This window comes from Methanoregula sp. (assembly GCF_052325125.1).
Lineage (GTDB): Archaea > Halobacteriota > Methanomicrobia > Methanomicrobiales > Methanospirillaceae > Methanoregula.
In genome coordinates this window covers 115,344-157,459 of sequence record NZ_JBKQWO010000052.1, presented here as the reverse complement: position 1 = coordinate 157,459, position 42,116 = coordinate 115,344, and the positions used below count along the sequence as shown (strand labels likewise).

The 42,116-nt window shown below is 54.3% G+C and carries 44 protein-coding genes and 2 pseudogenes (1 of these 46 only partly in view); 13 read left to right on the top strand and 33 right to left on the bottom strand.

What is annotated here, in order from left to right; all coding sequences use genetic code 11:
• Nucleotides 1–159: 159 nt before the first annotated feature.
• Together ACLQMU_RS12540 and ACLQMU_RS12535 are read left to right on the top strand one after the other, a co-directional pair.
• The gene (locus ACLQMU_RS12540; RefSeq protein WP_443673744.1) at nucleotides 160–1,248 is read left to right on the top strand and encodes a phosphodiester glycosidase family protein; all 1,089 of its coding nucleotides are present in this window, start codon (nucleotides 160–162) and stop codon (nucleotides 1,246–1,248) included.
• Entirely contained in the window at nucleotides 1,245–4,706 is a 3,462-nt protein-coding gene (locus ACLQMU_RS12535) for a GH32 C-terminal domain-containing protein (protein WP_443673743.1), read from the top strand. The genes ACLQMU_RS12540 and ACLQMU_RS12535 overlap by 4 nt, the downstream gene beginning before the upstream one ends.
• An 8-nt stretch (nucleotides 4,707–4,714) precedes the next feature.
• Here ACLQMU_RS12535 and ACLQMU_RS12530 read toward each other — a convergent pair whose 3' ends face one another.
• The 3 genes from ACLQMU_RS12530 to ACLQMU_RS12520 form a co-directional block, all read right to left on the bottom strand.
• Nucleotides 4,715–4,981, bottom strand: coding sequence for a hypothetical protein (locus ACLQMU_RS12530; RefSeq protein ID WP_443673742.1), 267 nt, complete (start codon nucleotides 4,979–4,981; stop codon nucleotides 4,715–4,717).
• Nucleotides 4,982–5,144: 163 nt separating this feature from the next.
• Nucleotides 5,145–5,657: a PIN domain-containing protein gene (locus ACLQMU_RS12525; protein WP_443673741.1), complete on the bottom strand. Its 513-nt coding sequence runs from the start codon at nucleotides 5,655–5,657 to the stop codon at nucleotides 5,145–5,147.
• On the bottom strand, nucleotides 5,654–5,944 hold the full coding sequence (locus tag ACLQMU_RS12520; RefSeq protein WP_443673740.1) for a hypothetical protein: 291 nt from the start codon (nucleotides 5,942–5,944) through the stop codon (nucleotides 5,654–5,656). Before ACLQMU_RS12520 ends, ACLQMU_RS12525 begins: the two co-directional genes overlap by 4 nt.
• Before the next feature lie 104 nt (nucleotides 5,945–6,048).
• On the opposite strand from ACLQMU_RS12520, the gene ACLQMU_RS12515 reads away from it, so the two are divergent.
• Nucleotides 6,049–8,133: a YgiQ family radical SAM protein gene (locus tag ACLQMU_RS12515; RefSeq protein ID WP_443673739.1), complete on the top strand. Its 2,085-nt coding sequence runs from the start codon at nucleotides 6,049–6,051 to the stop codon at nucleotides 8,131–8,133.
• A 72-nt stretch (nucleotides 8,134–8,205) separates the two neighbouring features.
• Here ACLQMU_RS12515 and ACLQMU_RS12510 read toward each other — a convergent pair whose 3' ends face one another.
• The 14 genes and pseudogenes from ACLQMU_RS12510 to ACLQMU_RS12445 form a co-directional block, all read right to left on the bottom strand.
• Nucleotides 8,206–9,825 (bottom strand): ATP-binding protein, encoded by a 1,620-nt coding sequence (locus ACLQMU_RS12510; protein WP_422148242.1) that lies wholly within the window; start codon nucleotides 9,823–9,825, stop codon nucleotides 8,206–8,208.
• A complete protein-coding gene (locus ACLQMU_RS12505) occupies nucleotides 9,806–10,834 on the bottom strand; it encodes a DNA double-strand break repair nuclease NurA (protein ID WP_422148238.1) in 1,029 nt (342 codons plus the stop codon). Before ACLQMU_RS12505 ends, ACLQMU_RS12510 begins: the two co-directional genes overlap by 20 nt.
• A complete protein-coding gene (locus tag ACLQMU_RS12500) occupies nucleotides 10,835–13,273 on the bottom strand; it encodes an AAA family ATPase (RefSeq protein WP_424040751.1) in 2,439 nt (812 codons plus the stop codon). It abuts the gene before it with no gap.
• Between the two features lie 313 nt (nucleotides 13,274–13,586).
• A complete protein-coding gene (locus ACLQMU_RS12495) occupies nucleotides 13,587–14,729 on the bottom strand; it encodes a metallophosphoesterase family protein (protein ID WP_424040752.1) in 1,143 nt (380 codons plus the stop codon).
• A gap of 217 nt (nucleotides 14,730–14,946) precedes the next feature.
• Nucleotides 14,947–15,177, bottom strand: a complete 231-nt coding sequence (locus ACLQMU_RS12490; protein WP_424040758.1) for a HEPN domain-containing protein — start codon at nucleotides 15,175–15,177, stop codon at nucleotides 14,947–14,949.
• Nucleotides 15,137–15,328, bottom strand: coding sequence for a HEPN domain-containing protein (locus ACLQMU_RS12485; RefSeq protein WP_424040753.1), 192 nt, complete (start codon nucleotides 15,326–15,328; stop codon nucleotides 15,137–15,139). The genes ACLQMU_RS12490 and ACLQMU_RS12485 overlap by 41 nt, the downstream gene beginning before the upstream one ends.
• Before the next feature lie 20 nt (nucleotides 15,329–15,348).
• Nucleotides 15,349–15,681: pseudogene (locus tag ACLQMU_RS12480) on the bottom strand (nucleotidyltransferase domain-containing protein); the annotation flags it as partial.
• A 767-nt stretch (nucleotides 15,682–16,448) separates the two neighbouring features.
• Entirely contained in the window at nucleotides 16,449–17,672 is a 1,224-nt protein-coding gene (locus ACLQMU_RS12475; RefSeq protein WP_424040755.1) for a DNA methyltransferase, read from the bottom strand.
• A gap of 16 nt (nucleotides 17,673–17,688) precedes the next feature.
• Nucleotides 17,689–18,954, bottom strand: coding sequence for an HD domain-containing protein (locus ACLQMU_RS12470; protein ID WP_424040760.1), 1,266 nt, complete (start codon nucleotides 18,952–18,954; stop codon nucleotides 17,689–17,691).
• Between the two features lie 79 nt (nucleotides 18,955–19,033).
• Nucleotides 19,034–20,227: a hypothetical protein gene (locus tag ACLQMU_RS12465; RefSeq protein WP_443673738.1), complete on the bottom strand. Its 1,194-nt coding sequence runs from the start codon at nucleotides 20,225–20,227 to the stop codon at nucleotides 19,034–19,036.
• Between the two features lie 41 nt (nucleotides 20,228–20,268).
• Nucleotides 20,269–20,790, bottom strand: a complete 522-nt coding sequence (locus tag ACLQMU_RS12460) for a hypothetical protein (protein WP_422149592.1) — start codon at nucleotides 20,788–20,790, stop codon at nucleotides 20,269–20,271.
• Between the two features lie 15 nt (nucleotides 20,791–20,805).
• A complete protein-coding gene (locus ACLQMU_RS12455; RefSeq protein ID WP_443673737.1) occupies nucleotides 20,806–21,519 on the bottom strand; it encodes a hypothetical protein in 714 nt (237 codons plus the stop codon).
• A gap of 803 nt (nucleotides 21,520–22,322) precedes the next feature.
• Complete coding sequence (locus tag ACLQMU_RS12450) at nucleotides 22,323–22,949, bottom strand: hypothetical protein (RefSeq protein WP_443673736.1); 627 nt, start codon at nucleotides 22,947–22,949, stop codon at nucleotides 22,323–22,325.
• A 626-nt stretch (nucleotides 22,950–23,575) separates the two neighbouring features.
• Nucleotides 23,576–24,802: a hypothetical protein gene (locus ACLQMU_RS12445; RefSeq protein ID WP_422149254.1), complete on the bottom strand. Its 1,227-nt coding sequence runs from the start codon at nucleotides 24,800–24,802 to the stop codon at nucleotides 23,576–23,578.
• 203 nt (nucleotides 24,803–25,005) lie between these two features.
• Here ACLQMU_RS12445 and ACLQMU_RS12440 point away from each other — a divergent pair, with 203 nt between their 5' ends.
• Together ACLQMU_RS12440 and ACLQMU_RS12435 are read left to right on the top strand one after the other, a co-directional pair.
• Nucleotides 25,006–25,251, top strand: coding sequence for a HEPN domain-containing protein (locus ACLQMU_RS12440; RefSeq protein WP_422149255.1), 246 nt, complete (start codon nucleotides 25,006–25,008; stop codon nucleotides 25,249–25,251).
• On the top strand, nucleotides 25,248–25,370 hold the full coding sequence (locus ACLQMU_RS12435; protein WP_422149256.1) for a hypothetical protein: 123 nt from the start codon (nucleotides 25,248–25,250) through the stop codon (nucleotides 25,368–25,370). Before ACLQMU_RS12440 ends, ACLQMU_RS12435 begins: the two co-directional genes overlap by 4 nt.
• Nucleotides 25,371–25,512: 142 nt before the next feature.
• Here the strand turns inward: ACLQMU_RS12435 and ACLQMU_RS12430 are convergent, their stop codons facing one another.
• The 4 genes from ACLQMU_RS12430 to ACLQMU_RS12415 all read right to left on the bottom strand — a co-directional run bounded on the left by ACLQMU_RS12430 (nucleotide 25,513) and on the right by ACLQMU_RS12415 (nucleotide 29,939).
• Nucleotides 25,513–26,646: a radical SAM/SPASM domain-containing protein gene (locus ACLQMU_RS12430; RefSeq protein ID WP_443673735.1), complete on the bottom strand. Its 1,134-nt coding sequence runs from the start codon at nucleotides 26,644–26,646 to the stop codon at nucleotides 25,513–25,515.
• A gap of 117 nt (nucleotides 26,647–26,763) precedes the next feature.
• On the bottom strand, nucleotides 26,764–26,952 hold the full coding sequence (locus ACLQMU_RS12425; protein ID WP_443673734.1) for a hypothetical protein: 189 nt from the start codon (nucleotides 26,950–26,952) through the stop codon (nucleotides 26,764–26,766).
• 187 nt (nucleotides 26,953–27,139) lie between these two features.
• A complete protein-coding gene (locus tag ACLQMU_RS12420) occupies nucleotides 27,140–28,573 on the bottom strand; it encodes a DUF1254 domain-containing protein (RefSeq protein WP_443673733.1) in 1,434 nt (477 codons plus the stop codon).
• 694 nt (nucleotides 28,574–29,267) lie between these two features.
• Nucleotides 29,268–29,939 (bottom strand): MBL fold metallo-hydrolase, encoded by a 672-nt coding sequence (locus tag ACLQMU_RS12415; protein WP_443673732.1) that lies wholly within the window; start codon nucleotides 29,937–29,939, stop codon nucleotides 29,268–29,270.
• 158 nt (nucleotides 29,940–30,097) lie between these two features.
• Between ACLQMU_RS12415 and ACLQMU_RS12410 the strand changes: the two genes are divergently transcribed.
• A complete protein-coding gene (locus ACLQMU_RS12410; protein WP_443673731.1) occupies nucleotides 30,098–30,655 on the top strand; it encodes a helix-turn-helix domain-containing protein in 558 nt (185 codons plus the stop codon).
• Nucleotides 30,656–31,099: 444 nt separating this feature from the next.
• Here the strand turns inward: ACLQMU_RS12410 and ACLQMU_RS12405 are convergent, their stop codons facing one another.
• From ACLQMU_RS12405 to ACLQMU_RS12390, 4 genes are all read right to left on the bottom strand, one after another.
• Nucleotides 31,100–31,534: a hypothetical protein gene (locus ACLQMU_RS12405; RefSeq protein ID WP_422149158.1), complete on the bottom strand. Its 435-nt coding sequence runs from the start codon at nucleotides 31,532–31,534 to the stop codon at nucleotides 31,100–31,102.
• Nucleotide 31,535: 1 nt separating this feature from the next.
• The gene (locus tag ACLQMU_RS12400; protein ID WP_443673730.1) at nucleotides 31,536–32,648 is read right to left on the bottom strand and encodes a hypothetical protein; all 1,113 of its coding nucleotides are present in this window, start codon (nucleotides 32,646–32,648) and stop codon (nucleotides 31,536–31,538) included.
• Between the two features lie 119 nt (nucleotides 32,649–32,767).
• Nucleotides 32,768–33,196 (bottom strand): EVE domain-containing protein, encoded by a 429-nt coding sequence (locus ACLQMU_RS12395; protein ID WP_422149160.1) that lies wholly within the window; start codon nucleotides 33,194–33,196, stop codon nucleotides 32,768–32,770.
• 89 nt (nucleotides 33,197–33,285) lie between these two features.
• A complete protein-coding gene (locus ACLQMU_RS12390) occupies nucleotides 33,286–33,639 on the bottom strand; it encodes a winged helix-turn-helix transcriptional regulator (RefSeq protein ID WP_424040596.1) in 354 nt (117 codons plus the stop codon).
• 147 nt (nucleotides 33,640–33,786) lie between these two features.
• Between ACLQMU_RS12390 and ACLQMU_RS12385 the strand changes: the two genes are divergently transcribed.
• From ACLQMU_RS12385 to ACLQMU_RS12370, 4 genes are all read left to right on the top strand, one after another.
• Nucleotides 33,787–34,422: a flavodoxin family protein gene (locus ACLQMU_RS12385; protein ID WP_424040584.1), complete on the top strand. Its 636-nt coding sequence runs from the start codon at nucleotides 33,787–33,789 to the stop codon at nucleotides 34,420–34,422.
• 203 nt (nucleotides 34,423–34,625) lie between these two features.
• Nucleotides 34,626–35,183, top strand: coding sequence for a flavodoxin (locus ACLQMU_RS12380; RefSeq protein ID WP_422149163.1), 558 nt, complete (start codon nucleotides 34,626–34,628; stop codon nucleotides 35,181–35,183).
• Nucleotides 35,184–35,244: 61 nt separating this feature from the next.
• Nucleotides 35,245–36,444, top strand: a complete 1,200-nt coding sequence (locus tag ACLQMU_RS12375; protein ID WP_422149164.1) for an aldo/keto reductase — start codon at nucleotides 35,245–35,247, stop codon at nucleotides 36,442–36,444.
• A gap of 46 nt (nucleotides 36,445–36,490) precedes the next feature.
• Nucleotides 36,491–36,766, top strand: coding sequence for a hypothetical protein (locus ACLQMU_RS12370; RefSeq protein ID WP_422149165.1), 276 nt, complete (start codon nucleotides 36,491–36,493; stop codon nucleotides 36,764–36,766).
• Between the two features lie 353 nt (nucleotides 36,767–37,119).
• On the opposite strand, the gene ACLQMU_RS12365 is transcribed toward ACLQMU_RS12370, so the two are convergent.
• Entirely contained in the window at nucleotides 37,120–37,362 is a 243-nt protein-coding gene (locus tag ACLQMU_RS12365; protein ID WP_422149166.1) for a DUF2769 domain-containing protein, read from the bottom strand.
• Nucleotides 37,363–37,556: 194 nt separating this feature from the next.
• Nucleotides 37,557–37,805 (bottom strand): DUF2769 domain-containing protein, encoded by a 249-nt coding sequence (locus ACLQMU_RS12360; RefSeq protein ID WP_422149167.1) that lies wholly within the window; start codon nucleotides 37,803–37,805, stop codon nucleotides 37,557–37,559.
• A gap of 56 nt (nucleotides 37,806–37,861) precedes the next feature.
• Between ACLQMU_RS12360 and ACLQMU_RS12355 the strand changes: the two genes are divergently transcribed.
• Nucleotides 37,862–38,263 carry a hypothetical protein gene (locus ACLQMU_RS12355; RefSeq protein ID WP_424040587.1) on the top strand — a complete coding sequence of 134 codons (402 nt, stop codon included), beginning with the start codon at nucleotides 37,862–37,864 and terminating at the stop codon, nucleotides 38,261–38,263.
• 112 nt (nucleotides 38,264–38,375) lie between these two features.
• Here the strand turns inward: ACLQMU_RS12355 and ACLQMU_RS12350 are convergent, their stop codons facing one another.
• The 4 genes from ACLQMU_RS12350 to ACLQMU_RS12335 all read right to left on the bottom strand — a co-directional run bounded on the left by ACLQMU_RS12350 (nucleotide 38,376) and on the right by ACLQMU_RS12335 (nucleotide 40,717).
• Complete coding sequence (locus tag ACLQMU_RS12350) at nucleotides 38,376–38,936, bottom strand: type 1 glutamine amidotransferase (protein ID WP_422149169.1); 561 nt, start codon at nucleotides 38,934–38,936, stop codon at nucleotides 38,376–38,378.
• Nucleotides 38,933–39,613 (bottom strand): diphthine--ammonia ligase, encoded by a 681-nt coding sequence (locus ACLQMU_RS12345; protein WP_422149170.1) that lies wholly within the window; start codon nucleotides 39,611–39,613, stop codon nucleotides 38,933–38,935. The genes ACLQMU_RS12350 and ACLQMU_RS12345 overlap by 4 nt, the downstream gene beginning before the upstream one ends.
• A 201-nt stretch (nucleotides 39,614–39,814) precedes the next feature.
• Nucleotides 39,815–40,450 (bottom strand): class I SAM-dependent methyltransferase, encoded by a 636-nt coding sequence (locus ACLQMU_RS12340; protein ID WP_424040590.1) that lies wholly within the window; start codon nucleotides 40,448–40,450, stop codon nucleotides 39,815–39,817.
• Between the two features lie 75 nt (nucleotides 40,451–40,525).
• Nucleotides 40,526–40,717 (bottom strand): hypothetical protein, encoded by a 192-nt coding sequence (locus tag ACLQMU_RS12335; RefSeq protein ID WP_422149172.1) that lies wholly within the window; start codon nucleotides 40,715–40,717, stop codon nucleotides 40,526–40,528.
• 118 nt (nucleotides 40,718–40,835) lie between these two features.
• Between ACLQMU_RS12335 and ACLQMU_RS12330 the strand changes: the two are divergent.
• Nucleotides 40,836–41,192, top strand: a pseudogene (locus ACLQMU_RS12330) (alpha/beta fold hydrolase); the annotation flags it as partial.
• On the opposite strand, the gene ACLQMU_RS12325 reads toward ACLQMU_RS12330, so the two are convergent.
• Nucleotides 41,171–41,311 carry a hypothetical protein gene (locus ACLQMU_RS12325; RefSeq protein WP_422149176.1) on the bottom strand — a complete coding sequence of 47 codons (141 nt, stop codon included), beginning with the start codon at nucleotides 41,309–41,311 and terminating at the stop codon, nucleotides 41,171–41,173. The pseudogene ACLQMU_RS12330 and the gene ACLQMU_RS12325 overlap by 22 nt on opposite strands.
• Nucleotides 41,312–41,341: 30 nt before the next feature.
• On the opposite strand from ACLQMU_RS12325, the gene ACLQMU_RS12320 reads away from it, so the two are divergent.
• Nucleotides 41,342–41,743, top strand: coding sequence for an alpha/beta fold hydrolase (locus ACLQMU_RS12320; RefSeq protein ID WP_422149177.1), 402 nt, complete (start codon nucleotides 41,342–41,344; stop codon nucleotides 41,741–41,743).
• Between the two features lie 295 nt (nucleotides 41,744–42,038).
• Here the strand turns inward: ACLQMU_RS12320 and ACLQMU_RS12315 are convergent, their stop codons facing one another.
• Nucleotides 42,039–42,116, bottom strand: partial view of an anti-sigma factor antagonist gene (locus tag ACLQMU_RS12315; RefSeq protein ID WP_424040592.1) — the end only. It continues 1,458 nt past the right edge of the window; 78 of the gene's 1,536 nt are visible here — the last part of the coding sequence; the start codon falls outside the window, past its right edge; it ends in the stop codon at nucleotides 42,039–42,041.

Below are 42,116 nucleotides of genomic sequence, written 5' to 3'. Positions count from 1 at the left end.
GCAGCGGCGCACGCCCCAGGAGGTGAGGGATTACGTCCGCCGCATGGTGGACGTTTTCGGCACGATGCGGGGCGGAAGCTGGCTGTATCTCGAAGTGGACCCCGGATTCCCCTACGCCAACGTCGAGGCGCTTTTCGAGACGGCCATGGAACTGCGGGCATGAACGAAGGGCGAAGAGCGAAAGGCGATGGGCGAAAGAGCGAAGAGAGTTTTCGCCTTTTGCTCAGCCTCTGGATCCTTCTTTGCCTCCTGTGCGGGGAATCTTTCGCCGCGCAGACCGTCACTCATCCTTTCGAGGGTGTTACGCTCATCACTCGTGATGACTCCACTCCCCGGCCGGTGAAGATGCACGTCCTGGTGATCGATACCCAAGCGCCGGGAATACGGTTCCTGGTCACGCCGCACGGTGGGAAACGGGACACCCTCAAGCAGACCACGCTGGCGTTCCTGACGGAGCGGAAGGCCCAGATCGCGGTCAACGGCCACTTCTTCGAGCCCTGGCCGCCGCCGAACCCGGACCCCGGCACGGCCGAGCTCGTCGGCCTGGCCGCGTCGAACGGAAACGTCTACTCGCCCTTCAAGGACCACCCGCCCAAGGACTACGCGATCCGGCCCGACGCGCCCGCGCTGAACATCGACGAGCACAACGTCGCCGCTATCGTGCATTGCAACAAGTCCGACCCCTCCCGCAAGAGCGTCGAGGAGCCGGTGACGCTTTATAACGCCGTGGCCGGCAATGAACAGATTTTGACGCGCGGGGCCGTCACCGCGGGCACGGGCAAGTGGGACAACACGCCAGGACCGCTGACCGTGATCGGACTGAAGGCCGACGGAAAGATGGTCATCCTGATCGTGGACGGCCGGCAGCCCCGCGTCAGCGAGGGCCTGTCCACGCGCGAGGCCGCCGGCCTGCTGGCCCGCGATTACCAGGTCGCCGACGCCATCAACCTCGACGGCGGAGGCTCCACCACGCTCTGCCTGGCCGACCCCGCGCCGCGCGTGGTGAACGTGACCGTCGGAATCAACAACGTCCCCGGCACGCTCCGCCCGGTGGGCAGCAACCTGGCCATCTTCGCCACGCCGACGCCGACGGCGGGCGGCGAACGCGACATCGCGCTGCCCGTGCCGCTGCTTTGGGGCGGCCTGTGCGTCATGGCTGTCGTCCTCGTCGTGGGCCTCTGGCGGGTCCGGCGAAGGCCCGGCCGTCGGGCGGCATCTTCGGAAACGGAACATGGAGAAGAGCAATGAAGAATTGGATAAGTATTGCCAACGCCCTTTCCGTGCTGTTCATGGCACTGGGCGCGGCTTGGTCGCAGGTCCCCGGCGGGGCGACGCAACCGGCGGCGGCCGCGCGGCCGGACGTCGTGCTGGCCGATTTCGAGGGCGTGGACTACGGCGACTGGAAGACCACCGGCGAGGCGTTCGGCAGCGGGCCGCGGCGAGGCGACAACAGCGTCTGGCCGTTCCAGGGGGAACGCTACGCATCCTCGATGAACAAGGGCGACGCGTCGGTCGGCACGCTCGCCTCGCCCCAGTTCAAGATCGACCGCCGCTACATCACCTTCCTCATCAGCGGCGGCAACCATCCGGGCGAGACCTGCATCAACCTGCTGGTGGACGGAAAGGTCGCCCGCACGGCCACCGGGGCAGACCACGAATGGATGGTCCGCTGCCTGTGGGATGTCGCCGAATTTACCGGCAAGAGCGCGACGGTCGAAATCGTGGACAAGCACACGGGCAACTGGGGCCACATCAACATCGATGGCATTGTGATGACTGATGAGCAGCGGTTCTCACCCTGGATGTTCTTCGACGGCCAGGATGCGGCCTGCGTCCGCCTGCCGCTGTACGTGTGCGTGCGGCAGGACCCCAACGACAAGCACTGGCCGGACGACAAGACGAAGGTGCAACTGGCCTCGAACGCCCAGTGGAGAATCAACGGCACGCTTTTTGGCCCGGAGGTCGGGCGGATGATCTCGCCGGATTTCAGGATCGACCGCAAGTACATGAATTTCTATTGCTCGCCGTGGTTTGGCGAGATGACCGCGCTGACGCTACGAGTGGACGGCCAGGTCGTCGCCGTCAGCGGGTACGGCCCGATGAGCGGCGACGGATGGCGGTGCTGGGACGTCTCGGCATACGCGGGCAAGACAGGGCGGTTCGAGATCATCGACCGGCACTCGGTGAACATCCCACAGATCGTTCGGCTGGCGGTTTTCCTGGGCGACGAAAAACTGCCTTGCTGCCAGCTCGTCTCGCAATTCAAGGACCCCAGGCAGATCGAGGCCGCGCTGCCCGGCCCGTGCAAGTACCAGCCGGGTTCCGACGTAATCGTCAAGGAGGACCTGAGCAGCGATTATTCTGAAAAGTACCGTCCGCAGTTCCATTTCACCGTCAACCACGGCTGGATGAACGATCCCCATTGCCTGTACTATGACGGCGAATATCACCTGTTCATGGAGCATTTGGGTTGGGGCCACGCGGTCAGCAAGGATTTGGTCCACTGGGTGCAACTCCAAAATGCGCTCTCGGCGGACAACCTGGGCGATTGCTGGTCGGGTTCCGCCGTGGTGGACTGGAACAACACCTCCGGTTTCCAGACCGGCAAGGAAAAGCCGCTGGTCGCCGTGTTCACCTCGTACAGGAACTTCAACGTGAATCCGACCGAAACCCTTTCGCGTCAGGTGCAGAGCATCGCGTACAGCAACGACCGCGGCCGCACCTGGACCAAGCATGAGGGCAACCCGGTCATCCCCGAGCAGGACCGCGACCCCAAGATGTTCTGGTACGAACCGGACAAGAGTTGGCGGCTGGTGCTCTACCAATGCCCGCCGGGGCGCGCGTACTTCGCGTCCAAGGACCTGAAGCACTGGACCAAGGTGGGAAGCGGATCGTACGGCAGCGAGTGCCCGGACTTCTTCGAGCTGCCGATTGCCGGCGAGCCCAAGGCGACGAAATGGGTCGCCGTCACCGGGGACGGAACCTACTTCATCGGCGACTTCGACGGAAAGGACTTCAAGACCGACGGCGCCGATCTGCACGTGGAGTACGGGCCGAACTTCTACGCCACGCAAACCTTCAACGACATCCCCAAGTCCGACGGGCGGCGGATCCAGATCACCTGGATGAACGGCGGAAGCGCGTACCCCGAAACGCCCACGGCCGGCCAGCAGATGACCTTCCCGCGCGAGCTTACGCTCCGCCGCTGCCCCGAGGGGTTGCGGATGTTCAGCAACCCCGTGCGCGAGATAGAAAAGCTCCACGGAAAAGAGCACGCATGGAAGGACCTGACGCTTGCGCCCGGCGAGAACCCGCTGGGCGAACTCAAGGGCGACCTGTTCGACGTTCGCATCGAGATCGACCCGCTGGACGCCACCGAAGTCGGCCTGCGGGTGCGTGGCGAGGACATCTGCTACAACGTCAAGGACGCCAAGCTCACCTGCCGCAAGAACGAGCAGGAGCACAAGGGCGAGGCGCCGGTGGAACTTCAGAACCACCGACTCAAATTGCAAGTGCTGGTGGATCGCGTGTCGCTGGAGACGTTCGCCCAGGACGGCAAGGCGACGATCTCGGCCAAGTTCATGCCAAAGGATAACGCCGCGCCGCTTGATCTTTACGCACTGGGCGGCAAGGCCAAGATCGTCTCGTTGACGGTCTACGAGCTCAACTCGGCCTGGACGCAACCGCCGCGAAAGGACCGCTCGCGGGCGCAGGGCGGGTTCATCAAGCTCGGACCTATCGGACCGCCTGGCGTGCATATCGGCAAGATCATCAAGGAAATTGGCAAGGTCGGCGCGCAGAACTGGCAGCTTGCCGACGACACCGCCGTGAACTGGTGGAAAAACGATCCCCAAGACAACCTCTGCGAACCCGACCAAACCGCCTTGCCTAAAATGCCAGGGAAGAATTACTACATTCTCCAGACCGATATTTCGTCCGACAAAGAGCAAGACGTATTGTTCGACCCTGGTGATTACTTCAAGCCAGTTATTCTTTTTGTGTTTGAAGGTCGGGGCAATCTTGCTATCGATAAGCTTCACCTCAGCGCGGGTAACAACCGGCTGGTCTTGCTGTGCGCCGCTGCTGGCCCGGCTACGATCCGCCTGCTCAAACCGGGCACCAAGGACCGGGCGGACGTTGAATTTCTTCCGCCCGCCATTGACGACAAGGCCGCGCCGTACGTGCCGCCCTCGGCCAAACCGCTGACGCGAAAGACGCTCGCCGGCAAGTGGCGGGCGCGGATCACGCTCAAGCTGCCGCCCGCGCCGTCGATCGACCAGCCCCACCCGGACCCCGGCCTGACGGAACAGGCCCGCAAGTTCGTCGCCGCCGACGCCGACGACCGCGACTGGGAAGTCGTGCCCGTGCCCTCGCCCAACGGCCAGTATTCCAAGGAGTGGTGCAACATCAACGGCGAGTCGGTGTTCCGCAAGTCGGTGAACATTCCGGCCGAGTGGGCGGGCAAGGACCTGACGCTCTCGCTGGGCGCGATCGACGATTTCGACGACACGTTTTTCAACGGCGTCTTCGTCGGGCGGACGGACAAAAACACGTATCGCTTCTTCGCCGCCCCGCGCGTCTACCGCGTGCCGGGCAAGCTGGTCAAGGCGGGCGCCAACGTCATCGCGGTGCGGGCGTTCGACCATTTCGGCGGCGGCGGAATGCTCGGCCCCGAGGCGGACCTTTTCATAGCCCCGGCCCAGTGACCCTTCGCTCACGACATGCGGATTCTCATCGACACGAACCTGCCGTTCTCCCGGTCGATCTTGAAGACCTTGTACTGGCGCTTCGGCGCCATGGCGGCGGCCAGCGTCGGCGACAGGGTCGGGTCCGCGATGGCAAACCCCACCGTGATTAGCCAGAACTTCTCGTCGTCGGTGATCTCGACCTCCTCGAGCTGGACATTGCTCAGGGACTGTTCGGCGTAGAGGTTCTTGGCCTCGCCGATCGCCCGCGACACGGCTTCTTTCATCTCGATCATCGTTCTTCCTTTCCCGAAAGGCGGAAAAAGCTTTCTCCGCGAGGATGGCAAAAAAGGAATTACCAGTTCCATAAACGCTTCCTTTTAGGAAGTGGCGATTCCATTTATCGTCCTTCTTACCGGCCCCAAGTCAAGAAGGATTTTCCGGCCGTGTGTTCCTTGTCTAAGGCCACTTCCAGTTTCCCAGCCTGATGTGATTGAAGTTCACCGCGTGCCCGCCGATGGATTCAAAACATTGCGCCAGACAAAAGTCGTCCGTGAGGAGCAGATACTTGCCTTTAGCCAAGGCCAGGATGCAACAATCAGTGAGCCCAAGTTTGCGAAATGAACTCTCCTCCATAGTCGTCGCGCTGGGGACGTAGGTTTCCGCGAGAACGCGGACTTCCTTGGCGAAGACTTGCTCGAAAAACACCGTCGCTCGCCGCGGGTCTCTCATTTGAGCGGCCAGATTGGACACCTCCGTAAGAATGTTTGGAGTGGTCGCGAGCGTTGCAAATTCGCGTAGAAACGCGTACAGCGTGTCGAAGTCTTCGGGCACAAACTCCTGCGTTCGCTTGTGAGTGTGGATCAAGCTGCGGTCGTAACGCCCCACGAGCCAGAGCAGAAGGAGGTTCGTATCGACCAATATCCCCTTCCTGCGATATCGTTTGAACAGGATATCGAGTTTGCCCGTCATGCCACTCGCATTTTCATCGATATGATCTTGCCGTTTCTCCGGTCGATCTTGAAAACCTTGTACTTGCGCTGGTACATGCCCAATGCCGCTGCCACGGTTTTCGACATGCGGCCGCCAGTTGCTTTCCCGCCTCTGGTGTCAAGCAGAGAGAAACCCACGGTGATGAGCCAGAAGTTCTCGTCTTCCGTCATTTCCATTTCTTCCAACAGCAAGTCGACAGCTTGTTTTCCGTACAATCTTTCGACCTCGCTGAAGGCCAATGCCACAGCTTCTTTCACGTCGATCATTGTTCTTCCTTTCCCAAAACGGGAAAACGCCTTGTCGTGCGTTCCGCCCTGCGGGTCAATCTTTGAGTCGTACTACCTTTATGATATCATTGAAATACATCTTAATGTCAAATCAACTTGAAAATATCGCTCCCCTGAAGCAGCCGGACTTCCTGCCGATGTCGCGCAAGGAGATGGACCGCCTGGGCTGGGGCGAGCTCGACATGCTGCTGGTCAGCGGCGACGCGTACGTCGATCATCCATCCTTCGGCGCGGCGATCCTCGGGCGGTGGCTGGTGGCGCACGGGTATCGCGCGGGCGTCGTCGCCCAGCCCCGATGGACCACGCCCCAGGACCTGCTGTGCATGGGTCGGCCGCGGCTCTTCGCGGGCGTGACGGCCGGCGCGATGGACTCCATGCTCGCCCACTACACCGCCTTCCGCAAGAAGCGTCACGACGACGCGTATACTCCGGGCGGCCAAGCGGGGCAGCGGCCCAACCGCGCGTGCGTGGTGTACGCGAACCTGGCCAGGCAGGCATTCCCGAAACTGCCCATTGCGCTGGGCGGCATCGAGGCCTCGCTCCGCCGCCTGAGCCACTACGACTTCTGGACCGACAAGCTCCGCCGCTCGATCCTCCTGGACGCCAAGGCGGACCTGATCCTCTACGGCATGGCCGAACGGGGCATCCTGGCCCTGGCCCAATGTGGTATGGGCATCCTGCCCGTGTCTGAATCCGAACAGAACCAAAAACAACAACAGCAAGACAGGGCCGGGACGGCCCTGGAACACATGGGCAAGATGCCCATGCCACACAAAGACACGGGCAAGATGCCCATGCCACATCCGGAGGGCATTCCCGGCGCGGCCTACATCGGGCAGGAGTCCGATCTGCCGCCCGGAGCCAATGTGATGCGCCTGCCTTCGCATGAGGAAATCCTCGCCGACGGCAGAAAACTCATGGAAGCCACCCTCGCGATGGAGCGGCACGTCCACCAGGCCGCCGCCTTCGCCGTCCAGCGGGTCGAGGGCCGCTCGCTCATCCTCACTCCTCCCGCGCCGCTGACGACCGAGGAGTTGGACGAACTCTACGCCCTCCCCTTCACTCGCCGGCCGCACCCGTCGTACCAGCAGCCGATCCCCGCCGCGGAAATGATCGCCTGGAGCATCACCACGCATCGCGGCTGTGGCGGCGGATGCTCGTTCTGCGCGCTGGCCGGACACCAGGGGCGGCGAATCCGCTCGCGGAGCGCCTCGTCGATCCTGCGCGAGGCCGAGTCGTTCGCCGCGCACAAGAACTTCGCGGGCAGCGTCAGCGACGTGGGCGGCCCCAGCGCCAACATGTGGGGCGGCCGGTGCGCCGCCGACGCCGCACAATGTAAACGCGCGAGCTGCCTGTTCCCCGGCGTCTGCCCGCACTTCCAGGTCGATCAGATGCGGATCGTCGAACTGCTCCGGCGGGTCCAGTCCGTCAAGGGCGTCCGGCACGTCCGCGTCGCCAGCGGCATCCGCCACGACCTGGCCCTGAAGGACCTTCCCTACCTCCGGGCGATCGTGCGGGAGTTCGTCGGCGGCCAACTCAAGGTCGCGCCCGAGCACCTGGCCGAGCGCGTGCTGACCCTGATGCGAAAGCCAGGCCCCGAGGTCTTCGAGCGGTTCCTGGAGGTGTTCGACCGGGAGTGCTCCGCCGCGGGTAAGCCGCAATTCGTGATCCCGTATCTCATCTCCGCCTTCCCCGGCTGCACGATGGCCGACATGCACCAATTGGCCCGCTGGCTGGCCAAACGCAACTGGCAGCCGCAGCAGGTGCAGTGTTTCATTCCGCTGCCCGGAACGTTGGCGGCCGCCATGTACTACGCGGGCATCGACCCCGACGGCAGGCCCATCCCCGTCGCCCGCACCGACGCCCAGCGAATGAAAATGCACTACGCGCTGGTGAAGCCCGGAACCCACTTTGGAGAAAAGCTGCTGGCACGGAAGATACACCGGCAGTTCGACGAATCTTTCGGATTGGTCATTGCCGGTTACTTCAGGATCCTCAGGGAATGGTCAAGCCAGGTAACGTACCAGATGGGCCGGAAATTCGAGACCTATGCCGAACGATACCGGGCACAGGCAGTACAATCACCACAGGGCCAGGATCTTACTGCGGATGAGATGAGTGCTATCGAGAAGGATCTCCTGTTCCTGGAATCATCCACAATGAGCTGAACCCGGTGGCGTTTTTTAAGACCGGAGAGTGAGTCCAAAGGGGACAGATTCGGTAAAAATTATCAGAAAAGGTTATGAAAACCCAGTCGACAGCCCCTCGCGGATGTCCTTCTTCTTTTCCGCGTTGAGCCGGGCCACGTAGTCCTCGAACCGGTGGATCCGGGTGCTGACCGGGAAGGGGATGCCGATCGTGGAGATGATCGCGTCTCCCTGGTCGAGGGTCTGGATCTCGATCTCCATCTTCGATAAGTCCTGCTTGGCACTCCCGATGATGATGTCGCGGTCGCCCCGGTCGCCAAGGCCCATCACGACAAACGTGTTGATCTGGGCGAGCACCTTCGCGTCCACGTTCTTTGGCTGCTGGGTGATCACGCAGAGGCCTACGCCGAACTTGCGGCCTTCCATCGCGCACTCGCGGAAGATCTGGGTGGACGAACCCCCTGACCCGAGCACCCTTTGCGCCTCTTCGATGGTGATGAGCACTTTTTTTTGTTCGGCCGGTTCGGCATCAGGACCGAACTCCTCGGCCGAGGCGCGGTGGGCCTGCATGATCCTCCGGGTGATCATCGAGAGGACAAGCAGTTCGCTGCGCTCGCCCATGCGGGGGATGTCGATGAGAACCACCTTGTTCTCGTGAAGGTACCGGAGGATCTCCGGGACGGCCGAGCCGGATTCGCGGAAGAATTTCCGGTTGCCCTGCACGATGTTCCGGAGGCGCCGCTGTATGACCCCCAGCGTGCCGGGGTGAAACGATCCCAGTTTATTTGCAATATCAGGATATGGCCCGGTATACCGGTTGGCCTTTACATCATCCGGAAGCGTCTCAACATTCACCGAGAGGAAGAAGGGGATGAGCTCTTTTCCTGAAATCTCGTCGAGCGTTTCAATCAGGTCGCGCTGGGCCTGCGATGAATCGTACAGGAGGTTGAGATCCGTCATCCGGAAATCATCGTAGTCGAGCCAGAGGCTGGACAGCGAGTATTTCTTCCGGTCGCTCTCGCTGATCGTAAAGACCGCAAGCCCGTCTTTTCCCGCACCGTAGTGGACGAGCCCGAGCGTGCGCTCCCCGGTACTCGACTGCCCGCCCCGCACGTATTCGCCGTGGGGATCGACCATTAAAAGGCCGAACTGCTGCTGCTTCATGCAGGAGGCGCAGAAGGTCTTCATGAAGTTGGACTTACCCATGCCGGTCGTCGCAAAGACGCCCATGTGCTGGGGAAGCACCTTGCTGTGGATCCTGACGGGCACGTCCCGGAGCACACCCTGACCGGTCCGCATGACACCGACTTCGATATCGCCCATGACTCTGGTGAGGAACACGAAGTCCCCGGCATTTGGGATCGTCACCGGGGAAAATTTTGTGGGCACCGTGCGGGGTTTTTTAAAGATCCCGTTCTCATCGACAAACCCGAGCGGGACTGCCTCGACTTCAATGAACACATCTTCGCCAAGATCGTAGAAATGCTCGGAGAACGGGCGGGTGTCCCAGTTTTCATCGGCAAAATTGCTCTCGTGGACAAGGTCGCTCACCTTCGCGTAGAACGAATACCCCTTGGCCGTGTCGGTGATCTTCAGGATGTCGCCGACAAAGAGGGTTTCCGTGTGGGGGATGATAAACCGGTACGAGAGCACGCTCCGCCCGATCAGCCGGAATTTCGTCGTATCCTCATGTTCAGTATCGTTCAAAGTCATCATGTAAATCACCAAAGAGGTCTTCAAAGAGCCGGTTGCGGATCCCCTGTTTTAAAAGGCCGGCTTTTACGTCCTGCTGTACCCGGGTCACCAGCGCCTCATCGATGATGACGGCACGGTGGGCATCGAGAAGCGGGTAGGGGTACCCGGGGATTCTCCCGTCATCGGCGCACGCGGCGAGGGCCTGCATGGTGGCCGTTATTGTCTGTTCGTCCGCACCTTTAGGGAGTTCCAGCTTCATCGGCCGTGCCACGTGCGGGTGGAGCGATGCAACGTAGATCTCCCCGTGCCTCCCTTGCCGGTACTCGGTGTTGTCGAGAAGGTGGGGATCGATCTTCGTCCACCACGGGCCGGTGATGCCGAGCTGGCCGGCAAGGCCCCTCATCGCAGGAAGGAGCGGGTGCCCTCCGCCCCACGTGGCCCGGGTCCTTTTTGCAACGGCGGCAAGAAGGATACCGCGCTCCTCCGCTTTTTTTATGATATCGGCTAGAACCGGTTCGTGGTTCTGGCTGGTGACCCTGAGTGCGCCATCGATGAGGAGGAGGGATCCTCGTGGCAGGGTGGCCGCGGTCTCCTGCGTGACCCAGTACTCCAGCGTGTCCCGGAGCGTATCGGAGGCACGGTCGGGATCGCTGTTGTCCAGACCCTTGTGCGGGAGCGTGCCGAAACACTCCCGGTACAGGTCATCGAAGTCGTTGTTCCGGTGCTGGGGGCCGATGGTCACGATAGTGAGGGGCGTGATGGCCCGGCCTGACCTGGCAGTGCCGGTAAAGGTTGTCCGGCCGGCCCGGATCGCGGCAAGGGCGATACTCGCTCCTTCGAGAACCATCGCGTTGCTCCCGTCCACGGCACTCACGGTACCGGAAGGGCCGGGGAGAATTTCGTGGAAATCGTCTTTATGTATGCCGCTCTTTTCGGCAAACCGTGCCACGAGGTCGTCCGGGGCATGTACAGCAATTTTTTCGAGCGCTGAACTCACCGATGCTTCGTACAGCCTCCGGTTGTCCATTTACTCCACCGCCTTTACCCGGCTCGAAAGATCAGTGCCCATCTCGACTATGAGCGTTGTGGCAAACTCGCCCTGCATCTCGGGGATGTGGGAGATGAGGAGGATCTGCGGGAACCTCGATTCCTGTGTGCGCAGCGCCGTGAGCAGGTTGTTTCTCCGCTCCTCGTCCTGGCTCCCGAAGATCTCGTCGAAGATGAGGAGCGTGCTCTCGTGGACATTGTGGAGCTCGGCGAGGTACCGGGAGAGGGCGATCCTGAGCGCGACCGCGATGTCGTCCTGCTCGCCGCCGGAAAAGCGGTCGATGGCATAGTCGTCGTCCACGTCCCGGATGAGGAGGTTGAAGTCCTCGTCGAGGAGCACCCGCTCGTACCGCCCGCCGGTGATCTCGCTCACGATCCGGCTCACCTCTCCTTCGATCCGGCTCCGCACGACCTGCATAAGGTAGATGACGTAATCGGCGATGACCGACCGTGTCAGTTTCAGGAGTTCGATCTCTTCGGTCCCGGCCGCGATCCGGGCTTCGAGCCCGGTGACCTTTGCCTGGTCGCGTTTGATCTCCGCAATCTTCTCTTCCGCGTGTTTCAGGTGTTCTGCGGCCCGGGCAAGACCGGCGTCGGTCTCCCTTTGAGCCGCGATGACCTGCGCGAGCTCTGCGTCGAGAACCGGACCCTGCTGCGGGTCGAAGGGATGGGTAGCGAGGGTGGCATCTGCCTCTTTTTGTGCCGCCGCGTTCTCCGCGATCCGGGTCCTTGTGGCCGCGAGCTGGGCCTGCACCTCGCCGGCCTGCGCCAGCTGCCGGGCGAGCTCGTTGTACCGTACCTGCACCTGTTCGAGATCCGTAACTGCCTTCTCCGCTGCAGCGTATGCCGCGGGATCGAATCCGAGAGCGGCGATACGGCCTGCCAGCTCCCGGCCTGCCGCTTCCTTCTCCTGCGAGGCTTTGGCCAGATCGGCGAGTTCTCTTTCCGCTGTCTCACGCTGCTTCTGCGCATCCGCAAGGGCCCGGAGGCCGGCGAGTTTCGGTGCGATCCCGTCAAGGTCGGCCTTCTCTTTTTCCATTTTTTCGGTTGCCGCAAGGACGGAGACGGCTTCGTCATGGATGGCCGCCAGCTGTGCAGCAAACTCTTTTTCGATCCCGCCGTAGTGGGTGCCGAGTTTCTGCCGGCAGAGCGGGCAGGTGCCGTCGGCCCCGGCAGCCTCGATGGTGGCCTTGTCGCGGAGGAGTTTCTCCCGGTCGGCGAGAAGGCGTTCCTGCCGTGCCGCACATGTCCCGAGCGAGCGTGAGACCTCCGCGCTCTTTGCCGCGGCAAGGGTGTCGAGACCGGCATCCGGGACCGTGCCCACGATCCGGAGCGCTGCGCGAATCTCCGCCCGGAGCCCGGCCGCACTCTCCGCATCCTTGTCAAACCGGGCGAGCTGCTGCCTGAGCTTCTCCATCCGTGCTGCAAGGTCGGTACGCTCCCGTGCGGCAAACTGCTGCTCGGCCGCGAACCGGTCGGCCTGCGCTTTCTGCTCCCTCGCCTGTTCGAGCTGCTGCTTTTTTTCCGGGTAGAGAGCGACCTGCCTTTCGAGGGTACGGAACTCCTGCTCCTGTGCGGAGAGGGCGGCAAGGCGCTTTTCCAGATCCCCTTTCTGCTTTGCGAGGTTTGCCTGCTCCCGGAGGAGGGCATCTTTCTTCTCCAGGTGCCGGGCATGCTCCACCTTCCGGGCCGTGAAGTCTTTGATCGCCGCCTCGGCCTTCGCCTTTTTCCCGGCGTGAGCTGCCTTTCCGGTTTCGAGCGCCGCGATCTCCTTTTTTGTGTCCGCGACCGTGGTCTCCAGCCGGGCGAGCTCGTCTGGGTCCTGCCGCTCGCGCATGCCCACGAGTTCCCCTTCGAGAAGCCTGCGATCGCTTTCCGCTTTATCGGCCCGCTCCTTCAAGATCTTCTGGCTCTCGGCGCTGAGGTAATCGATGCCGAGCGCCTTAAGGAACCACTCCTTTCTCTTCCCCGGCGTGGTCTCAAGGAGGGTCAAAAGATCCTTCTGGCCCGCGTAGATGGTGTTTTTGAAGTCCACCGGGCCCATGCCGAGCGTCCGGCGCACTTCTGCTTCGACCGGGCCGACGCCCTTTGCCATCATTTTTCCGGCCCGGTAGAACTCCGCATCGTGCTGGACGGTCTTTCCCTTCCTGAATGTCCGCACGACCGCGTACTTCTCCCCACCTACGGAAAAGTCGAGCCTGACCTCGCACCGCTCTTTTGGCGATGCAAAACCTGAGACGATGTAGTCGGCGGCAATACCGGTCGCCTGCACACCGTACAGCGCAAAGAAGATCGCCTGGACGATGCTCGACTTGCCCGTGCCGTTGTTCCCGAGGATGCCGGTGATGCCATCCTGGAATCTGATCTCCTCGTGCCGGAACCTCTTGAAGTTCTTCAGGACGAGCCGGTCAATGATCATAGAATGGCTCCGGAACGATTTTTTATTGACGCTCCTGGGGGCCACGCCCCCGCCGCGTGGGCATCCCCCGTTTGCGATGACGACATATTACCTGTTCTGGAAGAAAACGAGGTTCGGTATATGTCAGTGAAGTTTGTGAGCACACTCACCCCCTTCGGGGGTCGCGGCTGGGCAATGAGCGGGTGCGTAAAATTAGTACGGTAATTGAGGCCGCCGCGGTAGCGCCCCCGCGGGGGCGGCGGCAGGCATCGCGCCTGATCCGGATTGTTTTGCCGGACCACAAAACGACCTGCCGGAAAACCCGTTGGAGAGATCATTCTCCATCCTCCCGGTGCTGCTCCATGGCTGCGGACAGCGCCTCGCGGCCGGTGGCCGCAACAAACACTTTCTGCTTTGGCGAGAGGTTCTGCTTGTCAAGGAACGCCCCGAATTCCGCGAGGTAATCGATCGCCCGCACGTCCTGCTGGAGCGGGACCGGCGTGTTCTCTGCCTCGGACTTCACCCGGATCTTCAGGTCGAGCAGGTGTTCCCGGATACCGGCAAGGGCCCGCATGTCGATGCCCTTCCCGTGCTCCCGGGACATGCCGTCGAGCGTGACCTGCGCAAGAGAGAACTTTTCGGGCCGCTTTGCCTCCACCCGCCTGATGATCTCGTCCGTGATCTCCGATGTGTGCCGGCCGGCGCAGGCGATCGTGCCGCAGTCGTACATCGGCGTCCTTGGCAGGTCGAGGTGCTCGACCGTGTGCCGCGCAGGATCGACTACGAGACCGCCTTTCTCATCCCGGATCTCGCCGTACGTGAGGTACTCGGTGGAGCCCGAGTACCACGCGTTCGTGGTGATCTGCGACTGGTTATGGTAATGGCCGAGCGCGATGTAATCGAAACCGTCGGACAGGATCGTGCTGTCGAGCTCGTGCTCCGCGACGGTTGCAAGGCGCCTATCCTTTATCGCAGTCGCTAAGCCGTGGGTCACGAGCACGTTGTTCCGGCCCGGCGCAAGCTCGACCGCATCGTATGCCGTGCGGTAATCCTCCACGCGGAGCATGTTGGGGATCAAATGGAAGACCGTATCCCCGATCTCCACCCGCTCGTACTTAAACGAGTACGCGGCGTGGATCTCCGCGGGGTGGTAGTCGAGGACCGCGAGCGGCGAGGTGGTGTACCGGGTCTTCACCATGCTGTGGTTGCCGGTCACGATCACGAGCGGGATCCCGGCATCGCGAAGCCGGGTGAGCGCGTCGAGCACGGTGGTATAGGCGCGGGTCTTGGGCTTGACCGTATCGAAGAGGTCGCCCGCATGCACGAGCACATCGGGCTTCTCCCGGATGATCACGTCAATCGCAGCAAGGAAGTTATCGTAGATCTGCTTCTCGCGCAGGTTCATCCCCGAGTCCGGGTCGAGCCGGGAAAATGCGGCGAGGCCGAGGTGCGTATCTGCGATATGGACGAGCTTCATTCTCTTACGATGTTAGTAGGGGGTTATGAGATATAAGGGCGGTGGGACGGGTGGTGAAACTAAAAATGGTTCATCAGTCCGTATCTTTTTTTCCGCTGATCAGCCGCATGGTTACATCCCGGTGAGCGGGGTCATCTTTTACTACAAGGGTCATTTTGTCCCGGTAAAAGGGACCCGGGGTCATGCCATCATCCCCGTGCCTGCAGATAACCGCACTTTATGGTGCCCCGTTAAATTGTTGTTCAACCCACGCAAACACCGTCTCTGCACCTTTTCTGGCTTTCAGGTATTCCCGCTCTTTTACCGGTTCATACGATCCGGGATACCGGGTCGATACTGCATAATGGGTGAGCGAAACAGATGTTTTTACCTCGTCCGGCACACAACAGTCATGTTTTTCAAGTTCCTCAATGAGGAGGGAGAGGGAATGTGTCTGGGGCGGAACGATACCTCCCGAGAATCAGCAGGCCTTTGAGGGATTTTTCTGCGGCCTGTTCGCAATCGAAACAGAGATCCTCATACACGATATCGGGATTGCTCTTTCCCTCCCGGGCACGGGAGAGATTGCTTCGTGCCCGGAGAAGCCACGTTTTGAGCAAGTGACCGGTTTTTCATAGATGATCCTGCCCTGCTTCGCGATGTCGTGGTAAATCATGAAGGGGTTGTCCCTGAATTCTTCGAACGTCTCGGGAGTCTCGACAATGACATCGACCGGCACGCCGACCCCGTACAGGTCGCGATAGAGTTTCATGGCGAGCTCGCGGCGGTGTTTTACTCCCTTTTTGATGACGCAGATATCGTAGTCGCTTTTTTGCGTCTGCGATCCTTTTGACCGTGAACCAAAAAGGATGATGCGGTCGGGATCAGCGGACCGTGCGATGATATCAACGATCTTTTTGAGTGCCCCGCTCGTTTTCCGCGATGTTTTTGTCGTCTTAAATACTCCGGGCATTTTTTTGTTTGGGCCAGCGGTAAATATCCTGTCAGTTCTGTTTTGGAGAGAGAAGTGGATAATCATTTCCCCGTTTAGCCAGCAACTGCAATCTTCTCCACCGTCATCCCCCCCAATCCGGTCATTTCCCAATCCAGCTGCTTTCCCCGCAGGTCACCATACGGACCTCATCCAATCCGGGCCCAATATGAGCCCCGATTGCCCCTTTCCGGATCCAAAAGAAGCCCGTATCGGGCTCCGTTTAAAAACAAGCCCAAATCGGCCCTATTTTTGCAATCGGACGAAATAAAAATTCCTCATATCCGCGTTTTACGGGCCGAAACCGGGGCCGGATGGGTTTTTGTCCATTCCCGGAAAAAGAGGCCGCCGGATGGCCGCTATTGGGCGATAATGGGCATTATATGGGGCTCAAATTGGGCGTATTTTGGCAAATAAATTGATTAAATGGCCCGGATTTGCTTCGCGTGGAATCGGACGGTTTTACGGGCGTATTTTTGCATCAAAAGAATGGATACCGGGGGTGTGCAGGAAAATGCGGGGTTACTGTTCCCATCTGAAATGAGTGAAGTACTGAACCTTGCAAATTTGCTTCCCGCGCAGGTCCATCCCCGAGTCCGGGTCGAGCCGGGAAAATGCGGCGAGGCCGAGGTGCGTGTCTCGCGATAGGGACGAGATTCATTCTCTTAGGTTTTTAGTTGAAGTGTGCTGGCATATAAGGGGGAGGGGAGCGGGGGGAAAATGAGTGGTAGTAAATTTTTTAAATTATGTTATTTTTGAAAAATATAGATACATTCTCTCTGAATGCTTTTAGCTCCCATTCTTTGTTTAGTTATGGATCTGGGGATCGTTTTGGAAAGAGTAAACCCAAGAGTCTCTTTACATATTCGTTGGATTTCATCTTCAATCGTAACTCCATCTATTCGCTTACCCATCTCACCAAAGACAAGAGAAAAATAAGAACCATCTTTCATCACTCTGTGGATTTCTCCAAGTGATTGTTCCATATCATGACAATAGTCTATTAACGCTTTTTCTTTGAGTCTTCTTTTGAATCGGGGTCCAATCTCATTTTCCTTCATTGAATTAATACTCTCAATATTATGACCTAACCAATAAAATGAGAGGCGATGACCTGTTGTATAATCAATTGTAGTTGGATATGGAGGGGATGTTACAACAAAGTCTATTGAATTATCATTAATGAAATTAAGATTTCTACAATCTGCCCGATGAACTGTGTTAAGGTCATTTAAGGATGATATTTTTTCATTACTGTCAAGATTATCATCCAAGAATTTTCTCATCTCATTTCCCATAAAGGTTAATTTTCTTTCAAATGCCTCGATTGCGTTATTATACTCTTTTTTATAATTTTTATTAACACAATTATCTGCAATATAACCGTAATTTCTTGTTTTATGGATGGAAAGATATTTCAATCTATCAGAGAACGCGATAGTACAAAAATCTTTAAAATCTTGATTTTTAAGGTCATCAATATGAAGTTTTATTAATCCAATTTCCAGCAATGTTCGATGATGGAACCATTCCTCTTTATCTGGGAAATCTGGAATATGCTTACATATTTCCGCTTTCAATTGAGAAGTTTTTTCATTATCCGTTAAAAAAAACTTGTCACTCTTTAAGATCATTGCATCATTATCAATTTTATTAATTATTTTTTGTATTTCCTGTTCAAGAATCGCATTATCTATCATTGTAGTTTTAACCTTGGAAATTAAGTGAGCAAGAATATTTGAGTCCACCCCAATAGACCGCCTTCGTAATTTCATGGCTTCGACTAATGTGGTCCCTCCACCACAAAAGGGATCTAAAACGGTCTCACCCCGGTTAGTAAAATTTGAAATGAGGATACTTGGTATCTGTGGAATATATGTCCCTAAATACCAATGAAAAGAGTGCACACCAAAATTTGTAAGTGCATCGTTGAAGTCCCAGTTTATTTTATCTAGATTTTTAAAATTTTTCATTGCAGATCTATACTATCTACAAAAAAATATCTAAACCTGTCTGTTTGCGGACGACATGAGACGAACCTGCATTTTTGAGATATTGAGGGTTTGTCACTTCATGAGCACCAAGAATTTCCAATAGTACATTTTTACAATTTTGCTCTCTTTTGAATGATTCTTTAAATTTGGCTTTAGAGAAAATACCAATAAGGAGCTCATTTACGTGCCCACCAATAGTTATATTTTTAGAAGATTTTTGATTGATAACATCATTATCTGTGATTACTGCCAGGTCGATCTTTCTGGAGCTTTTATCATTATCGTGAATAAAATTTACAATGATCTCTATTCCTAACTCTGTTTCAAGTCGTTTCTCGATCTCCCTTCTTTTCTGCAGTGTTTTGATTTTGTCTATGGCTTTTTCATCATCGATCCAAACCATACTTTCGATGCAGAACAATTCACCCCGTTTTAATCTAGTGAATGTATCAAATGCAACTGATTCTTTTTGTGAAAGTCTCCACAGTAATTCAGTATCGGTTAATTGCCAATCTTGCCGACCATTAATTTCTCCTGCTTCGATCGCCTTGGTTACACCATAGGAGATCATAGTCTTCGCTGAAAAATCGAATTGGTTCGGCATCAACTCAGAATATAATTGTCGCCTAGTTTCCAGCCATTTTTTCAGATATTGAACATTATTTTCGAGGTATGCGATTTGATTTCCCAATAAAAAATATCCGTCAATTATAGAATAAATATTGGAGATATCGAAATCAATTCCCATATGGTATGCCATTCTATAGATATTATCGATATTGTCAAGGTCAAAATCACTTTTAATTAATTTTCCCAAATCCGTTTCACCAAGAATTAGCTTCGCGACGATTTTGGGATCAAGTGAAGAATTTGCAATTTTTTTCGATGAAATTATTCGAAATGCCTTTTGTTCTTTTCCAAAAGTTTGTGTGTATTGTCCGATTATTCCATCTTCGTAAGATTCTTCTCCGGATAGTATCTTTTTAATGTTCCTATCATGACTGTAATCGGGAGCAGTCTGTTGAAAGATATACTCCACGGTATGACCAAAAGGGGGTGTGGCTGCATCATGGAGCATACTTGCAGCAATAAGATAATGTTTTTCAATATCCCCAAGTTTTAACCGATTTGAGAGTCTATCAGCTAAAATTGCCATACCTAATGAATGTTCGAATCGACTGATATTTGCGATACCAGTAAGAAATAACGAATTTACATTCGATAATCTAATATCCCTCAGTCTTTGAACCTCTGGTGTCATTGCAAGTTCATATGCGAACTCGTGCAATTTCGTTCTCTTATACAGTGGATCAATTATGTGGGGCTGAATGACAATCAACTCATTTTTGGTAAGACGTCTTCCATTCTACTTCATCTGAATATTTCCTGATATCTATGTCTCGTAACTTAATGAGTTTTAACTTTATCGCACCTGAAGAATCATCTCTGAATTCAATTATTGCATCGACTGAACGTTTTAATTGAGTTAAAACTTCATTATCGGCATCATCATATTCGATGATAAAAGTCACCATTTTATAACTTTTCTCTGCGGGGATACTATGGTTAAAAAAAATTCTAATTTGCTCAGGACTTGATACATCTTGTAGTGTGGACAAAGAATCATAAACCATTCTATTCGGTCTTCGGTTATTCTTACTTTTTGCTTTTTCATTCTTTTTAATAATTTTAAATGCATCCCCGGTTGCTGAGTGTATACCAGCAATAGTTTTTCCGGTAATGATTTGGATTCCATCTCGACGAATTTCTGCGAATCTCTCGGCTAATATCTCATCGTCAAAACCATAATTCGGTGTATATCCATCAATAAAAACAATATCGTGGTTTTTATCTTTAATAATGGGATTAATCTTCTTCGCATTATTCCAAATTGTTATTGGGTGTTTATCTATACATACATAATTTGCGGTCTCATTATTTTCTAAACCATCAATGAGTAATTGCAAGGCAAGGTTACTCATATCGATATTACATCTTCCGATGAAAAGAAATGAATAACCATCATTTATAATTTTAATTTCTTCATTTATAAATTTAAATGGCAATGATTTGAAGAGTTTTTGGTCCTCATTTCTAGGTTCCATGCCCATACCCAATTCATATGTTTTTAGGGATCTCAACCAATTGGTTATTAATCGAAACGGAAAAATATGCTTTAAATACCGTTTTTCTTTCAAGTGATATATCCGGCTATATGATTTTAGAAATACCCAAAATAATCCTAATACGCTCGCAGTAAACAGGATTACGGATAATAATAGTAATGTTGATGTGTTGATAATTGTCAAATCTAGTAAATTGACTTGAATTTGGAATTTGTCAAATAAAGCTGCAAAAAGTGCTAATAATGTTGAACAACATAACGCAAAAAGAATGAGAAGAAGACTATTAGATCCTGCTTTCAATCGATAATCTTTGCTAAATAATGTATAGAGTGTTGCAACAAATGCTGAAGATAGAGCAGATAATGATAAAATTCTCCATGCAAGTTCAAAATCCGTAATTGGCTCCATACTTAAGTTTTTACTTTTTCTTTACGGGTATATACAGTTATTTATTCCTTTTTTATGATTAATTCGAGTTGTTGAACGATTTTTTCAATCTCTGATGGATTGTTTAAGGGAAGTCCAACAAAATTTTGAGAAGGCACAATATTGTCGAGTAATTCAATAATATGTTTGTAAAATAACCCCGGTTCATTTGCGATTTTGCCATTACCTAATGTAGTTCGGGTAATACCACAAGTGGGAGAATATTCAATCCCTACAAAACCAATTATTGAATATCCCTCATCTTGATATTGTAAAATAAGTTTTTTAATTTTCTCGGCATATTCTTTACAAATTTTATTAAATAATTGATTATTGTAATGGTTTTGCCCACAAGCTCTGCGATTTAAACCCTCATATTTTATTTCGGGGCAGGGTAATTGGATCATTCCGACATTATGCTCAATAATAAAATCGATTATGGGCTTAACTATTACCTTTCCGTTCAGTTTTGTTTTGATCCCCCTAGCTCGTGCACATTGATTCACTACGCAATGACTTACAAAAATTATTCGTTTTTCATTCATAGCACATCACAATAATTATGGAAAATTATCTGTTTTCTCATCGAAATGAGACTTGATATATCTTCGGCATTGAGGTAATTTATCTTCAATATACGAAACTACCCTATGCGGTTCTGGTATACTAAATGTACCTCCAAATAAACAAGTTCCTTCTAGTGATTTTGTGGATAACCCAAACTTCATTAGTTTATCCTTAACCTGTTCTTTGCTCGTCTCGGAATAAACTGGATTAATGTATTTTATATCATATTCTTCATGGAATCTTTTTACTGCCTCGATTGCTTCAGGCATTTGTTCTATCCATTTTTTTTGATAATCCGTATATCCATCTGCGATTGTAGGGATATCATTCTCCAGACAATAAATGAGAGAAATGACATGCATTGATAACTTGCAGCTCATGCAAATTAAATTAGTCTCATATTTTTTGATATCCTTTTCAAGATTTTTTAATCCAAGATCCTTAAATAGTCCATATGAGGGAATAATCTCTCGTTTTATAATTGCATCCGGAAATTTTTTAAACAATTCTTCATATCGATTATCTGCTAAATCTTGGCGAATAGTAGCTCCATTATTGAATGTTAAAAGATAAATTTGATATCCTTTTTTTGCTAACACACCGCAGGCTAAAGAGGAATCGCGCCCACCAGAAAATAATAACGCCACAGTTTTGGCTTTAGAATTTGAAGTATTTTTTTTAGAGCCAATTGGTTTTGTTTTTACCATTTTGATGCATCATGTCCAAAATTTGGTTTTTTCATTTGGGTAGACTAAATATTAACTGAACTCTTTGTTATTGTTTTTGATATATTTTAATTGCTATTCAAAAGGAAAAGCTAAAAAGAGTTCTCCGAGCTCTTCGATGGAGCGGGATTATTTACCGGGTGCTCCACGAATCCCGCGAAGTGGTCGTATATTATATCCGGCACCGGAGTGTGGCAAACCAGGGCGTGTAACTCTCACATATTCGCATAGGTAATCTGGGTGGGTACCCCCCACCTTCACGCACACAGGGGGAGGGGGATCACCCTCTCTCCCCCTATATACTAGTGCATTCCCCGCCACCTCGCCCAACCTGTCACAGGTCATCGACCCGGCCAATGCACCTGACCCGTATGAGGGAGCCCTAAAACCGGTCCGGAAAACAGCCCTTCTTTTCATTTGACCCCACTGCCCTCCACCCGGCCCTGAGTTCTGCCTCCCAAAAGCGTACAATAGCGTTCTACACGCCCGCGTAAAATGCCCCGTTTTCCCGTAATCGCAAGAATCTGGCGATTTCGGAAAAAGTGTGTAAAAGCGTACCCGTTTTTGCAGGTAATTCCGGAAAAGTGGTGTCCGGCGGGGTAATCCGGGGCCGTAAAAGGGCTGGATTGGATATCTGGAGAGGCGAGGGCCGGGCAGGGTATGCCCCCAATGGAGAGAAGGAACTGCCGGGTCCCCTGCCGGATCCCTCCCTACCTCACTACGCGAGGAGTCGCTCGGCCGCTTCGTCGGGGTCTCTGCTCGGGCCGGCTCCTGTTGTGCCGGGTCTACTTCACGATCACGGTAAGATTGAACTCGGGAGCCCCATTTGCAATGCCGCTGGGAGAAGCGCCAAATGTCCCGTCAATGAACGATCTCCCGGGACTGACCGCCCGGTACCGGGCCCGGTAATGGCCGGAGGTATTCCAGAAATCGGTACCGGTGTCATAGTATCCGTCATTTACCAACTCGAGCCCGCACCCGGAGACCGGTATATTCCAGCTCCAGGCAACTCCCGGGGCCCACCGGAGGTTGATCTCAACGATCTCCCCCTTCTCAAGCACGATAGTCCTGCCGGATTCGCTCTCGTTCAGGGAGTACCGGATTCCGGGCATCGGGTCCTGGATCGGGACGGACGTATCGACCGGAACAGGGACCCGGGGCTCGGCATCCTGAGGATTGCACCGGGACACGGGATCCTGCGTGGAACCGGTTATCGGTACGGCCGGGGAGGCCGGTTGAGCCGGTGCTGGAGTAACGGGTGTTGGCTGAAGGGTAAGGTCCTGCTGTTGGTCCTGGTGAAGATTTTCTGACGGACGATACGTATTGTAAACAAAATAACTTCCGGCAATTACCAGAATAACCAGGCAAACCAGAACCGCCAGATAATAAGCGTTTATTTTTAATTTTTCCATCGAATTACACACTCCTTTATTCCTAGGTAAAACTTTCTTTTTTTGGCAATGTACACTGCAAATTTGTAAAACCCTCGTTCTGACTGTTGCGATTGCATCCGCTGAGCCCCATTATGTAAATCGCAGCGGTATCAAACGCCACGCGATTGCCGGTCCGGCACCCCTACGCCACACTCGCGATCGAGTGGGGCTGCTCTTGTTATGATATAATTTTCAGATTCATGAATACCTGTGTGAACATCAGATTTGTTAAACCCGTATTGGTGTTGTTGCAACCGGTGGAACCGGGGTGGATTCTTCATCAATCAACTGATTTCCGGATCGATTCATGGACATTGTAGATGTCTGATTTGTTACATTCGTGTCGGAGTTGTTCCAATTTGTGGAAACGATATTGATATCGGGTGTAGTTTGATTCAGTTTCTCCATTGATATACCATCAGAGGACGGGCTTTTCAGAATGCATCCACACATAAATGCACTCCCGCACAGGATTAGGCCAGTTAATAGAATTAATCTGATATTTTTACCAATAAATTCATGATTACATAACATTCTCACTATCACCAGTTGATATATAAATTTATTAAATCTCATAGGAATCCATACCTAAAAAAAAGATGTATCTAATAATTTTGACCAGTAATGTGTTGGGTATTAATTCTTCCGGAACCATCAAACCAGGCATTTATATACACATATTGCTCATCGCTGCTATAGCTGTTCCAGTCAAATGTGGTCTGGGGGCTGTACCAGCTGCCTCCGGCATATGTACTGTCATCACGTATCGCATTTGTTTCTGTTCTGAAATAATTCGAGATGCCTCCGACAGTATCAACTTCTGTAGATCCTACGAGCCAATCTACTCTTGTTGATGGATTATCTGTATCACTGTAAGATTTTTGATACCATAATCCCGAAGATGTATCTTGCAGGAATACATCGTATACTCCGTTGGTTATGTAGAGACGATAGTCAATCTCCTGAAGTGTACCTGTGACATCAATTTTCAGCCAGTTCCATGCTGTTGACCAGGTTCCTTCGTCATAAACGGCTACCCATGCATATACTCCTCCGGAATCTGTAAAATCAGTAATAAATTCAATTATATCTCCGCTATGATCGAGATAAATTTCCCGTTCGTCGTAATTTCGGAATGTCTCTCCCGAATTTGAATATGAGGTTGGATCCATGTGTCCGGTAACTTTAGTAACAGAATAACCGGTATCCCGCTGATACCATGCCCGGACCTGCTTGTCAATGCTCTTTGTCCCTGCCGGTTTTTGGTTTTTCTGGAGATTGAGTGCAGATTGGTTACCAGAATGTTGTAGATTTATTCCGGATGCTTTCTGTCGTTCCTGTAATGTTACATCTTTCTCGTTCAGATTTGAAAATCCTTCAAACATTGTTTCCGGATACGAGACAGTAATCATACCTGAATCAGAATTTGTATCATCAAGTTCGAGCATTTTTTTCGGAACCCGAAGCATGACAATCGCTTCATTGTCACTGACATCTGGTGTGTTCAACCAGGTTACCGGAAATGTCAATTGAACCATGTCTGATTGGGGATCTTTATCATTTTGCGTGAACCATGTTTTTGAGAAGATTACTTGGGCCATCTCAGATTCAGGTACTGAGGGCGTTGGAACATATTTTTTTAATAATTGCTGTTCTTCGTTGTAAGATAATTTGTCATTGATGCCGGGTTGGAAAGCTGGTACTTTCTGGAGTGTTCCAGCATTCAATGAATCATTATCCTGTTGAGGTGTTGTAACAACAGTCATCCCGGAAGATGATTCCGCACTCACCATCGGTACCATCGCCATCGCCTTCACGTGCTCCTCTTCCACCTGCCCTCATCACAATCGAAGGGCGGGCATGAAACGATCGCGAAAACTGGAAGCCGGGGGGATGGGCGATATCCGGATGGATTCAGTCAACAGCCGCGATCAATGACGGCCAACAGGCACCCGAATGCAATGGTCCGGCCAACCGCAGGGTTCATCTTGGATGGGGGGCCCTGCGGAAGGTTGCGCCATCCACCGGGAAGGCTATGCAATCCATCGCACAGGCCCGTGAATGGGTGACGGAGGCCGAATATGACTGCGATGCAGGCGCGGTACGATCTGCCCTCATGGCTGCATACATGGGATATTTCCATGCAGCACGTGCGATTTTCATCCGTGACGGGATCCGGGAGAAAAGCCATTACTGCATTGGCGTGTATCTTGAATCCTACCGGGAAGCGGGACTGCTGGAAGATATGTGGGTACTGCAGTTCGATCACATGAGGGCTTGAGGCAGGACGATCAGTACAGCCTTGATGCCCGCCCGACCCCTGAAGAGGTCAGGCAGGCCGTGGCCGATGCCCACAGGTTTATCGGACGGATTGAACTGCTCCTGAATACTCCGCGATAATGGTTTCCCGGAATTTTTTCACGCCCACTTCTTTCTGGTCATCAGGGAAACCGTGCATTTCCCGGACGGCCCGGGGCTTCTTTATGATCGCAGCAATCCGGCTCCGCAGCATGGATCATTTCCTCATTGTGTGCCGGTGTCATCACTCGTCGCAGTTCCGCCCTTCATTTTGCAGTCCCTCTACCCATTCCCGGTTCGTCCAGAGGGCACATCCGCCGTTTGTTTCGGTGAGAAGATGATAGTGTGACCGGATCCGGGAGAGCAGAGGGGAATGGAGGGCTTCGCGGAGGGAGACCTGTGCCAGGTTCGTATCAGAGAACGGCGCCGCCGGGCAGGCTTCGATATCGCCCGAAGCGCTGATGTGGAGAAAGCCCCTTCCGGCCGCAAGGCAGCCCCCAAAGGCATTCTCCTCTCCGGGAAAACCGATGAAAAGTGCAGGATATTTTTTGTTGAAAAGAGCGATACGCTCGTACAGCGCCGTGCGCCGGTTGTCATCGAGCACCAGTGCCTCAGTACCCGGTTCGATGGGCACGTACTCCACAAACACAAAGACCCGGACACCGGTGGCGAGCATCTCCCGGACAAACAGGTCGGAGGTCACGGGATCGGCATTGGAGCGGGTGACCGTGACCGAACAGCCAAAGAAGATGCCGTTTTGTTTAAGCCGTGCACAGACTTCCAGCAACCGGTCGTACACCCCGGTACCCCGGCGGGCATCGGTCTCGTTTCGGAACCCTTCGAAGCTGATCATGGGAATGATGTTTTTTGTTCCGGCAAGTTCCCGTGCGGCCGCATCATCGATCAAAAGGCCGTTTGAAAAAACCGCAAAGAGAATCCGGGGATATGAACGTGCCAGGCCGGCGATCTCCGCTCTCCGGATCATGGGTTCACCCCCGGCAAAAACGATGATGGAGACGCCGAGTCCGGATGCTTCACGGACAAGCGAGGAGAGGCGTCCGGGATCCAGTTCCCGGGCCGGACCGGCATGGGTGCCCCGCATATAGCACCCGCGGCAGGCAAGGTTGCACTGCGACGTCACGCTCACGAACAGAACGGGCGGGACCGGGAGCCCCTCCGCTTCATGAGCCCTGCGGACTGCAGCAGCCTTGTTCTGCCACGCGAGGATCCTTGTCCCCGCAACCACAAGCGCCGGATCAGCTGCAATGATCCGGAGGGCCTGCCTGAGGGCATCTGTTATGGAGGCATCGAGAAGCTCCCGGTAACCCCGTACAGGTTCCGGCGGGGTTTCAGGCAAAGGATTTGAATTGCGGTTCATGGATCACAAGGCAATGAATAGAGCATCTGTCTTTTAGGGACTTAACGAATAACGGCATTTGGAGTGTTACTACGTTTCTGCCCGTGAACCGAACATGGGTCGGAGTCATGGAGGCTTTCATCGGTATCGCACTTTGATATCGGCAACCGTATAGAGGTCCGGTTCGTTCCCAGGAAAACCCGAAAGCGAATGTTCCTCTACTGCATACAGGGCGTCCTTTGCGGTGTCCTCGTGTCCAGCGGATTTCGCCGGTTTTTTTGGAGCAGGATGGCCTTTCGTCACCCGGGATGCGGCCTGCGCAGTCATGATACAGTGTGTTGTTCCCGAGTCTCCATTATGGTTTCGGAGCCGTTACCTTCTGCTGGAAGGGGGGCGGGTACCTCTACATTCACGCACCAAGGAGGGGGGGTGATCCCTCTTTTAAAAAATATTGGGGGAGGTGTGACCCCCTCCGGAAAAAATGAGGGGCTATGCTATGCTCATCCTTTGCCGATCACGGCACTGCGGTGATTGCCGGTGGCTGCCAGCCCGTGCCATTGAGGATGCCGGGGATCGCGGCCGGTTGGGGAGCCATGAGTCGCCAGATAACCTCGAATCCCTGTCCGCTTGCGGTTGGCAGCCAGTTGTTTGCCTGAGCCGGGTCCGACGGCTGTGTGGACTGCAGGTAGAGGTCCACCGAGCCGTCGGTGTTGTTTGTAAGCTGCGACGTGTCGCTGAACTCGAACCGGTTGATCGGATTGGGGATCAGGGCTCCCTTCAGGTCATAGACGGTAAGCGTCCAGCCCTCGTTCACGGGCGGAGCAGATGCCATGTGCAGGACGTAGTTGGTTGATCCGTTGAGCGGCTTTTTGTTGCGATCTGCCCAGCTCATGGCAAAAATCGCCTGGTCGGAGGTAAAGGCACCGAGCCCAACCTGGCTTACGACAGCACGCAGCGGGTAGTTGGTCCCGTACTGCCCGAAACCTCCAACCAGATAGCCGTTGTGCTGGTCGAAGCTGGCAAGAAACAGGGTCTGGGTGTCGTTTTTAATCTGCGCAGGGCCGGCGGCTACGGCGTCTTGTAGACCCCGGACGGTGTCTTTGCTCAGGTGCACGTTATGTGAGGGTGCCATCCCGGGTCCGATCCCAACCTCCGCGAACTTGGCGAGCTCGGGCTGGTCGGCCGCCGGCGGTGGAAACTCCTTGAGCTGTTGTCCGAGCATATCGAAGAAATCGAGCCCGCCGGGTATCTGATAGTACTGGACGGTCGTGTTGGGATTCGTCACGTTCTCCGGCTGGTAGTTCGTCCCGTACTGGTTCAATGGCGTCAGCGTGTAGTTATCCTGAATGAGGTTAACAGTTGCGAGGTCGCTAGTACCTTTCAGTTGAGTTGATCCTATTATCCAGATGCGGTTATAGTCAACATTGATATGCTGGGTTCCCGCCGGGATAGGCGCATTCTGCTGGCCGGGGCCGGCGATGACGTAATCGCCAGGCGGGGTGTTGTGGACGCTGCCGAAGTTCTGGAGATCGTTGGTGTAGGGGTCGATCAGGGCGAGGACGAAGAAGTGGTTCTGTACCTCAGGCACATGGAGGACTTGTGGCTCTTTGCTCAGATCGAGCCATGCGATCGACGAGAGCCCGTTCGAGCCCGGCGCCACAACCACCGTGCTTCCCGGGTTGTTTAAGGTGCGCACGTTGTTGAACTGGTTGACCGGACCAAACGCACCGTCCGAGACGTTGATGCTGGTCATGGTCTCAAACGTCGTGCTGGTCTCGAGCAGTGGCAGGCCGTAGGTATAGGCTTCCAGTCCAATCTCGTAGCCCTTATTGTAGTCGGCTTGTGAAACGGCCGACAGGTAAGCCATTATTAGCAATGAAGCCGTTATCAGCAGTGCTACGCAGATAACGACAAGCACACGTCTTCGTGTAATCGCTCCGTCCCTCATACTTGGAAAGTGAAATTTAGCCATTTTTAAAGTTTTTGTTTTGGAGATTTTGGGAGATTTTATCAAGACAACTTTTGCATTCGGCTTTAGAGTTGTAGTATCCCGAAATCATTTGATCCCGGGTACTATCGTGAGTTGATCGGTATGGCAGGGAGTGAGAATACCCTGTTTCAACCTCAAAACCGATTCCGGATCCCCTCATGAAAAAATTTGGGGTGGAGAGGGGTGGCCCCTGGTTCGATCGAAAGAAGTGGGGAGGGTAAGTGGTCACATACCCCCTCATCCGGCGGCCCGGAAAAGCATACCCCAAATACGCCCGATACGGCCCCGGATTGCTAATCCGGCGATCCCGTTTTCCGGCTCCACAGGAAATGATGTCCACGCCCACGGAAGAAATGGCATTTTGGGAGTATTTTGCAAAACCGGGCAAAAAGAAGGCCACTTAAACCTGCAATATAGCGGGCCTGTACTGGCCCCGGGTTTCCGGAGGTGCCGGGGGTGGGGGCAGGGACGAAAAAGGCCGTTATGGAAAGATCACCTCCGGAAAATACTATCCTCGTATTCGCGTTTTTTTGGCCTTTCGGATGCCGGATGGGATAAACAAGGTGGCGAAAACAGCCCCCGTTTCACTATCCAGGACACACTTCAAATATTCTCATAATCTTCATTTTCATTTTCACGAAAATCCATTTTTTCAAGTATTTCTCTTTGCGAACTCCCGGACCTTTACCGATGCATCGGGTCTCAGAGGTATTCCATGTCCCGACAGCATGATGTCAAAATCAAGTGCGGCGATTTTATTGATTGATTGTTGTACCTCACCTGTGTCTAAGGGCAATGGCCCAATTTCGATTTTACTGCCGTTAAACCTCAACAGATCCCCGGCAAACAGAATTTTCGATGCCGGATCAAAAAGACAAATACTTCCCGGTGTATGTCCTGGCGTATGAATGGTGGTGAGACCAGCGATGGTGTCACCGTCGTTGAGCCGTATATCCGGTTCAACAGGCGTTGATCTGAACAACAGGGGCATGAGGACTTTAACGATCATTCCCTTAACACCACTCGGTACAGGCGGGGTTTTTCTGCCGGCAACGTAGTCCGCATCCTTTTTGTGAATGGCCACCTTCGCACCGCTCAGTTTTTTGAGATCGAAAGCGTCGCCCACGTGATCAATATGAAAGTGTGTCAGGACGATCGTTTTGATGTCTGAAGGTTTACGTTTAAGAATATCCTGAATATAGTTTACAATTTTTGCGCTGTTTTTGGGCATTCCCGTATCGATAAGTGTTAGCTCATCCCGAACAATAATGAAACAATTACCATTTACACCATCGACCTGGTGAATTCCCGGTACTATCTCCATAATCCTTCAACTCCATTTTTTTATATCTCTTCGATTATCCGACATCTGTCAATTTATAGCAATCAGCTGCGAACCGGCATCTGTACCCTGCACACAAACCTTTGTTCACGGATCGCAAACATTTTGTTCACGGAACGTGAACCAATAGTTCAGGGACTATGAACGAACGACTGCATGATCTCTCCGCGCTCTTCCGGACCGGGGAACGCGTCATCCTGCTCCGTGCCGCCCTCCTCGTACCGGCATGCACCGTGCAGCAGATCGCCGCAAAGACCGGCCTGTCAAAAGGACTTGTCTCCCCGTACCTCGCCCTGCTCGAACGCGAAGGGTTGCTCGAACGGACCGACCGCACCTACCGGCTGAAATTTTCCCCGGTGACGGTCGCAGTAAAACGCCTCCTCAATATCGATCTCGTCGCCGCCGCGTTCAAAAAACCGGCATGGGCATCCGGTATTGGGATCTACGGGAGCTGGGCTCTTGGGACAAATACGGAGGAGAACGATGTCGACCTCTGGGCGTGCGTAAAAACCCTGCCGACGGGGGTCGTGGTCGCAGAACTTGAGCGGGAGGTATCGCGTGCAGTTTCTGCCGAAGCCCGTGTCCTGGTCCTGACAAAAGAGAAAATTGCCGGGCTGAAAAGTTCTGATGAACCGTTTTACCGGTCGTTTGTGAAACAGTCTATCACGCTCGAAGGTGAATCCCCTGACACGTCTTGATGAGTGTTACGAGCGCGGGCACCTTCGGAAGGTTGCACCCTAATCATGATTAGTACTAATCACGATTAGGGAGTTCGTCCGCAATCTCCCCTTTCCCACCTCCAAAATACGCCCTATATGGCCCCGGATTGCCTCCAGCCAGCTCCGGAAAACCCCGCAAAATGCCCGGATTTTTGGGCCATCCGGAAGTCGGTTATACAGGGCCATTTTGAAAAAATAACCTGTATTTGCCCCCTGATTCGGATCCCCAAAATGGCCGTTTTTTTCGTTTCCGGCCTACCTTGGCCCGATCGAAGGGAGATCGGCCACCGGAAGGCCATTATGGCCGTTTCCGGAGGGGGTCGGAATCCGGCGGTTTTATGGGCGCATTTTGGCCGGGAAAACGGTGATTTGGGGATATTTTTATACGACGGCAGGAAAAATGGCGGGGGGCTCCCAGACCCCTTATGTCGTAAATATGATCAGTTTCGCAAGAGCGTCTTTGAGATCGCCGTTACAATACTCCATTCCCCCCACAAGGGATGTCACCCACCGGGGATCAAAATTCCCCGGGGTATAGACGCAGGTCATATTTTTTCCCTCAAGCATCGTTTTCATCCCCTGCGATTCGCTCTCGTTTAAGCGAACAAGCGCCTTTGTGAACGTGCAGTCAGAAGACACCGAATAGGTAAACGTCCCGGCAATCCCGGTGGCGGTCATGTTCGTTTCACTGCATTTGTTTGCTGCAGCAATGAACGCGGCCTGTTCCGGGCTCGGGTTTCCGGCCGCAGGAGATGCTCCGGTATTCGATACACAGCCGGTAGCCAGTACCATGAGGAATATCCAGAGGATGGCTGCAAGGGAAAGGGCCGCTGTTTTCGCTAGTGTTGACGTCTTCATGTTACTGCCCTCCCGTGGAGCCCAGCGTTTTTAAGAAATCTGTCCCACCCTGGTAGGTAAAGACGTACCTCAGGTTGTTCAGATCGACGGTCCCGGTCGCCTCAGTCTGGAGGTTCTGCCCATAGACGTTTTGCGCAGACGTGCGGACGTCAGGCCCGAGCGTCTCAATAAGGATGCTGTTATCCGGGGTCGGCCATGTCCCCATGTTATTTTCCCTCACAATCTGGTTTTTGATATCCTGCGCCCTGCTCTCGGAGACCGCAGTATTGGCGAGGGCGGCGTTCATGTACAGGGTAAATTCATCCCATTTCCCCTGGGTCTTTTTCAGTTCAGCAAGGTCGGCATTTGCATCAAAATTGGTGGAGTCCTTGGACAGGATCGCCTTGTACTCCCCTTCGATTTTTTGTTCCATCGCATTGATCTGGGCGGTATCCTGGGAGATCCTGGCATTTGCATCAGCCGGACTTATCTGCCCGGCCTGGACCTGGTGGGTGATGGTATCCCGATCAAGGCGCACAGCCAGATCATTGTTGAAATCGTAGCGTGCTGCGGCAATATCAGAAGAAAGGTAGGTCGATGATGCCGGGGCCACCGACGGGATAACCGGGACCCCGGCCTCTGCAGATGTCGGTGTGGCCGCAGAATTCGTCGTGGTTGCACCGGACCCGGGGCACCCGTTGCTGTTTGCCCCGGCGAGCGCGGTTGTGCCGCTGCAGTCGCCGTCCGGGCCCGTGTAGTCCCAGCTGTATTTTGCAGCGAACGCGGAACAATCCGTGGTGAAGTACACATCGTACGCCGACAGGTCAGAAGATCCCGGCGGGTCGGCAACGCTCCTTGAGGGAATGTGAAGGATGTTACCGGAGATAAATGTCCCTCCTGCCGACCCGTGCCCGACATCCCCCATCACGGCACTCCCGGCACTGAACTGGATCGGGACAGAATACTGGTTTGTCAAAACCGGCCCGCTGCATGCTGACTGATCTTCCGTGACCGTCACCTGCCACATGGTCGTCCCGCTGTAATTACTCCAGCTCCATGGTTGTGAAGAGGAATCTGCCACAACAGGAACGATGAGAGCGAGGAATATAACAATACACAAAGCATCCCGTATCATACCGATCAGTTCGAGGATGCGATGCCATATGATATAAAGGTATATCTGCGAAAAACATGACAGGTCGGCTCCGCACTAAAAAAAAACCGACAAGCCCAACCGGGGGACCGGCCGGGCGGTCACTCCTTGTTTTCAAACGCCTTTTCAATCCGGTCGAAATCGGGTTTCTGTATCTCGAGCAGGCCAAAGCGGAACGCATAGCCCCATGACTTCTTGTTCCGGATGAAATCCAGGTCGTTAATCAGCGGCTCGATCTTTACGACACCGGTCTGCTGGTACTGCACCTTTCTCCGGAACGGCTTGAAATCCGGCGACATCTCAACCTGGACGATCTCCTCATCGGATACCTCGCCAAGAGCCGTGAACGCATGGAGCGGTTCGTCTTCCCCGTACACCTTTTTTGGAGAATAGTAAATGATCCGGTCCCCGGCATGCATTCGGGAAAGACCGGACCGTTTCCCGTGTCCGGCCTGCGCAAATCCGCCGGCGACACCGAGCATGACGTGTTCCCGGGATGCAACAATGATCCAGTAATGGGGAGATGCCATGATACCCCTGTTTTTTTGCGAGGATGATATAGATTGGGATGATGCCCTGCTCTTTTTTCCGGGTTTGCTGGTTCCGGGGCCGTCCCCCTCTATTCTTCGCACCTGAACTCGATGTCATCCCCCATGTGTTCGGATCCCCAGTCGCAGAGCTGGTCGAGAATCGGGATGAGGGATTGTCCCTTTTTTGTGAGCGAATATTCCACTTTCGGCGGGACCTGGGCGTACACCTTTCTTTTGACAAGCCCGTCTTTTTCCAGTTCGCGGAGCTCCTTGGTGAGCATCCTCTGGGTGATCCGGGGTTCGACCCTGTTTACGATCTGGTTGAACCGAAGCGTCCCGTCCTTGAGCTGGTAGATGACGAGCGGTTTCCATTTGCCCCCGATCACGTCAAGGGTCGCCTCGATTGGCCAACTGTATTTGTATTTTTTCGGCGGGGCTGCCATAGTATCAAACCTGTCAGTATGTAACATATTTGTTTGTACTCACTATTTATGTCATACATGATTTATATATCGTATAGTAACACGGGCGATATTGAACAGAGTGGACAGAGTCAAAAAGAGTGTGAAAAATATCCGGGAGGTATGGGAATGAAGGTATTTCTGGTAAACGGCAGCCCGCACAAGAAGGGTTGCACATGGACTGCTCTTAATGAAGTAGCAAAAACCCTGAACAAAGAAGACATCGAAACGGAAATTTTCTGGATTGGCATAAAGCCGCTTGCCGGTTGTACGGCCTGCAAGACGTGTGCCAAAACCGGGCGCTGCATGTTTGACGACACGGTCAACGAATTCCTTGACATTGCAAAGGATGCAGACGGTTTTGTTTTCGGATCACCGGTGCATTACGCCGCAGCATCCGGTGCGATGACCTCCTTTATGAATCGCGCATTTTACACAGACCTGCAGTCAGGCAGGCAGACATTTGCCTTAAAACCGGCGGCCGCGGTTGTTTCCTCGCGCCGGGCGGGAACAACGACCGCCTTCGACCAGCTCAACAAGTATTTCACCATCTCGGAGATGCCCGTCATCTCGTCCCGCTACTGGAACATGGTTCACGGGGCACAGCCGGAAGATGTGAAAAAGGACGAAGAAGGCCTGCAGACCATGCGCATTCTTGCACGGAACATGGCGTTCTTCCTCAAATGTAAGGAGGCGGGTCTTCAGGCCGGTGTGCAGATTCCGAAGAGGGAAAAACCCATATTCACGAATTTTATCCGGGAATGAATGCATCATTATGGAGTAAGTACGGGGGCGGTGCTGAGAACACCGGGGACCACAAGGGAAGCACGGCAATGGATCAGGCATATGAGATGGGAAAGAACGTATGAGTACCAGGCGGGCGACACCATTTGGCCGGAACCCGTAACGGATGAGGAATATGCTGTACTCGATCGGGGGACCAAAACTCCTGTCGGAGGAACGCATCCATGAAAACGGCAACCATGAATGGAAATGACACAAGATCCCTGATCGCGTATTTTTCGCGTGCAGGAAATAACTATGTCAACGGACAGATCGTGAACCTGCCGGTCGGTAACACGGAATTCGTGGCGAAGATGATCCATGAAATGACCGGTGGCGACCTGTTTCATATCGAACCGGTGAAGGAGTATCCCAAAGATTATACGGAAACCACCGAGGTTGCACGGCAGGAACTTCGCACCAAAGCCCGGCCGAAGCTTACCGGCCATGTGGACACCATGGCATCCTTTGAGGTAATCTTCCTGGGCTATCCCATATGGTGGGGAACGATGCCGATGCCGGTATGTTCCTTCCTGGAGGACTATGATTTTTCCGGAAAGACCATTGCGCCGTTCTGCACGCACGAGGGAAGCGGCCTTGGGCAGAGTGTAGCAGATATCAGAAAAATGTGCCCGCAGTCAACCGTCCCTGATGGTCTTGCTATTCATGGCGGCGATGTAAAAAATGCACACGATGAGGTAGCCGGGTGGCTGCGTGACATCGGGATGAACGCAAAAACGTGACGGATCCGTCTGTCAGGAAACGAGTGCTGATCAACAGAAAGTAAAAAACCGGGTGAAAAAAATGCTGTACAGGAAAATGCCAAAAACCGGGGACAACCTTTCCATCCTCGGGTTCGGGTGCATGCGGCTTCCCGTAAAAGAGGATGGCTCAATCGATGAAGAACGGGCTACAATGCAACTGCGGTACGCCATCGACCACGGCGTAAATTACGTTGATACGGCCTGGCCTTACCACGGGGGACAGAGCGAGCCGTTCGTGGGCCGTGCCCTTGCTGACGGGTACCGCGAAAAAGTCAGGCTCGCCACCAAACTCCCTTCCTGGCTAATCGAAAAGCGGGAGGATATGGATACATTCCTGGATGCCCAGCTCGCAAAACTCCAGACCGACCGCATCGACTATTACCTCGTTCATGCCCTTGTGGGCGAGCTGTGGGACAATGTCGAAAAGCTGGGCGTGGCTGACTTCCTGGACAAGGCCAAGGCGGACGGTCGCATCAGGAACGCGGGTTTCTCCTTCCATGGAGCCGGAGAGGATTTTGGCCGGATCGTGGATGCCTATGACTGGGACTTCTGCCAGATCCAGTACAACTTCTTAGATGAGAAGAACCAGGCGGGTACAAAGGGCCTTCTCTACGCCGCCTCAAAAGGTCTTGGGGTCATCATCATGGAGCCCCTCCGGGGAGGAAACCTCACGCGGAATGTGCCGCCGGCGGTACAGGAGATCTGGGACGAGGCTCCGGTAAAGAGGACCCCGGCAGAATGGGCCCTGCGCTGGATCTGGAACCATCCTGATGTCACGGTCGTCCTCTCCGGGATGAACGATGAGTCGCATATCCGGGAGAATATCAGGGTTGCCGGTGAAGCGTACCCCCATTCGCTGAACGAAGCAGAACTGCAGCTGGTACAAAGGGTAGAGAAAAAGTACCGTGAACTCTTAAAAGTGGGCTGTACCGGCTGCCGGTACTGCATGCCCTGCCCGTCGGGGGTGAATATCCCGCTCTGTTTCGAGGAGTACAACAACCTGTACCTGACCGGTAATGCAGACGGGGAAAAATTCATGTACGCCGCACGGCTGGGCGGGGCAGTCGCTCTCGGGACTCCCGAGTTTGCATCCCTGTGCGTGCAATGCGGGGAATGCCGGGAGAAATGTCCCCAGCACCTTGATATCCCGATGCTTCTCGAATCCGTGGTAAAGGAACTTGAAGGGCCCGGATTCGAGGAGAGGGTCGCCATGGCGCGGAAGGCCTTCAAACAGTGTTGAAAACCTCAGGCACCCCCTTATGCCGGAATTGTTAAGGAGGTAACGTATGGAGAAATCAAAAGTTTTGCGAGAACATGCAATCTTCCCGAAAGGGGAAAAGATCGCAAACGACCATTTCATCGGCACAGCCTGGCTCCGGGTTCTGGTTCCCGATGACAGCACGTTTCACTGCCCGGTGTTCAACGTAATATTTGAACCCGGCGCACGGAACAACTGGCATGAACATCCCGGCGGCCAGATCCTGCTTATCACGGGCGCGGCAAGGGATATTACCAGGAAGAAGGCCGGAAGATCCGAAAGCTTCGCCCGGGGGATGTGGTAAAAATCCAGCCTGAGGTAAAACACTGGCACGGTGCTGCATCGGACAGCTGGTTTACCCATATCGCGATCAGTACCAATCCACAAAAAGGAGAACCTGAATGGCTGGAACCTGTAACGGATGAGGAATATGCCAGGATAAAATAACCTGAATTTTTTCCTTTGGTGCTGCAGGAATCACCAGGTCAGATGAAGGCATCAACCTTATTGTCCGGTTTTTTTGTATGTTCGCTCCTCGTTCTTTTGAGGGGGGAGGGAGAGGATCTCTCCCTCGCTCTGTGGCGGGCGGCATGCCCCCGGATGAAGACTGCATTGTGATCTTCCCTGTGACGCACCCGCAGGTAACACCCCGCCTCCCTAATGCCGGTTGCAGAAGCGCCCGATGTTAAGGTTGTTCTTGTCAAAGATCTCGCAGGCAGGGCAGTAGCAGTTGACCTCTTTTACTGATGGAGCCGATGATGTCCCGCGTGCGCAGAAGAGGGCACCGGGCTCGAATTTTTCAAGGGAGTTGTGCTTGTAGGTAGGGCAGGATCCGCAGTACTTCATGCAGATCTGCCGGTTCTCTTCCGTATCCTCGACTTTTTTTTCACTGCTTTTCATAAGGGGTGATAGTATGATGAGGATAATATGCTTCCTGTGGATTTTTTTCATGGTATCGGCCGCAATCCGTTCCGGTCAGTTCCATGCCCATGAAAACCTCCCGGACAGGTATGCCCCATCTGCAATCCGGATACCGGGCGGTCCAATGTAAAACCCGGGAAAATGATCAAAACAAAAGGATTAAAATAATCTCTCTACCTTCTTACGCAGAAATATCCGCCACGGAGGTGGTACTTCGTGAAAAGCGGACAGGCCGGGCAGAAGCAGCCGATCTCTTTCATATTCTGGGCACTGGACGTCCCGCAGCCGCAGAAGAGCTCGGTCGGCTGGTGTTTTTCGAGCGAATGGCGCTTGTAGTTCTGGCAGATGGTACAGTATTTCCTGCAGATCTGCCGGTTCTCTTCCGTATTCTCTACAACAGGGGGTTTGCCTGATTCAAACATGCAAAACAAGGTTTGTGATAATAATTTATAGATCTTATGGGGAAGAGTGAGGTTGTATGCGGGTGTCCGAATGTCCCGGGCTCACCCGGGTGCAGGAAAGAAAGATCAAGATTGCCGTTGAGGGGACCTGCGAACTCTGCTCCGGATACTTCGCCCTCCCGCTGCTCGAGATCCACCGGATCTCCCGGCGCCTGTACCGGGAGATGGTGCGTGATCCCTCGGCACGTATCCTCGTGGTCTGTGATTTGTGCCACCGGCATATCCACCGGCTGCCCGTGCGGGTAAAGGACCAGCGTGCCATGGTCTCCCGCCGCCCGTATTTTGTCCGGCAGGAAATCCGTAAGGCTCTCGGGTACACGCCAAAACCGTATATCCCTCCCCGGGACGCTGCTCTCTCTGAGATGTACGAGGAGTATTTCTACCACTTCCCCCCCGGTTCGTTCCGGTTGGGTGGGTGAAATGGTGCGATCGTACCGCAGTTAGCGGGCACACCCCATTCCCCCATCCTTTCCGCACGGTAAGATCTGGTAATATTGAGGGAACGAAAAAAACCTTCTGGATGAGGGAACATTATTCCCGGCACCGTACACAGAACCGTTCCACTACCGCATCGTTCCGTACCTCGGGATGGAACATGACGCCGGAAAGCGGCCGGTCCGGGTGACGGACAGCCTGGACGCACCGGTCCGAGACCGCGGTCACCACCCAGCCGTGCGGCGGGTCGCAGGCAAAGGAGTGCAGTTCATAGGCCGTAAACTCCGTCCGGTCGGGAAGGAGCGGATCAGGTTGAGTGACCCGGATTGTGGTCATCCCAATTTCGCACGCCGGACGGAGGGCTCCCCCGTGCACAAGGCAGAGGGCCTGCATCCCGGCGCAGATCCCAAGGACCGGGACTCGGATGTCTTCGAGCCACGAAAATTCCTGTACCTGCATGGCAAAGTGGTTGTCTTTTAACGCCGTCCCGCACAGGATGATCCCGTCGGCGCATTCGAGGTTTTTGCTTGTTACTCCGGAAAAATGTGCCTCGCGCCATTCATGCCCGGCGCATGAAACGATCCTTGCTACCGGACCCACGAACTCGGCCCGGGAGAGGGAGCAGGCCTTCCACGAGAGATCCACGAGAAGGATCATTTTGCCTCCAGCACGGCACGCTTCACCCGCAGGAGTCCCCGGAAATTCGCATACTCTTTTTCCGACTCAAGAACCACGATCCTTTTTGCAAAGAGAGGCGCATCCACGACCAGCGTCTCGTACTCCCCGCCTTCACCGGTGAGGGTGATCCGGTCCGACCGCACGTACTGCTGCAGGTCAATAAGAGCCTCACGGTCGATCTCCCTTCCCAGCCAGTCCGCGGAGAACGGTGCGGCAAAGACGCCGGTGATGATGGCCCGGAAGCCGGTGGCGATCAGCTCTTTCATGTAGTGCTCCGGGTCCGTGTACCAGAGCGGGTTGAAACACCAGAGATCGAGGTCCCGGCAGATCCGCTGGACCCGGGTAGCCTGGTACACGGAGAGGAGGGCGCCGGTCACCACGCCCTCGATACCATGCTGTTCCACGGCAAGGCGGATGGCACGGGTGAGATCGGCAAGCTCGGCCTCCTCGATCCCCTCTGTCTCTACCGCGACGAGCGGGAGCCCCGCAGCCTCTGCCTGCAGCGGCACGAGATGGGTGTTGGGGGTGTGGAACATGTAGCTCTCTTCGTTTTTGGACCGGACCAAGATGAGGCAGGCGACCTCTTCTTTCTGCATCGCGAGATGGCAGGCGAACCACGAGTCCTTGCCCCCGGAACAGAGAACACCGAGTTTCATTCCATGTGTAATCGTCTTTGCGGCCTCTTGAATCTCTCCCTTTGATACAAAAATCCGGCAGGGTTCCGGATCCTGCCGGGCATGGCGCCCGGCCCGGATACTGCGGTTTGTTCAGACCGTAAAAACCCGGCTCATGACGGCATAGGAGCACAGGTGTCCGTAACGATGGAGAAAATTAAAAAAAGTCCACGCTCTTCCCGCTCACGCACCCTTTTTCCCGGTCATCAGGAAAACCGTAAACGTCCGCATCTCCCCGGACGGGCCGGGCTTTCTCACCATCGCGGCAGTCCGGTTCCGGACCGATGAAAAACCGGCGGCCTCGAATGACTTCATCATCATGTGCCGGTCAAACCCGTTATGGAACACGCCGTCGTTTGTGTCGTGGAACTTCCCCTCATCGGAATCGAGGTCGGCAATGGCAATCCTTCCTGCGGGCTTGAGGATCTCGGCCATCCGGTCGAGGAGCATCCCGGTGTCCCGGATGTGGTGGAAGGTCATGCTGCTCACCACGAGGTCAAACGGCCCCGTGAGCGTGTCCCCTTTTTCCAGGTTCACGAGCCGGGTCCGGACGTTTGCGATCTTCTGCGCCCGGATCTTCGTGTCCAGCACATCGAGCATTCCCTGAGAACTGTCGACCGCGGTGATCGTGCGGACATGGGGCTGGAGCGCAAGGGTCAGAAGGCCCGTCCCGCACCCGAAGTCCAGCACGTCCATTGCCGGTCCCGGCTGTACCGTCCCGATAACTGCCCGCGCCACATCGTGCGCCATCTTTACCCGGCCCGGGTTCTCGTCCCAGGTTGCTGCCGCGCTATCAAAATCGCGTTTTTCACCAGACATATCAGTAACCGGAATGTGGGCCGGGGAAACGGAAATAATGCATGGATCACAAGGGAGGGCCGGTCCGCACTCGTGTCAGGCGCTGTACCCTGTATCAGTCCGGCCTGTTTCGTCGCTGATGACCTTACCGTCCCTGAGCTGGACAATACGGTGGAAATAGTCCTTGTGCCAGTCTTCGTGCGAGACCGTCACGATTGTCTGGTGCATATCCTCGTTAATCTCGCGGAAACGATCAAACCCGGAAACCCCGTGATCCCGGGGATACATTATTGTCTTGAAAACCCGGGGTGCCGGCAAAAGACTTTTCACAGCCGGGATTCAACAAACGACCTTGAAGCAGGAACCCTGCGATGCCCTGTTCGCGTCCGACTTCCCGCAATGGCTAATGGCTAAGATTGAGCGGCAGGACGAACTCGTCGCCCTGAACCGGACTCTTGAAACCGCAAAGGGAACGGTGGAGTACGCCCGCCTCGGGGATGGCCCGGTTGTCCTTGGCATTCATGGGGGGCCTGGCGGGTATGACCAGTCCCTCCTTTCCTTTGACTGGCTGACCGACTCAGGGTTCTCGATCCTTGCGCTGAGCCGGCCGGGATATCTTGGGACACCGCTTACCTCCGGGAAGACCCCGGCCGAACGGGCCGACCTGTACGCGGCGATGCTCGACAGTCTCGGGATCGACAAGGTCCTGGTCATTTTCGGGTCGGCCGGCGGTGTGTCCGGCTACGTGTTTGCCATCCGGTATCCCGTCCGGGTCACTGCGCTCGTGGCCGCCGATGCGGTCGTTTCGAAATACCTGATGCCGGCCAATGCGAACGCCGTCACCGAGGCATTATTCCTGAGCGGTCCGGGCGAGAAGCTCACGAGCTTCTTCTCGACGCATTTCCCAAAAAGATGCTCTATAAACTCATCAGGGAGGAGTCCCCTCTCCTGCCGGCGCAGATTGACGAAAAGGTCGAGGCAGCGATGCACGATCCCCACCAGCTGCGCCTTTTCCTCCGGCTTGTACGCTCGATGTCGGATTATTCCCGGAGGAAGGCCGGTGTCGAGAACGATATGGCCCAGCTCGCCACCCTCCCCGATCTCCCGGTCGGGAAGATCCGGTGCCCGGCACTTATTATCCACGGCACGCATGACAGCGACGTCCTCTTTTACCATGGCGTATATGCCCGCGATACCATTCCCGGAGCCGAGGGGCTCTGGGTACGGGAGGGATCCCATTTCTGCGCATGGATCTCGCCGCAGGTCCATGAAGTTCAGGAACGGATCGTTTCGTTCCTGCAGGAGAACCGTTGAAAGGGGGAGAATACCGTATTTTTATCCGGGTGAGTCCCGCACCGCTTTTGGATTATCGGTTCGGTTGCCGGAGTTCAGCCCTGCTCCACCAGTTGAAGCCCGCGTGGGGCGCTGTCACCGTCCCCCGGGCACACCGCCAATGCGGGACTCCGATGATCCTATGCTTTCCCGCGAGGAATAGGGATCACCCTGGCAGTTTCCTTACCAGCGGATTGGTACTGCATCGGAGTGACCCCCTGTCTGCATTGTGGTTCCCGGACGGGAAAGACCGGAATGGTAAAAAAGGAAAAACGAACTACTCCGGAGCGCTGGACTTGGGCAGTACCAGCGTGAACAGGGTTCCTGTTTCAGGAGTACTCGTGACGGTAATATC

Coding starts and splice junctions, on each gene's coding strand:
- ACLQMU_RS12395 (WP_422149160.1), bottom strand. CDS start 33,196: ATGGCATCTCCCCATTACTGGATCATTGTTGCATCCCGGGAACACGTC.
- ACLQMU_RS12365 (WP_422149166.1), bottom strand. CDS start 37,362: ATGAAAAGCAGTGAAAAAAAAGTCGAGGATACGGAAGAGAACCGGCAG.
- ACLQMU_RS12495 (WP_424040752.1), bottom strand. CDS start 14,729: ATGAAGCTCGTCCATATCGCAGATACGCACCTCGGCCTCGCCGCATTT.
- ACLQMU_RS12475 (WP_424040755.1), bottom strand. CDS start 17,672: ATGAAAAATTTTAAAAATCTAGATAAAATAAACTGGGACTTCAACGAT.
- ACLQMU_RS12375 (WP_422149164.1), top strand. CDS start 35,245: ATGCTGTACAGGAAAATGCCAAAAACCGGGGACAACCTTTCCATCCTC.
- ACLQMU_RS12525 (WP_443673741.1), bottom strand. CDS start 5,657: ATGACGGGCAAACTCGATATCCTGTTCAAACGATATCGCAGGAAGGGG.
- ACLQMU_RS12320 (WP_422149177.1), top strand. CDS start 41,342: ATGCTCTATAAACTCATCAGGGAGGAGTCCCCTCTCCTGCCGGCGCAG.
- ACLQMU_RS12380 (WP_422149163.1), top strand. CDS start 34,626: ATGAAAACGGCAACCATGAATGGAAATGACACAAGATCCCTGATCGCG.
- ACLQMU_RS12420 (WP_443673733.1), bottom strand. CDS start 28,573: ATGAGGGACGGAGCGATTACACGAAGACGTGTGCTTGTCGTTATCTGC.
- ACLQMU_RS12510 (WP_422148242.1), bottom strand. CDS start 9,825: ATGACTTTGAACGATACTGAACATGAGGATACGACGAAATTCCGGCTG.
- ACLQMU_RS12540 (WP_443673744.1), top strand. CDS start 160: ATGAACGAAGGGCGAAGAGCGAAAGGCGATGGGCGAAAGAGCGAAGAG.
- ACLQMU_RS12355 (WP_424040587.1), top strand. CDS start 37,862: ATGCGGGTGTCCGAATGTCCCGGGCTCACCCGGGTGCAGGAAAGAAAG.
- ACLQMU_RS12440 (WP_422149255.1), top strand. CDS start 25,006: ATGCAATCCATCGCACAGGCCCGTGAATGGGTGACGGAGGCCGAATAT.
- ACLQMU_RS12535 (WP_443673743.1), top strand. CDS start 1,245: ATGAAGAATTGGATAAGTATTGCCAACGCCCTTTCCGTGCTGTTCATG.
- ACLQMU_RS12370 (WP_422149165.1), top strand. CDS start 36,491: ATGGAGAAATCAAAAGTTTTGCGAGAACATGCAATCTTCCCGAAAGGG.
- ACLQMU_RS12390 (WP_424040596.1), bottom strand. CDS start 33,639: ATGGCAGCCCCGCCGAAAAAATACAAATACAGTTGGCCAATCGAGGCG.
- ACLQMU_RS12530 (WP_443673742.1), bottom strand. CDS start 4,981: ATGATCGAGATGAAAGAAGCCGTGTCGCGGGCGATCGGCGAGGCCAAG.
- ACLQMU_RS12335 (WP_422149172.1), bottom strand. CDS start 40,717: ATGTATCCCCGGGATCACGGGGTTTCCGGGTTTGATCGTTTCCGCGAG.
- ACLQMU_RS12340 (WP_424040590.1), bottom strand. CDS start 40,450: ATGTCTGGTGAAAAACGCGATTTTGATAGCGCGGCAGCAACCTGGGAC.
- ACLQMU_RS12515 (WP_443673739.1), top strand. CDS start 6,049: ATGTCAAATCAACTTGAAAATATCGCTCCCCTGAAGCAGCCGGACTTC.
- ACLQMU_RS12470 (WP_424040760.1), bottom strand. CDS start 18,954: ATGACACCAGAGGTTCAAAGACTGAGGGATATTAGATTATCGAATGTA.
- ACLQMU_RS12505 (WP_422148238.1), bottom strand. CDS start 10,834: ATGGACAACCGGAGGCTGTACGAAGCATCGGTGAGTTCAGCGCTCGAA.
- ACLQMU_RS12410 (WP_443673731.1), top strand. CDS start 30,098: ATGAACGAACGACTGCATGATCTCTCCGCGCTCTTCCGGACCGGGGAA.
- ACLQMU_RS12500 (WP_424040751.1), bottom strand. CDS start 13,273: ATGATCATTGACCGGCTCGTCCTGAAGAACTTCAAGAGGTTCCGGCAC.
- ACLQMU_RS12360 (WP_422149167.1), bottom strand. CDS start 37,805: ATGTTTGAATCAGGCAAACCCCCTGTTGTAGAGAATACGGAAGAGAAC.
- ACLQMU_RS12450 (WP_443673736.1), bottom strand. CDS start 22,949: ATGGAAAAATTAAAAATAAACGCTTATTATCTGGCGGTTCTGGTTTGC.
- ACLQMU_RS12425 (WP_443673734.1), bottom strand. CDS start 26,952: ATGACTGCGCAGGCCGCATCCCGGGTGACGAAAGGCCATCCTGCTCCA.
- ACLQMU_RS12385 (WP_424040584.1), top strand. CDS start 33,787: ATGAAGGTATTTCTGGTAAACGGCAGCCCGCACAAGAAGGGTTGCACA.
- ACLQMU_RS12345 (WP_422149170.1), bottom strand. CDS start 39,613: ATGAAACTCGGTGTTCTCTGTTCCGGGGGCAAGGACTCGTGGTTCGCC.
- ACLQMU_RS12430 (WP_443673735.1), bottom strand. CDS start 26,646: ATGAACCGCAATTCAAATCCTTTGCCTGAAACCCCGCCGGAACCTGTA.
- ACLQMU_RS12460 (WP_422149592.1), bottom strand. CDS start 20,790: ATGAATGAAAAACGAATAATTTTTGTAAGTCATTGCGTAGTGAATCAA.
- ACLQMU_RS12455 (WP_443673737.1), bottom strand. CDS start 21,519: ATGGTAAAAACAAAACCAATTGGCTCTAAAAAAAATACTTCAAATTCT.
- ACLQMU_RS12465 (WP_443673738.1), bottom strand. CDS start 20,227: ATGGAGCCAATTACGGATTTTGAACTTGCATGGAGAATTTTATCATTA.
- ACLQMU_RS12350 (WP_422149169.1), bottom strand. CDS start 38,936: ATGATCCTTCTCGTGGATCTCTCGTGGAAGGCCTGCTCCCTCTCCCGG.
- ACLQMU_RS12405 (WP_422149158.1), bottom strand. CDS start 31,534: ATGAAGACGTCAACACTAGCGAAAACAGCGGCCCTTTCCCTTGCAGCC.
- ACLQMU_RS12400 (WP_443673730.1), bottom strand. CDS start 32,648: ATGATACGGGATGCTTTGTGTATTGTTATATTCCTCGCTCTCATCGTT.
- ACLQMU_RS12415 (WP_443673732.1), bottom strand. CDS start 29,939: ATGGAGATAGTACCGGGAATTCACCAGGTCGATGGTGTAAATGGTAAT.
- ACLQMU_RS12520 (WP_443673740.1), bottom strand. CDS start 5,944: ATGATCGACGTGAAAGAAGCTGTGGCATTGGCCTTCAGCGAGGTCGAA.